At 54.6% G+C, this 57671-nt stretch carries 53 protein-coding genes and 8 tRNA genes (1 of these 61 only partly in view); 44 read left to right on the top strand and 17 right to left on the bottom strand.

The annotated features are described in order from the left end of the window. On the top strand, positions 1-847 hold the 3' end of the coding sequence (gene speF / locus ACOTZD_RS10140) for an ornithine decarboxylase SpeF (protein WP_022650609.1). 1352 nt of this gene lie to the left of the window's left edge; only the last 847 of its 2199 coding nucleotides appear in the window; its start codon lies off the left edge, out of view; it ends in the stop codon at positions 845-847. After that, on the top strand, positions 844-2157 hold the full coding sequence (gene potE, locus ACOTZD_RS10135; protein WP_003858648.1) for a putrescine-ornithine antiporter: 1314 nt from the start codon (positions 844-846) through the stop codon (positions 2155-2157). The genes speF and potE overlap by 4 nt, the downstream gene beginning before the upstream one ends. A gap of 103 nt (positions 2158-2260) precedes the next feature. Here the strand turns inward: potE and pgm are convergent, their stop codons facing one another. Both pgm and seqA read right to left on the bottom strand, forming a co-directional pair. Further along, complete coding sequence (pgm, locus tag ACOTZD_RS10130) at positions 2261-3901, bottom strand: phosphoglucomutase (alpha-D-glucose-1,6-bisphosphate-dependent) (protein WP_003858649.1); 1641 nt, start codon at positions 3899-3901, stop codon at positions 2261-2263. 24 nt (positions 3902-3925) lie between these two features. Then, on the bottom strand, positions 3926-4471 hold the full coding sequence (gene seqA, locus ACOTZD_RS10125) for a replication initiation negative regulator SeqA (protein ID WP_003858650.1): 546 nt from the start codon (positions 4469-4471) through the stop codon (positions 3926-3928). 183 nt (positions 4472-4654) lie between these two features. On the opposite strand from seqA, the gene ybfF reads away from it, so the two are divergent. The 4 genes from ybfF (at position 4655) to fur (ending at position 7268) form a co-directional block, all read left to right on the top strand. Continuing rightward, on the top strand, positions 4655-5428 hold the full coding sequence (gene ybfF / locus ACOTZD_RS10120) for an esterase (RefSeq protein WP_003858651.1): 774 nt from the start codon (positions 4655-4657) through the stop codon (positions 5426-5428). Between the two features lie 128 nt (positions 5429-5556). Beyond that, positions 5557-5844, top strand: a complete 288-nt coding sequence (ybfE, locus tag ACOTZD_RS10115) for a LexA regulated protein (protein ID WP_003858652.1) — start codon at positions 5557-5559, stop codon at positions 5842-5844. A 155-nt stretch (positions 5845-5999) separates the two neighbouring features. After that, the gene (gene fldA, locus ACOTZD_RS10110; protein WP_003858653.1) at positions 6000-6530 is read left to right on the top strand and encodes a flavodoxin FldA; all 531 of its coding nucleotides are present in this window, start codon (positions 6000-6002) and stop codon (positions 6528-6530) included. Positions 6531-6821: 291 nt separating this feature from the next. Further along, positions 6822-7268, top strand: a complete 447-nt coding sequence (gene fur, locus ACOTZD_RS10105; RefSeq protein WP_003858655.1) for a ferric iron uptake transcriptional regulator — start codon at positions 6822-6824, stop codon at positions 7266-7268. A 91-nt stretch (positions 7269-7359) separates the two neighbouring features. Here fur and chiQ read toward each other — a convergent pair whose 3' ends face one another. The 4 genes from chiQ to nagE form a co-directional block, all read right to left on the bottom strand. Next, positions 7360-7686 carry a ChiQ/YbfN family lipoprotein gene (chiQ, locus tag ACOTZD_RS10100; RefSeq protein ID WP_045350624.1) on the bottom strand — a complete coding sequence of 109 codons (327 nt, stop codon included), beginning with the start codon at positions 7684-7686 and terminating at the stop codon, positions 7360-7362. Positions 7687-7733: 47 nt separating this feature from the next. Continuing rightward, positions 7734-9131 carry a chitoporin ChiP gene (gene chiP, locus ACOTZD_RS10095; RefSeq protein ID WP_023315635.1) on the bottom strand — a complete coding sequence of 466 codons (1398 nt, stop codon included), beginning with the start codon at positions 9129-9131 and terminating at the stop codon, positions 7734-7736. A 447-nt stretch (positions 9132-9578) separates the two neighbouring features. Further along, the gene (gene glnS / locus ACOTZD_RS10090) at positions 9579-11246 is read right to left on the bottom strand and encodes a glutamine--tRNA ligase (RefSeq protein ID WP_174402001.1); all 1668 of its coding nucleotides are present in this window, start codon (positions 11244-11246) and stop codon (positions 9579-9581) included. A gap of 170 nt (positions 11247-11416) precedes the next feature. Beyond that, a complete protein-coding gene (gene nagE / locus ACOTZD_RS10085; RefSeq protein WP_003858662.1) occupies positions 11417-13366 on the bottom strand; it encodes a PTS N-acetyl glucosamine transporter subunit IIABC in 1950 nt (649 codons plus the stop codon). A 325-nt stretch (positions 13367-13691) separates the two neighbouring features. Here nagE and nagB point away from each other — a divergent pair, with 325 nt between their 5' ends. The 13 genes from nagB to ACOTZD_RS10020 all read left to right on the top strand — a co-directional run bounded on the left by nagB (position 13692) and on the right by ACOTZD_RS10020 (position 20664). Then, the gene (gene nagB, locus ACOTZD_RS10080; protein WP_003858663.1) at positions 13692-14492 is read left to right on the top strand and encodes a glucosamine-6-phosphate deaminase; all 801 of its coding nucleotides are present in this window, start codon (positions 13692-13694) and stop codon (positions 14490-14492) included. Between the two features lie 55 nt (positions 14493-14547). Continuing rightward, positions 14548-15696 carry an N-acetylglucosamine-6-phosphate deacetylase gene (nagA, locus tag ACOTZD_RS10075; protein ID WP_174402000.1) on the top strand — a complete coding sequence of 383 codons (1149 nt, stop codon included), beginning with the start codon at positions 14548-14550 and terminating at the stop codon, positions 15694-15696. Positions 15697-15704: 8 nt separating this feature from the next. Further along, the gene (gene nagC / locus ACOTZD_RS10070; RefSeq protein WP_003858665.1) at positions 15705-16925 is read left to right on the top strand and encodes a DNA-binding transcriptional regulator NagC; all 1221 of its coding nucleotides are present in this window, start codon (positions 15705-15707) and stop codon (positions 16923-16925) included. 45 nt (positions 16926-16970) lie between these two features. Further along, on the top strand, positions 16971-17723 hold the full coding sequence (nagD, locus tag ACOTZD_RS10065) for a ribonucleotide monophosphatase NagD (RefSeq protein ID WP_003858667.1): 753 nt from the start codon (positions 16971-16973) through the stop codon (positions 17721-17723). Between the two features lie 250 nt (positions 17724-17973). Further along, positions 17974-19638 (top strand): asparagine synthase B, encoded by a 1665-nt coding sequence (asnB, locus tag ACOTZD_RS10060; RefSeq protein WP_003858669.1) that lies wholly within the window; start codon positions 17974-17976, stop codon positions 19636-19638. Between the two features lie 225 nt (positions 19639-19863). Further along, positions 19864-19940 (top strand) — tRNA-Met (locus ACOTZD_RS10055). An 8-nt stretch (positions 19941-19948) separates the two neighbouring features. Beyond that, positions 19949-20033, top strand: a tRNA-Leu gene (locus ACOTZD_RS10050). A 23-nt stretch (positions 20034-20056) separates the two neighbouring features. After that, positions 20057-20131: transfer RNA gene (locus ACOTZD_RS10045), tRNA-Gln, on the top strand. A gap of 32 nt (positions 20132-20163) precedes the next feature. Beyond that, positions 20164-20238 (top strand) — tRNA-Gln (locus tag ACOTZD_RS10040). Positions 20239-20270: 32 nt separating this feature from the next. Next, positions 20271-20345, top strand: a tRNA-Gln gene (locus ACOTZD_RS10035). Between the two features lie 17 nt (positions 20346-20362). After that, a tRNA-Met gene (locus tag ACOTZD_RS10030) sits at positions 20363-20439 on the top strand. A gap of 41 nt (positions 20440-20480) precedes the next feature. Beyond that, positions 20481-20555: transfer RNA gene (locus tag ACOTZD_RS10025), tRNA-Gln, on the top strand. A 34-nt stretch (positions 20556-20589) separates the two neighbouring features. Then, positions 20590-20664: transfer RNA gene (locus tag ACOTZD_RS10020), tRNA-Gln, on the top strand. A gap of 108 nt (positions 20665-20772) precedes the next feature. On the opposite strand, the gene ubiF is transcribed toward ACOTZD_RS10020, so the two are convergent. Further along, complete coding sequence (gene ubiF / locus ACOTZD_RS10015; RefSeq protein WP_058659401.1) at positions 20773-21948, bottom strand: 3-demethoxyubiquinol 3-hydroxylase; 1176 nt, start codon at positions 21946-21948, stop codon at positions 20773-20775. A 135-nt stretch (positions 21949-22083) separates the two neighbouring features. Here ubiF and miaB point away from each other — a divergent pair, with 135 nt between their 5' ends. From miaB to rihA, 10 genes are all read left to right on the top strand, one after another. Next, positions 22084-23508: a tRNA (N6-isopentenyl adenosine(37)-C2)-methylthiotransferase MiaB gene (gene miaB / locus ACOTZD_RS10010; RefSeq protein ID WP_003858672.1), complete on the top strand. Its 1425-nt coding sequence runs from the start codon at positions 22084-22086 to the stop codon at positions 23506-23508. 163 nt (positions 23509-23671) lie between these two features. Next, positions 23672-24718: a PhoH family protein gene (locus ACOTZD_RS10005; RefSeq protein ID WP_003858674.1), complete on the top strand. Its 1047-nt coding sequence runs from the start codon at positions 23672-23674 to the stop codon at positions 24716-24718. Next, on the top strand, positions 24715-25182 hold the full coding sequence (gene ybeY, locus ACOTZD_RS10000; RefSeq protein ID WP_003858677.1) for an rRNA maturation RNase YbeY: 468 nt from the start codon (positions 24715-24717) through the stop codon (positions 25180-25182). The genes ACOTZD_RS10005 and ybeY overlap by 4 nt, the downstream gene beginning before the upstream one ends. An 84-nt stretch (positions 25183-25266) precedes the next feature. Continuing rightward, positions 25267-26145, top strand: coding sequence for a CNNM family magnesium/cobalt transport protein CorC (corC, locus tag ACOTZD_RS09995; protein WP_003858679.1), 879 nt, complete (start codon positions 25267-25269; stop codon positions 26143-26145). A gap of 5 nt (positions 26146-26150) precedes the next feature. After that, the gene (gene lnt, locus ACOTZD_RS09990) at positions 26151-27689 is read left to right on the top strand and encodes an apolipoprotein N-acyltransferase (protein ID WP_058659400.1); all 1539 of its coding nucleotides are present in this window, start codon (positions 26151-26153) and stop codon (positions 27687-27689) included. 383 nt (positions 27690-28072) lie between these two features. Next, positions 28073-28978: an amino acid ABC transporter substrate-binding protein gene (locus tag ACOTZD_RS09985; RefSeq protein WP_003858681.1), complete on the top strand. Its 906-nt coding sequence runs from the start codon at positions 28073-28075 to the stop codon at positions 28976-28978. Positions 28979-29133: 155 nt separating this feature from the next. Next, positions 29134-29874, top strand: a complete 741-nt coding sequence (gltJ, locus tag ACOTZD_RS09980; protein WP_015571133.1) for a glutamate/aspartate ABC transporter permease GltJ — start codon at positions 29134-29136, stop codon at positions 29872-29874. Further along, positions 29875-30549, top strand: coding sequence for a glutamate/aspartate ABC transporter permease GltK (gltK, locus tag ACOTZD_RS09975; RefSeq protein WP_003858686.1), 675 nt, complete (start codon positions 29875-29877; stop codon positions 30547-30549). It begins immediately after the preceding gene. Beyond that, positions 30549-31274, top strand: a complete 726-nt coding sequence (locus tag ACOTZD_RS09970) for an amino acid ABC transporter ATP-binding protein (RefSeq protein WP_006809622.1) — start codon at positions 30549-30551, stop codon at positions 31272-31274. Before gltK ends, ACOTZD_RS09970 begins: the two co-directional genes overlap by 1 nt. Before the next feature lie 119 nt (positions 31275-31393). Continuing rightward, positions 31394-32335 (top strand): pyrimidine-specific ribonucleoside hydrolase RihA, encoded by a 942-nt coding sequence (rihA, locus tag ACOTZD_RS09965; RefSeq protein WP_063401321.1) that lies wholly within the window; start codon positions 31394-31396, stop codon positions 32333-32335. Between the two features lie 54 nt (positions 32336-32389). Here rihA and ACOTZD_RS09960 read toward each other — a convergent pair whose 3' ends face one another. Continuing rightward, positions 32390-32872 carry a zinc ribbon-containing protein gene (locus tag ACOTZD_RS09960; RefSeq protein WP_003858689.1) on the bottom strand — a complete coding sequence of 161 codons (483 nt, stop codon included), beginning with the start codon at positions 32870-32872 and terminating at the stop codon, positions 32390-32392. Positions 32873-33086: 214 nt separating this feature from the next. Between ACOTZD_RS09960 and leuS the strand changes: the two genes are divergently transcribed. The 14 genes from leuS to lipA all read left to right on the top strand — a co-directional run bounded on the left by leuS (position 33087) and on the right by lipA (position 48042). Further along, positions 33087-35669 carry a leucine--tRNA ligase gene (gene leuS, locus ACOTZD_RS09955; protein ID WP_022650605.1) on the top strand — a complete coding sequence of 861 codons (2583 nt, stop codon included), beginning with the start codon at positions 33087-33089 and terminating at the stop codon, positions 35667-35669. A 14-nt stretch (positions 35670-35683) separates the two neighbouring features. Beyond that, the gene (gene lptE, locus ACOTZD_RS09950; protein WP_032657581.1) at positions 35684-36253 is read left to right on the top strand and encodes an LPS assembly lipoprotein LptE; all 570 of its coding nucleotides are present in this window, start codon (positions 35684-35686) and stop codon (positions 36251-36253) included. Further along, the gene (gene holA, locus ACOTZD_RS09945) at positions 36253-37284 is read left to right on the top strand and encodes a DNA polymerase III subunit delta (protein ID WP_022650603.1); all 1032 of its coding nucleotides are present in this window, start codon (positions 36253-36255) and stop codon (positions 37282-37284) included. Before lptE ends, holA begins: the two co-directional genes overlap by 1 nt. Continuing rightward, entirely contained in the window at positions 37277-37942 is a 666-nt protein-coding gene (gene nadD, locus ACOTZD_RS09940) for a nicotinate-nucleotide adenylyltransferase (RefSeq protein WP_032608857.1), read from the top strand. The genes holA and nadD overlap by 8 nt, the downstream gene beginning before the upstream one ends. 268 nt (positions 37943-38210) lie before the next feature. Next, positions 38211-38528: a ribosome silencing factor gene (rsfS, locus tag ACOTZD_RS09935; RefSeq protein WP_003858696.1), complete on the top strand. Its 318-nt coding sequence runs from the start codon at positions 38211-38213 to the stop codon at positions 38526-38528. Between the two features lie 3 nt (positions 38529-38531). Continuing rightward, positions 38532-38999 (top strand): 23S rRNA (pseudouridine(1915)-N(3))-methyltransferase RlmH, encoded by a 468-nt coding sequence (gene rlmH / locus ACOTZD_RS09930; protein ID WP_003858701.1) that lies wholly within the window; start codon positions 38532-38534, stop codon positions 38997-38999. Between the two features lie 28 nt (positions 39000-39027). Then, positions 39028-40929, top strand: coding sequence for a peptidoglycan DD-transpeptidase MrdA (mrdA, locus tag ACOTZD_RS09925; protein WP_015571138.1), 1902 nt, complete (start codon positions 39028-39030; stop codon positions 40927-40929). A 2-nt stretch (positions 40930-40931) separates the two neighbouring features. Further along, positions 40932-42044, top strand: coding sequence for a peptidoglycan glycosyltransferase MrdB (gene mrdB / locus ACOTZD_RS09920; RefSeq protein ID WP_015571139.1), 1113 nt, complete (start codon positions 40932-40934; stop codon positions 42042-42044). A 16-nt stretch (positions 42045-42060) separates the two neighbouring features. Then, positions 42061-43167 carry an endolytic peptidoglycan transglycosylase RlpA gene (gene rlpA, locus ACOTZD_RS09915; RefSeq protein WP_174401999.1) on the top strand — a complete coding sequence of 369 codons (1107 nt, stop codon included), beginning with the start codon at positions 42061-42063 and terminating at the stop codon, positions 43165-43167. Between the two features lie 138 nt (positions 43168-43305). After that, positions 43306-44517, top strand: a complete 1212-nt coding sequence (gene dacA / locus ACOTZD_RS09910; protein ID WP_003858714.1) for a D-alanyl-D-alanine carboxypeptidase DacA — start codon at positions 43306-43308, stop codon at positions 44515-44517. A gap of 107 nt (positions 44518-44624) precedes the next feature. Beyond that, positions 44625-44888: a DUF493 family protein YbeD gene (gene ybeD, locus ACOTZD_RS09905; protein WP_003858718.1), complete on the top strand. Its 264-nt coding sequence runs from the start codon at positions 44625-44627 to the stop codon at positions 44886-44888. A gap of 94 nt (positions 44889-44982) precedes the next feature. Further along, a complete protein-coding gene (gene lipB / locus ACOTZD_RS09900; protein ID WP_022650601.1) occupies positions 44983-45624 on the top strand; it encodes a lipoyl(octanoyl) transferase LipB in 642 nt (213 codons plus the stop codon). A gap of 291 nt (positions 45625-45915) precedes the next feature. Further along, entirely contained in the window at positions 45916-46869 is a 954-nt protein-coding gene (locus ACOTZD_RS09895; RefSeq protein WP_022650600.1) for a YbeF family transcriptional regulator, read from the top strand. 207 nt (positions 46870-47076) lie between these two features. Then, a complete protein-coding gene (lipA, locus tag ACOTZD_RS09890) occupies positions 47077-48042 on the top strand; it encodes a lipoyl synthase (RefSeq protein ID WP_006809637.1) in 966 nt (321 codons plus the stop codon). Between the two features lie 80 nt (positions 48043-48122). Here the strand turns inward: lipA and tatE are convergent, their stop codons facing one another. Both tatE and ACOTZD_RS09880 read right to left on the bottom strand, forming a co-directional pair. Then, positions 48123-48326 carry a twin-arginine translocase subunit TatE gene (gene tatE, locus ACOTZD_RS09885; RefSeq protein WP_003858723.1) on the bottom strand — a complete coding sequence of 68 codons (204 nt, stop codon included), beginning with the start codon at positions 48324-48326 and terminating at the stop codon, positions 48123-48125. A 125-nt stretch (positions 48327-48451) separates the two neighbouring features. Next, positions 48452-49240 carry a deaminated glutathione amidase gene (locus tag ACOTZD_RS09880; RefSeq protein WP_022650599.1) on the bottom strand — a complete coding sequence of 263 codons (789 nt, stop codon included), beginning with the start codon at positions 49238-49240 and terminating at the stop codon, positions 48452-48454. A 67-nt stretch (positions 49241-49307) separates the two neighbouring features. Between ACOTZD_RS09880 and crcB the strand changes: the two genes are divergently transcribed. Further along, a complete protein-coding gene (gene crcB, locus ACOTZD_RS09875; protein ID WP_017382474.1) occupies positions 49308-49691 on the top strand; it encodes a fluoride efflux transporter CrcB in 384 nt (127 codons plus the stop codon). Between the two features lie 219 nt (positions 49692-49910). On the opposite strand, the gene cspE is transcribed toward crcB, so the two are convergent. The 7 genes from cspE to ACOTZD_RS09840 all read right to left on the bottom strand — a co-directional run bounded on the left by cspE (position 49911) and on the right by ACOTZD_RS09840 (position 57373). Further along, positions 49911-50120 carry a transcription antiterminator/RNA stability regulator CspE gene (gene cspE / locus ACOTZD_RS09870; RefSeq protein WP_002439184.1) on the bottom strand — a complete coding sequence of 70 codons (210 nt, stop codon included), beginning with the start codon at positions 50118-50120 and terminating at the stop codon, positions 49911-49913. 190 nt (positions 50121-50310) lie between these two features. Then, entirely contained in the window at positions 50311-50886 is a 576-nt protein-coding gene (gene pagP, locus ACOTZD_RS09865; protein ID WP_062938653.1) for a lipid IV(A) palmitoyltransferase PagP, read from the bottom strand. A gap of 161 nt (positions 50887-51047) precedes the next feature. Continuing rightward, a complete protein-coding gene (locus tag ACOTZD_RS09860) occupies positions 51048-54164 on the bottom strand; it encodes an efflux RND transporter permease subunit (RefSeq protein ID WP_421636271.1) in 3117 nt (1038 codons plus the stop codon). Continuing rightward, complete coding sequence (locus tag ACOTZD_RS09855; protein WP_174401997.1) at positions 54161-55360, bottom strand: efflux RND transporter periplasmic adaptor subunit; 1200 nt, start codon at positions 55358-55360, stop codon at positions 54161-54163. The genes ACOTZD_RS09860 and ACOTZD_RS09855 overlap by 4 nt, the downstream gene beginning before the upstream one ends. After that, on the bottom strand, positions 55357-56613 hold the full coding sequence (locus tag ACOTZD_RS09850) for a TolC family protein (protein WP_174401996.1): 1257 nt from the start codon (positions 56611-56613) through the stop codon (positions 55357-55359). Before ACOTZD_RS09850 ends, ACOTZD_RS09855 begins: the two co-directional genes overlap by 4 nt. Before the next feature lie 11 nt (positions 56614-56624). After that, entirely contained in the window at positions 56625-56918 is a 294-nt protein-coding gene (locus tag ACOTZD_RS09845) for a copper-binding protein (protein ID WP_003858733.1), read from the bottom strand. A gap of 53 nt (positions 56919-56971) precedes the next feature. Beyond that, positions 56972-57373 carry a hypothetical protein gene (locus ACOTZD_RS09840; protein ID WP_110108256.1) on the bottom strand — a complete coding sequence of 134 codons (402 nt, stop codon included), beginning with the start codon at positions 57371-57373 and terminating at the stop codon, positions 56972-56974. Positions 57374-57671 lie beyond the last annotated feature (298 nt).

Genomic DNA, 57671 nt, shown 5'->3' with positions numbered 1-57671 from the left:
TGGCCGTCCATGGGAAAGCTGGGATACGGCAGAGATTGCTACCGATCTGCGCTTCTTCCATTTTGTTCCGGGCGAACGCTGGCACGCCTTTGAGGGATATGCCGAGCATCAGTATTTTATCGATCCCTGCAAACTGCTGCTGACCACGCCAGGCATCAACGCCCGCACCGGCGAGTACGATGATTTCGGCGTGCCCGCCACCATCCTCGCAAACTTCCTGCGTGAAAACGGCATCGTGCCTGAAAAATGCGACCTCAACTCCATTCTCTTCCTGCTCACCCCGGCGGAGGACATGGGCAAATTGCAGCAGCTCGTCGCCCAGCTGGTGCGCTTCGAAAAACTGCTCCAGAGCGATGTGCCGCTGAAAGAGGTTCTGCCCTCTCTTTATAAGCAACATCCGGAACGTTATGCGGATTATACCCTGCGTCAGATTTGTCAGGAGATGCACGACCTCTATGCCCGCCATAACGTGAAGCAGCTGCAAAAAGAGATGTTCCGCAGGTCTCACTTCCCGCGCGTCATGATGAACCCGCAGGAGGCGAACTATGCCTATCTGCGCGGTGAGGTCGAGCTGGTGTCCCTGCGCGACGCGGAAGGCCGTATCGCCGCGGAAGGCGCGCTGCCTTACCCACCGGGGGTGTTGTGCGTGGTTCCGGGGGAAGTCTGGGGCGGTTCCGTGCTGCGCTACTTCGCCGCGCTGGAAGACGGGATCAATCTGCTGCCGGGCTTTGCGCCGGAGTTACAGGGGGTTTACGTCGAGGAGTGTGACGGTCGAAAACAGGTGCGCTGCTACGTCATCAAACAACCTGCCGCTCAGCCATCGCTGCTGAAAGGAGAAAAATTATGAGTAAGGCCAACAAGATGGGCGTGGTGCAACTCACTATTCTCACCATGGTGAATATGATGGGTTCGGGGATCATCATGCTGCCCACCAAGCTCGCTGAAGTGGGGACGATTTCGATTATCTCCTGGCTTGTTACCGCCGTGGGTTCGATGGCGCTGGCATGGGCCTTTGCCAAGTGCGGAATGTTCAGCCGCAAGTCCGGCGGGATGGGTGGCTATGCCGAATATGCGTTCGGTAAGTCCGGTAACTTTATGGCGAACTATACCTACGGCGTGTCGCTGCTGATCGCCAACGTGGCGATTGCCATTTCCGCTGTCGGTTACGGCACGGAGCTGTTTGGGGCGACGCTGACCCCGGTGCAGATTGGGCTGGCAACCATCGGCGTGCTGTGGATCTGTACCGTCGCCAACTTTGGCGGCGCGCGCATCACCGGACAACTTAGCAGCATTACCGTCTGGGGCGTGATCATCCCGGTTGTCGGCCTGTGCATCATCGGCTGGTTCTGGTTCAGCCCGACCCTGTACGCCAACTCCTGGAATCCGCATCACGTACCGTTCTTCACTGCCGTGGGATCGTCCATCGCCATGACGCTGTGGGCCTTCCTCGGGCTGGAGTCAGCCTGTGCGAATGCGGAAGTGGTGGAAAACCCGGAGAAAAATGTGCCGATCGCGGTACTCGGCGGGACGCTGGGGGCGGCGGTGATCTATATCGTCTCGACCAACGTGATTGCGGGAATTGTGCCCAACATGGATCTGGCCAACTCCACGGCGCCGTTCGGGCTGGCGTTTGCGCAGATGTTTACGCCGGAGGTAGGGAAAGTGATCATGGGACTGATGGTGATGTCCTGCTGCGGCTCGCTGCTGGGCTGGCAGTTCACCATCGCTCAGGTGTTTAAATCCTCGGCTGACGAAGGCTATTTCCCGAAAATCTTCTCCCGCGTGACCAAAGCGGATGCGCCAGTGCAAGGGATGCTGGCGATTGTCATCTTCCAGAGTGGTTTGTCGCTGATGACCATCAGCCCGTCACTGAACAGCCAGTTTAACGTGCTGGTCAACCTGGCGGTGGTGACGAACATCATTCCGTACATTTTGTCGATGGCGGCGCTGGTGATTATTCAGAAGGTGGCGAAGGTTGATCCGCGCAAAGCCCGTGCGGCCAATATTGTGGCGCTGATTGGCGCAATTTACAGCTTCTATGCGCTCTATTCCTCCGGCCAGGAAGCGATGCTGTATGGTGCGATGGTGACCTTTATGGGCTGGACGCTGTACGGTCTGGTGTCGCCGAGATTTGAATTGAAGAACAAGCACAGTTAGGTAAAAGCAAAACGGCAACCCTGAGGTTGCCGTTTTTAGTGTTTTCTCCCTCTCCCCGTGCGAGAGGGCCGGGGTGAGGGCATCAGCCCGCACCAAACACCACTTACGCGTTTTTCAGCACTTCGCTGACAATCTCTACCGCTTCTTTCTCAATCTGCTGACGATGCTCAGCGCCGAGGAAGCTTTCGCAATAGATTTTGTACGCATCTTCCGTACCGGATGGACGCGCGGCGAACCAGCCGTTTTCGGTCATCACCTTCAGGCCGCCGATGGATGCGCCGTTACCCGGTGCCGCCGTCAGACGCGCGGTGATCGGGTCACCTGCCAGGGTGCTGGCGCTGACCATCTCCGGAGAGAGTTTTGACAGAGCTGCTTTTTGCGCAGACGTGGCGCCAGCCTGGATACGGTTATAGCTTGGCGCACCAAAACGTTCCGCCAGCTCGTTGTAATGTTCCTGCGGGTTCTTACCGGTGACCGCGGTGATTTCCGCCGCCAGCAGGCACATGATGATGCCGTCTTTATCGGTTGACCATGGGGTGCCGTCGAAGCGCAGGAAGGATGCCCCCGCGCTCTCTTCACCGCCAAAGCCGAAGCTGCCGTCGTGCAGACCGTCAACAAACCACTTGAAGCCCACCGGCACTTCCACCAGCTTGCGGCCCAGCGCATCGACCACACGGTCAATCATGGCGGAAGAGACCAGCGTTTTACCCACCGCGACCTCTTTGCCCCACTGCGGACGGTGCTGGAAGAGATAATTAATGGCCACAGCCAGGTAGTGGTTCGGGTTCATCAGCCCAGCCGGGGTGACGATACCGTGACGGTCGTAGTCCGGGTCGTTAGCAAACGCCAGATCGAACTTGTCGCGCAGCGCCAGCAGGCCAGCCATTGCGCATTCGGAGGAGCAGTCCATACGGATCGCGCCGTCTTTGTCCAGGTGCATAAAGCGGAAGGTCTGATCGACGTGATCGTTCACGATGGTCAGATCCAGCTTGTAGTGCTCGGCAATGCGTTTCCAGTATTCAATACCGGAGCCGCCCAGTGGATCCACGCCCAGCTTCAGACCGGCTTTCTGGATAGCGGCCATATCGACGATATCCGCCAGCCCTTCCACGAACGGCTGAACCAGATCCTGCTCTTTAACGTGGCCGGAGGCCATGGCTTCATCCAGTGAGATACGCTTCACGCCGTTCAGACCGTTAGCCAGTAACGCGTTGGCGCGATCTTCCACCACTTTCGTGACGTTGGTATCCGCCGGGCCACCGTTTGGTGGGTTGTACTTGATGCCGCCATCTTCCGGTGGGTTGTGGGACGGGGTGATCACAATGCCGTCAGCCTGCGCGCCACCTTTTTTGTTGTGTACCAGAATAGCGTTAGACACCGCAGGCGTTGGCGTGAAACCGTTGTTCTCCTGAACAATCACGTCTACGCCGTTCGCCGCCAGCACTTCCAGCACGGAGATAAAAGCAGGTTCAGACAGGGCGTGGGTATCTTTCCCTACATAGCACGGACCGGTGACGCCATTTTTGGCGCGCTCTTCCGCGATGGCCTGAGCAATGGCCAGAATGTGCGGTTCGTTAAAGCTGTGGCGCGCCGCGCTGCCGCGGTGGCCAGATGTACCAAACTTCACTGCGTGTTCTGCGTTGCCCACCACCGGTTTCAGCACGTAGTACTGCGCGGTCAGTTGAGCGACGTTAATCAAATCGCGTTGTTGCGCAGGTTGTCCTGCACGGCTGTGATTTGCCATTGCCTGGTCCTTCTGATGCAAGGGTTAAATTGTACCGCAAACCTTTTCGATCAATTCCGCCGGGAACTGCATGGACTGCATGATATGTTCGATCATGCTGCACTTGCGGCCCGTATTGGTATTGGTGATCACCCAGTATGGCGTACCGGGAACGTGTTTGGGTTTGGTTTGGTTGCCATTTTGCAGCAAGGTCTGCTCGTCGCCTGCGAAATAAACGCGCGTGCGACCGTGCAGCGACTCTGTCGCTTCTGCAAATGCGTTGTTATCCAGTGAGTAAAGTGTAGACAGCACCAGCATAAAGCGGTTAACGGCCTTTTTCTGCTCGGCATATTCATCGGACAGCAGCAGCTCGCGCATCGCGCGCACTTTGTCCTTTGCCGGCATGACGGCAGGTTTTACTTGTGCAACAACGCTCGGCTGAGACACGACATCTTTAGTGACAGGAGTGGGCTGTGAGGCGGCGGAAATTTTAAGCATGCGCCGTAAAATGTCGGACGCGCTCTCCCCAATATGCCGCGTCTGGCTGGCAATATACTGATAGAGTTCGTCATCAACTTCGATTGTTTTCATCTTAATCCAGTGCGATATCTTATCTGAATACAAGTCGTTGAGATTATAAGGTCAAATCCCAACAGCGGATAGCGTCAAACCAGGTTGGCGGCAAAAGTCAGATTAAACTGGATCCTTGCCCCCGGGCGGCAGAATGGTCAACATGATACCCTAACCTGACAAACCTAAAAAAAGAACTTTGCCATGAAATTGAATACCCGAGCGCAAACTGCACAATCGCCGAACAATAATTCTCCCATCGTACTGGTTCACGGCCTGTTTGGTAGCCTGGATAATCTGGGTGTGCTGGCGCGCGATTTAGTGACCGATCACGAGATCCTCCAGGTTGATATGCGCAATCACGGTCTTTCAGGGCGCTCGGAGGAGATGACGTACGCAGCCATGGCGCAGGATCTGCGGGACACCCTCGATGCGAATAATATTCAGAAAGCGACGCTTATCGGGCATTCAATGGGCGGTAAAGCGGTGATGGCGCTCACTGCGCTGGCACCTGAGCGAATTTCCGGGCTGGTGGTCATCGACGTTGCGCCCGTCAATTACGACGTTCGCCGTCACGATGAGATTTTTGCCGCCATCAATGCGGTCACCGAAGCGGGTGTCGCAACCCGCCAACAGGCGGCTGCCGTTATGCGCGAGCATCTTGATGAAGAAGGCGTGGTCCAGTTCCTGCTGAAATCGTTTGTTGACGGGCAATGGCGCTTTAACGTCCCGGTGCTGTGGGATCAGTATTCGCATATTGTGGGCTGGGAAGCCGTCCCCGCCTGGCCGCACCCTACCCTTTTTATTCGCGGCGGCAACTCCCCTTACGTCACTGACGCGTACCGTGACGCGCTGCTGGCGCAATTCCCGCAGGCTCGCGCTCACGTCATTGCGGGTGCCGGGCACTGGGTACACGCGGAAAAACCGGATGCCGTCCTGCGCGCCATTCGCCGCTATCTTACTGATACAGCGAATTGATTAAAAAGCCAGCGACCGGAAGACGACGGGCTTCCAGTCGTTGGCGTGTGGATTTGGGTGATGTATGATGGCGCGCTTATCGCCCGGGCATTAGCAGGGCGGCGTGTTTCCCCCGAAGTCTCAGAATCATGGCCAAAGAACAAACGGACCGTACGACACTAGATCTGTTCGCGAATGAGCGTCGACCGGGACGACCGAAAACGAATCCGCTTTCGCGCGATGAACAGCTGCGTATCAATAAACGCAACCAGCTTAAACGCGATAAAAATCGTGGGCTTAAGCGTGTCGAACTGAAGCTGAATGCCGATGCCGTCGATGCGCTTAACGAATTAGCTGACGCGCGCAACATCAGCCGCAGCGAACTGATCGAAGAGATGCTGATCGCCCAGCTTGAGACGTTACGCGGCAAGGCGTGAGTCAGAAAATCCCCAATATTACCTTTTTCATGTAGCACAGAGTGCAGTCCTGCGTGATAGCTGTTTCCGCAGGGTTGCCTGTTCTGCTATTATTGCCCTTATCCGTGGACAATTTGCGCCACCATACCATTAAGTTTCAAGAGGTTATTTTACTCATGGCAATCATCGGCATTTTCTTTGGCAGTGATACCGGCAATACTGAAAATATCGCAAAAAACATTCAAAAACAGCTCGGTAAAGACGTTGCTGATGTGCATGACATCGCCAAGAGCAGCAAAGAAGATCTCGAGGGCTATGACATCCTGCTGCTGGGCATCCCCACCTGGTACTACGGTGAAGCACAGTGTGACTGGGACGATTTCTTCCCGACGCTGGAAGAAGTAGACTTCAACGGCAAGCTGGTTGCCCTGTTTGGCTGTGGCGATCAGGAAGACTATGCTGAGTATTTCTGTGATGCGCTGGGCACTATTCGCGACATCATTGAGCCACGCGGTGCGGCGATCGTCGGTCACTGGCCAACGGCGGGTTACCATTTCGAAGCTTCCAAAGGTCTGGCAGATGACGATCACTTCGTTGGCTTGGCCATTGATGAAGACCGTCAGCCAGAGCTGACCGCTGAGCGTGTAGAAAAATGGGTTAAGCAGGTTCGTGAAGAGCTGAACCTGGACGATATCCTTAACGCCTGATATCCCTGCGGCGCAACTCCGGTTGCGCCCGTTTTCCAGGTAAAACCGATTAAATTAATTGCTACAAACTTTTAACTTTTTCGCCCAGACCTGTACAATATCCCCCTGGTAAAAAGTGGGTGCCATCGAACAAGTTTGTTGGTGATACCACGTTTTTATAAGCATACTTTGCTTGAGACTTGCAGTTTTCATTTAGCCATGGCAGTTCTATAATGAGACGCATTATCCCAAGTGCATTTTCTGTCACTTCTTCTTTTGAAGTGAATCGTTTAGCAACAGGACAGATTCCGCATGACTGACAACAATACCGCATTAAAGAAAGCTGGCCTGAAAGTAACGCTTCCTCGGTTAAAAATCCTTGAAGTGCTTCAGGGGCCAGACAATCACCATGTCAGTGCGGAAGACCTTTATAAGCGTCTTATCGATATGGGTGAAGAGATTGGGCTGGCAACCGTCTATCGTGTGCTGAACCAGTTTGATGACGCGGGCATTGTTACTCGTCATAATTTCGAAGGCGGTAAATCCGTGTTCGAGCTGACTCAGCAGCACCACCACGATCACCTGATCTGCCTCGACTGTGGCAAGGTCATTGAATTTAGCGATGATTCCATTGAATCGCGCCAGCGTGAAATCGCCGCCCGTCATGGCATCCGCCTGACCAACCACAGCCTGTACCTGTACGGTCACTGTGCTGAAGGTGATTGCCGCGAAAATGAACATGCGCACGACGCAAAATAAGTGAGTGTTCATACTCTGAGCCAGCCGTGAGGTTGGCTTTTTTTTGCCTGAAAAAAGCCCGGTGACGCTGCGCCACCGGGCGTAAAGCAACTTATTTATTGTTATTGCGTATCTCGTTCCAGATCTTATCGCAACGCTTCGCCACTTCCTGATCGTTACCGGTTTTACGCGCCTGAATACAGGCCTGGTAATCCATTACGCGAACGTTTTCCTGCGTGGCGAATTGCTCATGGGCTTTGTCTTTTTTCAGCACGTTCAGCACGCTTTGACAGGCCTCAATCTTCTCAGGTGAACCCTGTGCGGTATTGATGCACGCGCTGTAGGCCTCTTTCAGACGGGAGTCCTCTTTCGGCACCTGATCCTGCGCGCATGCCACCAGCCCGAAGGTCAGCAACGCAACGATTACCCTTTTATTCATCATGTTCAGTCTCCATAACGGCGGGACACCGCCCGCCGCAGCATTCCTCAGAAGATGGTAAATGGCGCAATGACCATGAATTTCACGTCACGTTCATCCTGGAAGATGTTGCCGTAGCCGCCCGCGTAGCTCGGGATATCGGAGTGGTTGTCATACTGGGTGAAGTGCAGTTTGAACATCGTGCCTTTCGCACGGCCCTCCTGAAGGGTATAAATCGCATCCAGACTGTATGAAGACTCTTTCAGACGGTAGTTCGGATCGTAGTACGCGTCTGGCGTTGCCATATCCCCGGGCTTCGCATCCCAGGCGTACGCGTAGGATGCTCCCACTGCCCAGCCGGGCAGGTTCCAGTTTTTCAGGTCATACATTGCCCCGAAGAAGACCGCCTTTTCGCCGTCGGCGTTAAAGTCAGAGCGGTTATCCCACCAGATATCCAGACGACCGTTAGAGGAGGCGTAGGTAGGCGTCATACGTTGCAGGAAGTAACCCTGCTGCCCTTCTGCCTTGACCCATGTTCCCTCCAGACGCAAATCAACCTGACCTACCTTGTAGCCGAAGGTCAGCGCCTGTAACCACGCGGTGCCGTCATAGATATCATTTACGCTGCCATCACTGACCTTGTCGCGCGTACCGTAGAACTGATAGCTGGTGCTCAGCGGGCTACCCGCGATATCAAATTTGTAGCTGGCTTTAGCAAAGTACTGATCGATATAGCCTTCAGCCTGACCAAATGCAGCTTCCAGCACCAGATCGTTTTTAAAGTCGTACTTCGCTCCCAGCGAGTGGAGATAATCAACTTTGGTTTTTTTATCGTTCTGATAGAACTTGTCCATCTCAATGTGCCACGGCGCTTTGTACTCGTTGGTCCACATATAGGAGAAGCTCAACGCCCCCGCATCGCCGTAGTCAAAATTAGCACCGGCTTCCGCCCCCTGATAGGTGCCTGGCATAAAGCTCCAGTGCGGCGCTAACAGCGTCTGACCGGTTGGCTGGATATAACCTCCGCGCGCCCAGACCGGACCATATTTGAATTTTGCAGCCGCTTTATACAGGCTGATTCCGCTTTTATCGCCGGACCAGTCTTCGTCGTAGGCTTTATTGCTGGAGGAGAACGCAATTTCGTTCGGATGGCCGCTGTCGCCATTTTCGGCCATTTCAATTGCGGTGAACGCTGCAATATCGATCCCGAACATATCGGCGGCATATCCCGACTGGAAATCAAGGTTGGCGTTCCAGGTCGAGTGAGAAAGGTTGGTTTTGTATTTATCTTCAGTGACGTCTTTACGGTCACGCTCACGCTGCCAGTAATAAATACCGCCCGTGAGGGTGGAATCTTCGATGAAACCTGCTGCTTTTGCCTCTGGCGCAACCACCAGGCCCGACATTGCTGTCACACCGGCGATAGCCAGCGCCAGCGCACTACGTTTGCCACTGAACGTACGCATAGATTATTCCTCTTTGACGAATTAAAACGCCTTAAACGGCGAAAAACAGAAAAGACCAAGTGGTCAGGGGTAGTCAGAAATACCCTCGAATTAACTACCGTCTTTAGGTTATTTTTCGCGACGCGAATTATCAATGCTTTTAATCAGGCAAAAGTCAGGATTATGACGAAGAGCACATATTTCGTAGTGCTTTGTAACATTTACCGGGAAGCGAGTACTGGCGGGGGAATGCGCTAATTTTCAGTAAGTAACATTGATATTGTGAATATATTTTTCAGTGTTTCTGTTTTTGGAAAACAACAAACTTTTTTTAAATAAAATAAGTAGCACCACATTGACCTGGAATGTTGGGTTTAAATGATTATCCCGATGCTTAACGACATGATCGTTAAATAAAAAAACGCCGCATTACGCGGCGTTTGTTTCTCATTGACCAGAGCAGCGTTATTATTCGCCGATCTTAGTCCAGGTATCACGCAGACCGACGGTACGGTTAAATACCGGTTTTTCTGCCGTGCTGTAACGGCTGTCCAGGCAGAAGTAACCCTCACGTTCAAACTGGAACGCTTTACCGGCTTCAGCGGCTTTCAGAGACGGCTCGGCATACCCCTGCTTGATAATCAGAGACTCAGGGTTAATGACCGCCAGGAAGTCCTCCGCAGCGCCTGGATTAGGCACGCTGAACAGACGATCGTAGAGACGGATCTCAACCGGCAGCGCATGCTGCGCGCTCACCCAGTGGATTACACCTTTTACTTTACGACCATCCGCCGGATCTTTACTCAGCGTCTCTGCGTCGTACGTACAGAAGATGGTCGTGATGTTACCTTCCGCATCTTTCTCTACTCGCTCTGCTTTGATCACATAGGCGTTACGCAGACGCACTTCTTTGCCCAGCACCAGACGCTTGTACTGCTTGTTCGCTTCTTCGCGGAAGTCGGCGCGATCGATCCAGATTTCACCGCTGAACGGCACGTCGCGGGTGCCCATTTCCGGTTTGTTCGGATGGTTAGGCATCGAGACCTGTTCGCTTCCGCCCTGCGGATAGTTTTCGATAACCAGTTTCACTGGATCGATCACTGCCATCGCGCGCGGCGCGTTTTCGTTCAGGTCTTCACGAATGCAGGATTCCAGAGACGCCATTTCGATGGTGTTGTCCTGCTTGGTGACGCCAATACGTTTGCAGAACTCACGAATGGACGCCGAGGTGTAGCCACGACGACGCAGGCCAGAGATGGTCGGCATACGCGGGTCGTCCCAGCCTTCAACGTGCTTGTCGGTGACCAGCAGGTTCAGCTTACGCTTGGACATCACGGTGTATTCCAGGTTCAGACGAGAGAACTCGTACTGACGCGGATGCACAGGAATGGTGATGTTATCCAGCACCCAGTCGTACAGACGACGGTTGTCCTGGAATTCCAGCGTGCACAGAGAGTGCGTAATGCCTTCCAGCGCATCGCTGATGCAGTGGGTGAAGTCGTACATCGGGTAGATGCACCACTTGTTACCGGTCTGGTGGTGTTCAGCGAACTTAATGCGGTACAGCACCGGATCGCGCATCACGATGAACGGAGACGCCATATCGATTTTGGCACGCAGACACGCTTTACCTTCTTCGAAGCCACCGGCACGCATTTTTTCAAACAGCACCAGGTTCTCTTCCACGCTACGATCGCGGAACGGGCTGTTTTTACCAGGCTGAGTCAGCGTACCGCGGTATTCACGGATTTCGTCAGCTGACAATTCGTCGACGTATGCCAGACCTTTGTTAATCAGTTCAACCGCGTAGGCATACAGCTGATCGAAATAGTCTGAGGAGTAGCAGATATCGCCAGACCAGTTGAAGCCCAGCCATTGCACGTCGTTTTTTATCGACTCAACGTATTCGATGTCTTCTTTTACTGGGTTGGTGTCATCGAAACGCAGGTTGCACTGCCCCTGGTAATCTTGCGCAATACCAAAGTTCAGGCAGATCGATTTGGCGTGACCAATGTGCAGGTAGCCATTTGGCTCCGGCGGGAAACGCGTGTGGACTGTGGTGTGCTTACCACTGGCCAGATCTTCATCGATGATCTGACGAATAAAGTTACTCGGGCGGGCTTCTGCCTCACTCATCGTGGATTCCTCAAAGCGTAAACAACGTATAACGGCATATGATCTTATAAGCCGGACGTAGTGACAACCCTTAAAACGTCCCGGAAGAAAATAATGGGGGCAATTGCTGCAAAAAAAAGCGGCGGAGGATATCCCCCCGCCGCTAAAGGCATAACTCTACTCAGGAGCGATTACTTGCCTTTAATCTCATACAGTGGCGTCTGGCCTGCAACTACCTGCCCCTGCGCCTGGATCACCAGACCGCTGAAGTCGTCGATGTTGCTGCACACGACCGGGCTTATCATGGAGCGCGCGTTGGCATTCAGGAAGTCCAGATCCATTTCCAGAATCGGCTGGCCTGCCGCCACTTCAGCACCCTCTTCCACCAGGCGAGTAAAGCCCTGGCCGTTCAGCGCAACGGTATCGATACCCATATGGACAACGATCTCCGCGCCTTTTTCCGTTTCCAGGCAGAACGCATGGTTGGTGTTGAAGATTTTCACGATAGTACCGGCAGCCGGAGAGACCACGGTTTTGTCCGTTGGTTTTACCGCCACGCCGTCACCGACCGCTTTGCTGGCGAACGCTTCGTCAGGCACCTGTTCAAGCGCAACAACGTCACCTGTCACCGGAGAAACCAGCGCAGCGATGGTCACCGCGTTTGGCACAGCCTGCGGTTTTGCAACCGGCGCGTCAGCTACTGGCGCGTTATCCGTTGAGGCGGCAGCTACCGGCCCACGGGCAACCACTTTTTTCATTTCATCGCCGATAGATTCGGCTTTCGCACCCACGATAACCTGGATGGTTTGTTTGTTCAGTTTCACCACACCAGACGCACCCAGGCGTTTGCACATCGCATCGCTCACGCGCGCGGAGTCACCTACGGTCAGACGCAGACGGGTAATACAGGCATCGATCGCTTTCAGGTTGTCGGTGCCACCCACAGCGGCAATGTAGCTGGTTGCCAGTTGGGTTAAACCCTCTTCGGTATTGCTGTTGGCTTCACTGGTCACAACATCATCTTTCGTATCTTCGCGGCCAGGCGTCTTCAGGTTAAACATACGAATAACCGCGCTGAACAGAACGAAGTAGATAACGAAGAAGATCAGGCCCATCACCATCAGGATCCAGACGTTGCTGCTTGCCGCCGGCAGGTTGTACATCAACACATAGTCGATGGCGCCTGCGGAGAAGGAGAAGCCAGCATGGATACCCAGAAGGGTGGCGACGAACAGGCTGATACCGGTCAGGATCGCATGCATCAGATACAGCAGCGGAGCCAGGAACATGAACAGGAATTCCAGTGGCTCGGTCACGCCGGTCAGGAAGGCGGTGATCGCAACGGACAGCAGCATCCCGCCAACCATTGGCCGACGCGCTTTCGGCGCAGCCAGGTACATTGCCAGCGCCGCGCCAGGCAGACCAAACATCATGATTGGGAAGAAGCCAGACATGAACATGCCCGCGGTGCCGTCGCCTGCGTAGAAGCGGTTGATATCACCGTGGAATACCGCGCCGGCCGCGTTGGTGAACTCACCAATCTGGAACCAGGCGATGGTGTTCAGTACCTGATGCAGACCGGTTGGGATCAGCAGACGGTTAATGAAACCGAAGATGCCCGCACCCATTGCGCCCGCAGACACGATCCACTCGCCACCCGCATGGATAGCATGCTGCACCGGTGGCCAAACGTAGCCAAAGATGGCGGCGAGGATCAGACAGAAAAAGCCCGTCGCAATCGGCACAAAACGTTTACCGCCGAAGAAGCTCAGGAAGTCAGGAAGTTTGATACCTGCCCAACGGTTGTACACGGCGCCACCCACCAGGCCAGTAATGATACCTGCCAGCACACCCATGTTGATTTCAGGATTGATGGTTACCATCGCTTTCGTGAGGATGAAGTAACCGACAGCCCCTGCCAGTGCCGCGGCACCCGCGCTGTCTTTTGACCAGCTTGACGCCACACCGATGGCGAAAATCAGCGCCAGGTTGTCAAAAATTGCGCCGCCTGCCTGGGCAATAAACGGCACGTTAAGAAGATCGGGTTGCCCGAATCGCAGCAGCAATGCTGCAACCGGTAGCACGGCGATAGGGAGCTGCAAAGCCCTACCGAGGCGCTGGAAAAAACCTAAAATATTCATCCTATTCCCCCTACGAGACCCTTTGTTAAGACTCGCGCATAAACTATGTTTTTATTGTGTCACGAACGATAGATACAGTTGATGATTCGCTGGCAGTGTGAGTGTGTGAAAAATTAATTCGTATCGCAAATTAAACACCTATTTTTTGTGATTATTGTCACCAAATATCGTATTAAACCCTCCCTGTCACTGGCTAACGACGAAAACTTATTTTATCATTCAAAAAATCAAGACGGATTGATCCGGCCTGAAAGGTTCCAGGTTACGCTTAGTTCAGGTTGCACTAATCATCCGCCCACTTTTACTTAAACTTTAGAGGTGAATAATGAGACTGATTCCCCTGGCAACAGCTGAACAAGTCGGAAAATGGGCTGCTCGTCATATCGTTAATCGCATCAACGCGTTCAAACCAACAGCCGATCGTCCTTTCGTTCTCGGTCTTCCAACCGGCGGCACGCCCCTGACCGCTTATAAAGCTCTGGTTGAAATGCACAAAGCGGGCCAGGTTAGCTTTAAACACGTTGTGACCTTCAACATGGACGAATATGTCGGCCTGCCAAAGGAACATCCGGAAAGTTACCACAGCTTTATGCACCGTAATTTCTTCGATCACGTTGATATTCCGGCTGAAAACATTAACCTGCTGAATGGAAACGCGCCTGATATTGACGCAGAATGCCGTCAGTATGAAGAAAAAATCCGTTCCTACGGTAAAATCCACCTGTTTATGGGCGGCGTAGGCAACGATGGTCATATCGCGTTCAACGAACCGGCATCTTCACTGGCTTCCCGTACCCGTATTAAAACGCTGACCCATGATACGCGCGTGGCTAACTCCCGCTTCTTTGACGGCGACGTCAATCAGGTGCCTAAATACGCGCTGACCGTGGGCGTGGGCACGCTGCTGGATGCCGAAGAAGTGATGATTCTGGTGCTGGGCGCGGTGAAAGCGCAAGCGCTTCAGGCTGCCGTTGAAGGCAACGTGAACCATATGTGGACGATCAGCTGCTTACAGCTGCATCCAAAAGCGGTTGTCGTGTGTGACGAACCGTCCACCATGGAGCTGAAAGTGAAAACGCTGAAATACTTCAACGAGCTGGAAGCTGAGAACATCAAAGGTCTGTAATTGAATAACCGCCTCTTTTATCCGGGGCGGTCGCTTTTTTTAACCGGGGGTCGATATGTACGCTTTAACTCACGGTCGGATTTATACCGGCCATGAAATTCTGGATGACCATGCGATTGTAATCGCCAATGGCCTGATTGAACGTGTTTGCCCGCTGGCGGAACTGCCGCCGGAGATCGAACAGCGTTCACTCAATGGAGCTGTAATCTCCCCCGGTTTCATCGACGTACAGCTTAACGGCTGCGGCGGTGTCCAGTTTAACGATACCGCAGAGGCGGTGACGGTTGAAACGCTGGAAATCATGCAGAAAGCCAACGAGAAATCGGGCTGCACCAGCTATCTGCCAACGCTGATCACCAGCAGCGATGACCTGATGAAACAGGGTATCCGCGTCATGCGCGAATACCTGGCAAAACATCCGAATCAGGCGCTGGGGCTGCACCTGGAAGGGCCCTGGCTGAATATGGTCAAGAAAGGCACCCATAACCCAAACTACGTGCGCAAACCGGATGCCGAGCTGGTGGATTACATGTGCGCCAATGCCGATGTGATCACCAAAGTGACGCTGGCCCCAGAAATGACCGGCACGGACGTTATCAGCAAACTGGCCGCCGCCGGGATTGTGGTATCTGCGGGCCATTCGAACGCGACGCTGAAAGAGGCGAAGGCCGGTTTCCGCGCAGGCATTACATTTGCCACACACCTTTATAACGCGATGCCCTATATTACTGGCCGCGAACCGGGACTGGTTGGCGCAATTCTGGATGAACCAGACGTCTACTGCGGCATTATCGCCGACGGCTTGCATGTCGATTACACCAACATCCGCAACGCCAAACGCCTGAAAGGCGACAAGCTCTGCCTGGTGACGGATGCTACCGCTCCGGCAGGAGCGAATATTGAGCAGTTCATTTTTGCTGGTAAAACAATATACTACCGGAATGGACTGTGTGTGGATGAGAACGGCACGCTGAGCGGTTCTTCTCTGACGATGATCGAAGGGGTACGTAACCTCGTTGAACATTGCGGCATCGCGCTTGAGGAAGTGCTGCGCATGGCCACGCTTTATCCGGCGCGCGCCATTGGCGTCGATAAACAGCTCGGTGGTATTGCGCCAGGTATGGTTGCAAACCTGACGGCGTTCACACACGATTATAAAATTATTAAGACCATCGTTAATGGTAACGAGGTCGTCACTGAGTAAGTAAAAGTATGACACCAGGCGGACAAGCTCAAATCGGTAATGTCGATCTCGTTAAACAACTTAACAGCGCGGCAGTTTATCGCCTGATTGACCAGCACGGGCCAATCTCACGCATTCAGATAGCCGAACAAAGCCAGCTTGCTCCCGCCAGCGTGACAAAAATTACACGTCAGCTTATTGAGCGCGGCCTGATCAAAGAAGTCGATCAGCAGGCCTCCACCGGGGGCCGCCGCGCGATTTCCATCGTCACGGAAACCCGCAATTTTCAGGCCATTGGCGTTCGCTTAGGACGTCATGACACCACTCTTACGCTCTACGACCTGAGCAGCAAGGCCATTGCCGAAGAGCATTACCCCCTTCCTGAGCGCACGCAGGAGACGCTTGAACATGCGTTACTGAATACCATTGCGCAGTTTATCGAAAGCTGTCAGCGCAAGATCCGTGAACTCATCGCCATCTCGGTGATTTTGCCCGGCCTGGTTGACCCGGAAAGCGGCGTTATTCGCTACATGCCGCATATTAAGGTAGAGAACTGGGGGCTGGTTGAGGCGCTGGAAAAGCGCTTCAAGCTGACCTGCTTTGTTGGTCACGATATTCGCTCGCTGGCGCTGGCGGAGCACTACTTTGGTGCGAGCCAGGACTGCGAAGACTCTATTCTGGTGCGCGTTCACCGTGGTACAGGTGCGGGCATCATCTCGAATGGCCGCATTTTTATTGGTCGTAACGGTAACGTAGGCGAGATTGGTCATATCCAGGTGGAACCGCTTGGCGAGCGCTGCCACTGCGGTAATTTTGGCTGTCTTGAAACCGTTGCCGCCAACGCCGCCATTGAACATCGCGTTCGCCATCTGCTGGAGCAGGGTTACCAGAGCCGCGTCACGCTGGACGATTGTAAGATCGGCACCATCTGCAAAGCGGCAAACAAAGGCGATGCGCTGGCCTGCGAAGTGATCGAACAGGTAGGACGCCACCTGGGTAAGACCATCGCCATTGCCATCAACCTGTTTAATCCGCAAAAGGTGGTGATTGCCGGCGAGATCGTTGAAGCCGAAAAAGTGTTACTGCCCGCCATTGAAGGCTGCATCAATACCCAGGCGCTGAAGGCATTTCGCCAGAATTTGCCGGTGGTGCGATCTACGCTCGATCACCGCTCGGCAATTGGCGCATTCGCCCTGGTAAAACGTGCCATGCTGAACGGGATCCTGCTGCAACATTTGCTGGAATCCTGATCGGATCTTATAGTAACGCCTTCTTTTTTTGATGTCGGATTGTCCATGACCATTAAGAATGTAATTTGTGATATCGACGGCGTGCTGATGCACGACAACGTTGCCGTGCCGGGTGCTGCGGAGTTTCTTCACCGCATCATCGACAAAGGAATGCCACTGGTTCTTCTCACGAACTACCCTTCACAGACTGGTCAGGATCTGGCAAACCGCTTTGCTACTGCGGGCGTCAACGTCCCGGACAGCGTGTTTTATACCTCTGCGATGGCGACCGCGGATTTCCTGAAGCGTCAGGAAGGCAAAAAAGCCTATGTGGTTGGTGAAGGTGCGCTGATCCACGAGCTGTATAAAGCGGGCTTCACCATCACCGACGTGAACCCGGACTTTGTCATCGTGGGCGAAACGCGCTCCTTTAACTGGGAGATGATGCATAAGGCAGCCTACTTTGTCGCCAACGGTGCGCGTTTTATCGCCACCAACCCGGACACGCACGGTCGCGGTTTTTATCCCGCCTGCGGTGCGCTGTGTGCCGGTATCGAAAAAATCTCGGGCCGTAAGCCGTTTGTTGTCGGTAAACCGAGCCCGTGGATTATCCGCGCCGCACTGAATACGATGCAGGCACACTCAGAAGAAACCGTCATTGTGGGCGACAACCTGCGTACCGATATTCTTGCTGGCTTCCAGGCGGGGCTTGAAACCATCCTGGTGCTTTCTGGCGTTTCACAGCTTGATGACATTGATACGATGCCGTTCCGGCCAAGCTGGATTTACCCCTCTGTCGACGAAATCGACGTTATTTGATTCAGAACCACGCCTCAGGGCGTGGTTTTTCATTTCTGCTGTCTTAAAACATCACTTCATCTAACGAAATCAGCTCTTCATTGAGAAATCATCAATAGAATCGCTTAAGGCATACTCTTTTTTTAAGATTCGGCAATTGCCATTGCACTTTTTACGTTTTCATCGGTAAAACGCTTGCGCCCCCTCCCCTTTTTGCGGCATTTTCATAAGCAAGCAACATCACAACGCAACAGGGTTAACGGAGAAGGTTATGTGTTCTATTTTTGGCGTACTGGATATTAAAACTGACGCGGGCGAACTGCGTAAAAAAGCACTCGAATTGTCCCGCCTGATGCGCCATCGCGGTCCGGACTGGTCAGGCGTTTACGCCAGCGATAAAGCGATTCTGGCTCACGAACGTCTCTCCATTGTTGATGTCAACGCTGGCGCACAGCCGCTGTATAACGAGAAAAAAACGCACGCGCTGGCTGTTAACGGTGAAATTTACAACCATCAGGCGCTGCGCGCTGAGTACGGCGATCGCTACGCGTTTCAGACCGGCTCAGACTGCGAAGTGATCCTGGCGCTGTATCAGGAGAAAGGCCCGGAGTTCCTCGACGACCTGCAAGGTATGTTCGCCTTCGCCCTGTACGACAGCGAAAAAGACGCTTACCTGATTGGCCGCGACCATATTGGTATTATCCCGCTGTACATGGGACACGATGAACACGGTAACTTCTACGTTGCCTCAGAGATGAAAGCCCTGGTACCGGTATGCCGCACCATCAAAGAGTTCCCGGCAGGTAGCTACCTGTGGAGCCAGGACGGCGAGATCCGCCCGTACTACCAGCGCGACTGGTTTGATTATGAAGCGGTGAAAGACAACGTGACGGACAAAGCGGAACTGCGTCAGGCGCTGGAAGAGTCAGTGAAAAGCCACCTGATGTCAGATGTCCCCTACGGTGTACTGCTCTCCGGCGGTCTGGACTCCTCCGTGATCTCCGCGATCACCAAGAAATTCGCCGCACGTCGCGTGGAAGATCAGGAGCGCTCTGAAGCCTGGTGGCCACAACTGCACTCCTTTGCCGTGGGTCTGGAAGGGGCACCTGACCTGAAAGCCGCCCAGGAAGTGGCGAACCATCTTGGCACGGTGCACCATGAAATTCACTTCACCGTACAGGAAGGTCTGGATGCGATCCGCGATGTGATCTATCACATTGAAACCTATGATGTGACCACCATTCGCGCCTCCACGCCGATGTATTTGATGTCGCGGAAGATCAAAGCGATGGGCATCAAGATGGTGCTCTCCGGCGAAGGTTCTGACGAAGTGTTTGGCGGTTACCTCTATTTCCACAAAGCGCCAAACGCCAAAGAGCTGCATGAAGAAACGGTGCGTAAGCTACAGGCGCTGCACATGTTTGACTGCGCGCGCGCCAACAAAGCGATGTCCGCCTGGGGTGTGGAAGCCCGCGTGCCGTTCCTCGATAAGAAATTCCTCGATGTGGCGATGCGCATCAACCCACAGGACAAAATGTGCGGCAACGGCAAAATGGAGAAACATATCCTGCGTGAATGTTTTGAATCCTACCTGCCGGCGAGCGTGGCGTGGCGTCAGAAAGAGCAGTTCTCCGATGGCGTAGGCTACAGCTGGATCGACACCCTGAAAGAGGTGGCGGCGAAACAGGTTTCTGATCAACAACTGGAAACTGCGAGCTTCCGTTTCCCGTACAACACGCCAGCCTCGAAAGAGGCGTATTTGTACCGTGAGATCTTTGAGGAGCTGTTCCCGGTTCCAAGCGCAGCCGAGTGCGTACCGGGTGGTCCTTCGGTCGCCTGCTCTTCTGCTAAAGCCATTGAATGGGATGAATCCTTCAAAGCGATGAACGATCCGTCAGGACGCGCGGTGGGCGTTCACCAGTCTGCTTATAAATAATGTCCAGACTATAATCAGGCCCTCCGGGGCCTGATTTTTTTGCCTCTCTTTTCCCGGCATAAAATCGATTAATAACCAATAATTGTCGAATATTCGGCCTCGCTGTTCGCAACCTAACCAAACAGTCACATTCCGGCTATTTTCATTGAAAAAGGTGTTGACGCTGCAAGGGTCTATACGCATAATGCGCCCCGCAACGCCGATAAGGTAACGCGAAAAAAAGATGGCTACGTAGCTCAGTTGGTTAGAGCACATCACTCATAATGATGGGGTCACAGGTTCGAATCCCGTCGTAGCCACCATCTTTTTTGCGGGAGTGGCGAAATTGGTAGACGCACCAGATTTAGGTTCTGGCGCCGCAAGGTGTGCGAGTTCAAGTCTCGCCTCCCGCACCATTCCCAGGTAAGCGTTGCACGGATGGGGTATCGCCAAGCGGTAAGGCACCGGTTTTTGATACCGGCATTCCCTGGTTCGAATCCAGGTACCCCAGCCATATTTCTTCGATCATGCGGTTCTCCGCGGTATTGGGGTATCGCCAAGCGGTAAGGCACCGGTTTTTGATACCGGCATTCCCTGGTTCGAATCCAGGTACCCCAGCCATATTTCTTCGATCATGCGGTTCTCCGCGGTATTGGGGTATCGCCAAGCGGTAAGGCACCGGTTTTTGATACCGGCATTCCCTGGTTCGAATCCAGGTACCCCAGCCATCGAAGATTGCAGTACTGGCTACGTAGCTCAGTTGGTTAGAGCACATCACTCATAATGATGGGGTCACAGGTTCGAATCCCGTCGTAGCCACCATATTTACGTTATCGAATACGATTCGGTAAACTGAACATTGTTGGGGTATCGCCAAGCGGTAAGGCACCGGATTCTGATTCCGGCATTCCGAGGTTCGAATCCTCGTACCCCAGCCACTTTAAAGTCGTTAAGCAGTTTGTTTAACGCAATTGGGGTGTCGCCAAGCGGTAAGGCTCTGGTTTCTGATACCAGCATTCCGGGGTTCGAATCCCTGCACCCCAGCCACTTTAAACAAACAAGCCCGCTCTGCGGGCTTTTTTGTTTTTGTTGTTCAGAATAGTGCGGCCTGATGCCTTCACCCTAACCCTCTCCCACGGGGAGAGGGAATAAAGATCAGAGTCCGAGGGCGTACTTCAGGGCCTGACGCTTCAGACCACCGGCACGTTCCGCTGCCATCAATCCAATATTGCGCACTATACGCACCGGACCAACATCATTGCTGAACCCGGCATAGAACAGATCCATCCCCGACTGCATAATGAAGTTATCCGCCATACGGCGCGTCTGGTAGCGCTTCAGAACCTGATGGCTGGCCCAGGCTTCCGCGTGGGCGCGAGCGTTACCCAGCACATCCAGTAACGCATCGACGTCACGGTATCCCAGATTCACCCCCTGCCCCGCCAGCGGATGAATGGTGTGCGCCGCGTCCCCCACAAGCACCAGTCCTTCACGGGCATACTGCAACGCATGGCGTCGCATCAGCGGGAATGCGCCGGCGGCAACCGGGGTCACGTTGCCCAGACGGCTCGGGAAGTGCTGGCGGATTTCGCGCTGCAACTGATCCATGGACAGCCCCTGCAACTGCCGAATGCGCGCCGGTTTGTCGTACCACACCAGCGAAGCCCAGTTATCAAACAGCGGTAAGAATGCATGCGGGCCGTTCGGCGTAAAATGCTGCCAGGTGCTTTCGCCCGGCGCGTTTTCTGACTGAACGGTGATCAGCATGCAGGACTGCTGGTACTGCCAGGCATGGATCCCAATGCCTGCCATCTGCCTGACCTGCGAGTTCGCGCCATCCGCTCCCACCACCAGCTTTACGGCCAGCTCATCGTTGTTGTCCAGCGTCAGGAGATACCCGCCCTCATGACGATGCAGGCCTTTCAGCGAGTCCGGCACGCGCAGCGTCACCTTCGGGTGCGCCTCCAGCGCCTGCCAGAGTGCCTGCTGGAGCACGTTGTTTTCCACCATATAGCCCAGGCGCGGCAGTTTCAGCTCGGCGGCATCAAACGACACATGAGCATTTTCCCACTCCCAGGTTTCGAGACGGCTGTAAGGATGCGCGCGCATCGCCAGCACCGCCTCCCAGACGCCCAGCCCGCGAAGCAGATCAACAGAGGCCGCGCTGATGGCGGAAATACGTACGTCCGGTTGGCTGGCAGGATCGAATGCCGGCGGAGCCGCCTGTTCAATAACGGTTACGTCAAATCCCTGCTGCGCCAGCCCCAGCGCCAGTGCGCCGCCGACCATACCGCCGCCAACAACGGCAACTTCGGTGTTCAGGAGTGTCATGGTCACTATTCCTTATTGAAGAATACCTTAAGTTTACCGGATTTTTGCGGCCCTGAGGTTGACAACCTTCATACTGGTCACAACCGCACCAAAGCATTACAATACGCGGCTTGCAATCCTGAGCTGAGCAAGTCGATGACTAAAAAACTCCATATAAAAACCTGGGGCTGTCAGATGAACGAATACGATTCATCGAAGATGGCCGATCTGCTGGATACCACCCACGGATACCAGCTGACTGAAAATGCGAAAGAAGCCGATGTGCTGCTGCTGAACACCTGTTCAATTCGTGAAAAAGCACAGGAAAAAGTCTTTCATGTGTTAGGCCGCTGGAAGCTTCTCAAACGGAAAAATCCGGACCTGATCATTGGCGTGGGTGGCTGCGTCGCATCGCAGGAAGGTAAGCTGATCCGCCAGAGAGCCCCCTATGTGGATATCGTTTTTGGCCCTCAGACCCTGCACCGCCTGCCAGAGATGATTAACCAGGTTCGCGGCAGCCGTAGCCCGGTGGTTGACGTGAGCTTCCCGGAGATCGAGAAATTTGACCGTCTGCCAGAGCCGCGCGCTGATGGCCCGACCGCCTTCGTCTCCATCATGGAAGGCTGCAACAAATACTGTACTTACTGCGTGGTGCCTTACACCCGCGGTGAAGAAGTGAGCCGCCCGGCAGACGATATCCTGTTTGAAATCGCGCAGCTTGCCGCGCAGGGCGTTCGCGAAGTGAACCTGCTGGGGCAGAACGTGAACGCCTGGCGCGGGGAAAACTACGACGGCACCACCGGCAGCTTTGCTGAACTGCTGCGTCTGGTGGCGGCGATTGACGGCATCGACCGCATTCGCTTTACCACCAGCCATCCGATGGAATTTACCGACGACATTATTGACGTCTATCGCGATACGCCAGAGCTGGTGAGCTTCCTGCACCTGCCTATCCAGTGCGGCTCTGACCGCGTGCTGAACCTGATGGGTCGTCCACATACGGTGCTGGAGTATAAGTCCACCATCCGCAAGCTGCGTGAAGCGCGCCCGGATATCCAGATTAGCTCCGACTTTATCGTCGGCTTCCCTGGCGAAACCGCTGATGACTTCGAGCGCACCATGAAGCTCATCGGCGAGGTGAATTTCGACGTCAGCTACAGCTTTATCTTCTCTGCGCGCCCGGGCACCCCTGCGGCCGATATGGTTGATGATGTACCGGAAGAAGAGAAAAAGCAGCGTCTGTATATTCTACAGGAGCGTATCAACCAGCAGGCCAACGCCTGGAGTCGTCGCATGCTCGGCACTGTCCAGCGTATTCTGGTGGAAGGCACCTCCCGTAAGAGCATCATGGAACTATCTGGTCGAACCGAAAATAACCGCGTGGTGAATTTTGAAGGCACCCCGGACATGATCGGTAAGTTTGTGGACGTCGAGATTGTCGAAGTGCTCACGAACTCGCTGCGCGGGAAGGTGGTACGCACTGAGGATGAAATGGGTCTGCGAATTGCACAGACTCCGGAATCCGTTATCTCTCGCACCCGCAAGGTCAACGACTCTGGCGTAGGTATTTACCAGCCGTGATCCTCCTGGCCTGCCTGTCCGGCAGGCCTTGTATTTCCTCTCATCACCCCCAATATCTACCGCAACGCTTGCGCCTTTATTCTGTGGCGTGAATAATTTCGGTAATGACCGTTTTATTACGCCGTGTGGCCACAGGTCAGTTAACCAATTAAAGAGGAACAGTTTGAACATAGATACGCGTGAAATTAGCCTTGAGCCCGCAGACAACGCTCGCCTGCTGAGCCTGTGCGGGCCGTTTGATGACAACATCAAACAACTGGAGCGACGTCTGGGTATCGAAATCAATCGTCGCGATAACCATTTCAAACTCACCGGACGCCCAATCTGCGTCAACGCCGCGGCAGATATTCTCCGCAGCCTGTATGTTGATACCGCCCCGATGCGCGGTGAGATCCAGGACATTGAACCTGAACAGATCCACCTGGCCATCAAAGAGGCGCGCGTGCTTGAGCAGAGCGCGGAGAGCGTGCCGGACTATGGCAAAGCCATCAACATCAAAACTAAACGCGGCGTGATTAAGCCTCGTACCCCGAACCAGGCGCAGTACATCGCCAATATTCTCGACCATGACATCACCTTCGGCGTGGGCCCGGCGGGTACGGGTAAAACCTATCTGGCCGTTGCTGCTGCGGTCGATGCGCTTGAGCGTCAGGAGATCCGCCGTATCCTGCTGACCCGCCCTGCTGTTGAAGCCGGTGAAAAACTGGGCTTCCTGCCGGGCGATCTGAGCCAGAAGGTCGACCCGTATCTGCGCCCGCTGTATGACGCGCTGTTCGAAATGCTCGGCTTCGAGAAAGTTGAAAAGCTCATCGAGCGTAACGTGATTGAAGTGGCCCCGCTGGCCTACATGCGTGGCCGTACGCTTAACGACGCGTTCATCATTCTGGATGAGAGCCAGAACACCACTATCGAACAGATGAAGATGTTCCTGACGCGTATTGGCTTTAACTCGAAAGCGGTTATCACCGGTGACGTCACCCAGATTGACCTGCCGCGTAACACCAAATCGGGTCTGCGTCACGCCATCGAAGTCCTGGCCGAGGTAGAGGAAATCAGCTTCAACTTCTTCCACAGTGAAGACGTGGTACGCCATCCGGTGGTCGCGCGTATCGTTAACGCTTATGAGGCCTGGGAAGAGGCAGATCAGAAGCGCAGGGCCGAACTGGCCGCAGAACGTAAGCGCGAAGCGCAGGAGCATGAACAGAAATGAGTCAGGTGATCCTCGATTTACAGCTGGCCTGTGAAGATAATTCCGGCATGCCAGAAGAGGCACAGTTTCAGAAATGGCTGGATGCCGTTATCCCCCAGTTTCAGGAAGAATCAGAGGTCACGATTCGCCTGGTGGATGAAGCAGAAAGCCATGAGCTCAACCTGACCTACCGCGGGAAAGATAAGCCGACCAACGTGCTCTCTTTCCCGTTCGAAGCCCCTCCGGGCATTGAGATGCCGCTGCTGGGCGATCTGATCATCTGCCGTCAGGTGGTTGAGCAGGAAGCCAAAGAGCAGCAAAAGCCGCTGGAAGCGCACTGGGCACACATGGTGGTGCACGGTAGCCTGCATCTTCTGGGTTACGACCATATTGAAGATGACGAAGCGGAAGAGATGGAATCCCTCGAGACAGAGATAATGCTTGCTCTGGGCTATGAGGATCCGTACATTGCCGAGAAAGAATAGTCAGTCACTGACTACCATGCCGCCGCGCAGGGACATAGCGCGGCGGTTAACGTTGAACTAACAAGAGAACCCTTAACAAACGCCATGAGCGACGACAATTCACACAGTAGCGACACGACAACCACTAAAAAGGGATTTTTCTCCCTCATTCTGAACCAGCTTTTCCACGGCGAACCGAAAAACCGTGATGAACTGCTGGAGCTGATTCGTGATTCCGGGCAGAACGACCTTATCGACGAAGATACGCGCGAAATGCTCGAAGGGGTGATGGACATCGCCGACCAGCGCGTCCGCGACATCATGATCCCCCGCTCGCAGATGATTACCCTGAAACGCAACCAGACGCTGGACGAGTGCCTCGATGTGATTATCGAATCGGCTCACTCACGTTTCCCGGTCATCAGCGAAGATAAAGATCACATTGAAGGGATTTTGATGGCGAAAGATCTGCTGCCGTTTATGCGCAGCGATGCCGAAGCCTTCAGTATGGAAAAGGTGTTACGCCCGGCCGTGGTTGTGCCGGAAAGTAAGCGTGTGGATCGGATGCTGAAGGAGTTTCGCTCCCAGCGCTATCACATGGCGATTGTTATTGATGAATTTGGTGGCGTTTCCGGTCTGGTCACAATCGAAGACATCCTTGAGCTGATCGTGGGCGAAATCGAAGACGAGTATGACGAAGAAGAGGATATCGACTTCCGTCAGCTGAGCCGCCACACCTGGACCGTGCGCGCGCTGGCCTCCATTGAAGACTTCAACGATACCTTTGGCACCAGCTTCAGCGATGAAGAAGTGGACACCATTGGTGGTCTGGTGATGCAGGCCTTCGGCCATCTTCCGGCCCGCGGTGAAACCGTTGACATCGATGGTTACCAGTTCAAGGTCGCAATGGCTGACAGCCGACGTATTATTCAGGTTCACGTCAGAATGCCGGACGACTCACCGGTGCCAAAACTGGAAGATTAATGTAAATGGCATTTGCCCCACTCGTTGAACGCCAGCGCGTCCGTTTGCTGCTGGCGCTGTTACTCGGAGCCAGCGGTACGCTGGCTTTTTCTCCTTACGATATCTGGCCAGCCGCTATTCTCTCCCTGATGGGGCTACAGGGGCTTACCCTGAACCGTCGTCCGGTACAGGCCGCGGCCATCGGCTACTTCTGGGGGCTGGGACTGTTTGGCTCTGGTATCAACTGGGTCTACGTCAGTATCGCGCAATTTGGCGGAATGCCGGGGCCGGTTAACGTCTTCCTGGTTGTGCTGCTCGCCGCCTATCTCTCGCTCTACACCGGCCTGTTCGCGGGCATCCTGTCTCGCCTGTGGCCAAAAACGACCTGGCTGCGCGTAGCGATAGCGGCACCCGTTGTCTGGCAAATCACCGAATTTCTGCGCGGCTGGGTACTGACCGGCTTCCCGTGGTTGCAGTTCGGCTATAGCCAGGTAGACGGCCCGCTGAAAGGCCTGGCCCCGGTCATGGGCGTGGAAGCCATCAACTTCCTGTTGATGATCGTCAGCGGCCTGCTGGTGCTGGCCCTGGTGACACGTAACTGGAAGCCGCTGGTTGCCGCGTTAATCCTGTTTGCCCTGCCCTTCCCGCTGCGTTATATCCAGTGGTTTACGCTGGAGCCCGCGCGCGCCACGCAGGTTTCTCTGGTCCAGGGCGATATCCCGCAGTCCCTGAAATGGGATGAGAATCAGCTGCTGAACACGCTGAAAATCTACGCCAACGCCACTGAAAAGGTGATGGGCAAATCGCAGCTCATCATCTGGCCTGAGTCTGCGATCCCAGATCTGGAGATCAATCAGCAGCCCTTCCTGAAGATGATGGACGATCTGCTGCGCGCACGCGGCAGTACGCTGATCACCGGAATTGTGGATGCGCGTCTCAATCAGCAGAACCGCTATGACACGTACAACACGATCATTACGCTCGGTAAGGGCAGCGAATACAGCTATACCTCCACCAATCGTTACAACAAAAACCACCTTGTACCGTTTGGCGAATTTGTTCCGCTGGAGTCTATTCTGCGCCCACTGGCACCGTTCTTTGATTTGCCGATGTCCTCATTCAGCCGGGGCCCTTACGTTCAGCCGCAGCTGCATGCGCACGGTTTTGCCCTGACGGCCGCCATTTGCTACGAGATTATCCTCGGCGAGCAGGTGCGCGATAATTTCCGCCCGGACACCGACTATCTGCTGACCATCTCAAACGATGCGTGGTTCGGTAAATCGATTGGCCCGTGGCAGCACTTCCAGATGGCGAGAATGCGTTCTCTGGAGCTGGCGCGTCCGTTGCTGCGCAGCACCAATAACGGCATTACCGCCGTGATTGGTCCGCAGGGTGAAATCCAGGCCATGATCCCGCAATTTACCCGTGAGGTGCTGACTACTAACGTCACGCCAACTACCGGGCTCACCCCTTACGCGCGCACCGGGAACTGGCCGCTGTGGATTTTGACCGTGCTGTTCGGCTTTGGCGCAGTGCTGATGAGCCTGCGTCAGCGTCGTAAATAACCTTACCTTCTGTTGCCGGGTGGCGGCTACGCCTTACCCGGCCTGCTCTCCGGCGCCGGCGCCGCCCGACAATTTCCTCCCAAACTTCAATTCTGGCACGCCTGTTGCTTTGTTTACTTACATCAACGCTGTCTGGCTTAACATGCAACCTTGTCGCACCAGCGTAGATCATCGGTAGCACCGAAACGGTGCAACGAGGGATTATTGCCTCTGAATGGTGCGGCGCGCTTCGCAAAAATAAACAATAACGCAGCAAAATCTTTACATTAAGCCAGACTAAATGTTAACAAGCTTGCATAACACTGCACTCGCATTGCGCGAGATATAACAACATCACAATGGGTATCTATGCGTCACTGGCGCTGATAAGAAAGGAGTTGGGTATGCAATTACGTAAACTGGCCACAGCAATGCTGGTTATGGGAATGTCTGCGGGGGTTGTCCACGCTGAAGACGCTCCGGCAGCAGGAAGCACTCTCGACAAGATTGCCAAAAACGGCGTGATCGTGGTCGGCCACCGTGAATCTTCTGTCCCGTTCTCTTACTACGACAACACGCAAAAAGTCGTGGGCTATTCACAGGATTACTCCAACGCCATCGTTGAAGCCGTGAAGAAAAAGCTGAACAAACCTGACCTGCAAGTGAAGCTGATCCCCATCACTTCACAGAACCGTATTCCTCTGCTGCAAAACGGCACATTTGATTTTGAATGTGGCTCAACCACCAACAACCTTGAGCGTCAGAAACAGGCCGCGTTCTCGGACACCATCTTCGTTGTGGGCACCCGCCTGCTGACGAAGAAAGGCGGCGACATCAAAGATTTTGCTGACCTGAAAGGCAAAGCGGTTGTCGTGACCTCCGGTACCACGTCCGAAGTGCTGCTGCACAAGCTGAACGACGAAAAGAAAATGGACATGCGCATCATCAGCGCGAAAGACCATGGCGACTCCTTCCGTACCCTGGAAAGCGGCCGTGCCGTCGCGTTTATGATGGATGACGCTCTGCTGGCAGGCGAGCGCGCCAAGGCGAAGAAACCAGACAACTGGGAAATCGTCGGTACCGCCCAGTCGAAAGAAGCCTACGGCTGTATGCTGCGTAAAGGTGACGAGGACTTCAAGAAACTGATCGATGACACCATCGCTCAGGCGCAAACCTCCGGCGAAGCGGCAAAATGGTTCGACAAATGGTTCAAGAACCCAATTCCACCAAAAAACCTGAACATGAACTTTGAACTGTCTGACGACATGAAAGCGCTGTTCAAATCACCAAACGACAAAGCTCTTAACTAATTAGAACGACAGGGGCGGGATCTCCTGCCCTCTCGATTGTCGGGAAGCATGGACAGACTATACGTTGAGTGGTCGTTCCCCACTCAGCGCAAAAATTGAGCTTCTCACCAATCTTCGAGGGTAGCGCTGCTACCCTTTTTTTTCTGGAGTTTACTATGTCAATTGACTGGAACTGGGGCATCTTTCTGCAACAAGCCCCGTTCGGCAACACCACCTATCTCGGCTGGCTGTGGAGCGGCTTTCAGGTTACCGTTGCGTTATCGATAACGGCGTGGATTATCGCGTTTCTTGTCGGTTCGCTGTTCGGTATTCTGCGTACCGTCCCTAACCGTTTTCTCTCTTCAATTGGCACGCTCTATGTGGAACTGTTCCGTAACGTTCCGCTGATCGTGCAGTTCTTTACCTGGTATCTGGTGATCCCGGAACTGCTGCCGGAAGATCTCGGCATGTGGTTTAAGGCCGAGCTGGATCCTAACGTACAATTTTTTGTCTCCTCTATGCTGTGTCTGGGGCTGTTCACCGCTGCGCGCGTCTGCGAGCAGGTACGTGCCGCCATACAGTCACTGCCGCGCGGGCAAAAGAATGCGGCACTGGCGATGGGCCTGACTCTGCCTCAGGCCTACCGTTACGTACTGCTGCCGAACGCTTACCGCGTCATCGTTCCGCCGATGACGTCCGAGATGATGAACCTGGTAAAAAACTCGGCTATCGCCTCAACCATTGGTCTGGTAGATATGGCGGCGCAGGCGGGCAAACTGCTGGATTATTCCGCTCACGCATGGGAATCCTTCACGGCGATCACGCTCGCCTATGTTCTGATTAACGCATTCATCATGCTGGTGATGAACCTGGTTGAACGCAAAGTACGCCTGCCGGGCAATCTGGGGGGCAAATAAATGTACGATTTTGACTGGAGTTCCATTGTTCCCTCCATGCCCTATCTGCTGGATGGACTGGCAATCACCTTAAAGATCACCGTTATCGCCATTATCGTCGGTATTGTCTGGGGCACCCTGCTGGCTGTGATGCGCCTGTCGAGCTTTAAGCCGCTCGCCTGGTTTGCCACGGCTTACGTTAACGTGTTCCGCTCCATTCCACTGGTCATGGTGCTGCTGTGGTTTTATCTGATTGTTCCCGGCTTTTTACAGAACGTACTGGGACTGTCGCCAAAGACCGATATCCGCCTGATCTCTGCCATGGTGGCGTTTTCCATGTTTGAAGCCGCCTACTACTCAGAGATCATCCGCGCCGGTATTCAGAGTATCTCGCGCGGGCAGTCCAGCGCTGCGCTGGCGCTCGGTATGACGCACTGGCAGTCTATGAAGCTCATTATTCTGCCGCAGGCGTTTCGCGCCATGGTTCCGCTGCTGCTGACGCAGGGCATCGTCCTGTTCCAGGATACCTCCCTGGTCTACGTGCTGAGCCTGGCAGACTTCTTCCGTACCGCCTCCACCATTGGCGAACGTGACGGAACGCAGGTTGAGATGATCCTCTTCGCGGGCGGGGTCTATTTTGTGATTAGTTTAAGCGCATCGCTGTTGGTCAGCTGGCTGAAGAAAAGGACGGTATAATGATTTCCCTGAAAAATGTTTCTAAATGGTATGGGCACTTTCAGGTGCTGACCGACTGCTCAACAGAAGTGAAAAAAGGCGATGTGGTGGTGGTCTGCGGCCCGTCCGGTTCCGGTAAGTCCACGCTTATCAAAACCGTTAATGGGCTGGAACCTGTCCAGCAGGGCGAGATTGTCGTTAACGGCACCAAAGTGAATGACCGCAAAACCAACCTTGCCCAGCTTCGCTCCCACGTAGGGATGGTGTTCCAGCATTTTGAGCTGTTCCCTCACCTCTCCATCATTGAGAACCTGACGCTGGCGCAGGTGAAAGTGCTGAAGCGCGACAAAAAAGCGGCGCGCGAAAAGGGGCTGAAGTTGCTGGAACGCGTCGGGCTGTCTGCACATGCGGATAAGTTCCCGGCGCAGCTTTCGGGCGGCCAACAGCAGCGTGTGGCAATCGCGCGTGCGCTGTGCATGGATCCGGTGGCTATGCTGTTTGATGAGCCGACGTCCGCGCTCGATCCTGAGATGATCAACGAAGTGCTGGACGTCATGGTGGAGCTGGCGCACGAAGGGATGACCATGATGGTGGTGACGCACGAAATGGGCTTCGCCCGTAAAGTGGCCAACCGCGTGATCTTCATGGATGAAGGGAAAATTGTTGAAGACTCACCAAAAGAAGAGTTCTTCGCAAATCCTAAATCTGAACGTGCAAAAGACTTCCTCGCCAAAATCCTGCATTAATCTTTTTAGTGCGCAATCTGCGGATTGCGCACTGCTTCACGCTTTAGATCTCTTTTTCTATTCGGCGTCACATCGCAGCGTTAACCTTGTCACAAATAATGCTGAGAATGGAGAACGCTATGGCACAGCCAATTATTCTCGACTGCGATCCGGGTCATGATGACGCGATCGCACTCGTCCTTGCTCTTGCTTCCCCTGAACTGGACGTAAAAGCTGTCACCTCCTCCGCCGGAAACCAGACGCCGGATAAAACCTTGCGAAACGTGTTGCGCATGTTGACGCTGCTGAAACGCACCGATATTCCTGTCGCAGGTGGCGCCGTTAAGCCGCTGATGCGCGAGCTGATCATTGCGGATAACGTTCACGGTGAAAGTGGGCTGGATGGTCCGGCGCTGCCGGAGCCGGATTTCGCACCGCAAAACTGCACTGCCGTCGAGCTCATGGCGAAGGTGCTGCGTGAGAGCGCAGAGCCCGTGACGCTGGTGGCGACCGGCCCGCAGACCAACGTTGCGCTGCTGCTGAACAGCCATCCTGAACTGCACAGCAACATCGCCCGTATCGTCATCATGGGCGGGGCAATGGGGCTGGGGAACTGGACGCCAGCAGCAGAGTTCAACATCTTCGTTGACCCGGAAGCCGCGGAAATCGTCTTCCAGTCGGGCCTGCCGATTGTGATGGCGGGGCTGGACGTTACCCACCGCGCACAAATTATGGCGCAGGACATCGAACGATTCCGTTCTGTGGGTAACCTGGTTGCAACAACCGTGGCAGAGCTGCTCGATTTCTTTATGGAGTATCACAAAGCCGAGAAGTGGGGCTTCCACGGTGCCCCGCTGCATGACCCATGCACCATCGCCTGGCTACTGAAGCCGGAAATGTTTACCACGGTCGAGCGTTGGGTTGGTGTGGAAACACAGGGGAAATATACCCAGGGAATGACGGTGGTGGACTATTACTCGCTGACGGGAAACAAGCCGAATACCACGGTGATGGTGGATATCGATCGGGAAGCGTTTGTGGATTTGTTGGCGGAGCGGCTGGCTTATTATTCTGCGGCCTGATGCCCTCACCCCGACCCTCTCCCTGTGGGAGAGGGAATAAACCTGCGCTTTTACTTATGGCTCAAACGGCCGACGCTGGAACTGGTCGTGCCCGCACTTCGGACACAGCGACAACACCTCCGGCGTATAAACGGCGATATGGTGGTGGCACTTCTCACACACCAGGTTCCCCAGCCCCACTACTTCGCCGCTGTGATAGACACCGTGGTGGTTTAAATCCTGGAACACCTCGCGCCACTCCAGCTGAGTTTTATCGGTAATATCCGCCAGCTCCTGCCACAGGCTCTCTTTAATTACCCGCATAAAAACACTGTCGGCGATCTCGTCCTGGCTCTCTTCATAGCTTCGCGCGAACTCCTCAAGGTCGCGGCGCACGGCGCGCGTTACCTCTTCCACTTCGGTTCGCGTTAACTCACCCGTTTGCGTCACGCGTGCGCGTGCCTGTTCGACCAGCGCGTCGATATCACGCTCGCCGTTACGCAGTCGTTCCGTCAGAGTCGCTACCAGTTCACGGTAAAATTGAGCAACCTTGTTCATCATTTTGCCTCCCGGGTAAGTAACTGTCTCTAATAATAGACCTTATTTCGTCGCCGCTTTGTCAGGTGAAGCACAGACCCGGTAAATTCCTGCAAAGTGCATTTGCGTGAAAGGCTGTTTTGACGCGGGCGTTTGGGCTATGCTATGCGGATCTGAATTACCACATCCATTGGCTACATTTGTAGCTGTATTGAACACAGGACCACTGGCTGCCATGCAAGAGCAATACCGCCCGGAAGAGATAGAATCAAAAGTCCAGCAACACTGGGACGAGAAGCGCACCTTTGAAGTAACCGAAGACGAGAGCAAAGAGAAGTATTACTGCCTGTCGATGCTTCCCTATCCTTCTGGTCGACTACACATGGGCCACGTGCGTAACTACACCATCGGTGACGTGATTGCACGCTACCAGCGCATGCTGGGCAAAAACGTTCTTCAGCCTATCGGCTGGGATGCGTTCGGCCTGCCTGCTGAAGGCGCGGCGGTGAAAAACAACACGGCACCGGCTCCGTGGACGTACGACAACATCGCGTACATGAAAAACCAGCTGAAAATGCTGGGCTTCGGCTATGACTGGAGCCGCGAGCTGGCAACCTGTACCCCGGAATACTACCGCTGGGAGCAGAAATTCTTCACCGAGCTGTATAAAAAAGGCCTGGTGTACAAGAAGACCTCTGCCGTTAACTGGTGCCCAAATGACCAGACCGTTCTCGCGAACGAACAGGTTATCGATGGCTGCTGCTGGCGCTGCGACACCAAAGTAGAGCGTAAAGAGATCCCGCAGTGGTTTATCAAAATCACCGCCTACGCTGACGAACTGCTGAACGATCTGGACAATCTGGACCACTGGCCAGATACCGTTAAGACCATGCAGCGCAACTGGATCGGCCGTTCCGAAGGTGTGGAAATTACCTTCAACGTTGAGAACTACGATCAAACCCTGACCGTCTACACCACCCGCCCGGACACCTTCATGGGCGCGACCTACCTGGCCGTGGCCGCAGGTCACCCGCTGGCGCAGAAAGCGGCAGAAAACAATCCAGAACTGGCGACCTTCATCGACGAATGCCGCAATACTAAAGTGGCCGAAGCCGACATGGCGACGATGGAGAAAAAAGGCGTTGATACCGGCTTTAAAGCTATTCACCCGCTGACAGGCGAAGCGATCCCTGTCTGGGCCGCCAACTTCGTACTGATGGAATACGGCACAGGCGCCGTGATGGCCGTGCCGGGTCACGACCAGCGCGACTACGAATTTGCCACCAAATACGGCCTGACCATCAAGCCTGTTATTCTTGCTGCTGACGGCTCTGAACCCGATCTCTCTGAGCAAGCGCTGACTGAAAAAGGCACCCTGTTTAACTCCGGTGAGTTCAGCGGCCTGAGCTTCGAAGAGGGCTTCAACGCCATCGCCGACAAGCTGGCCTCCCTGGGCGTGGGCGAGCGTAAAGTGAACTACCGTCTGCGCGACTGGGGCGTTTCCCGTCAGCGTTACTGGGGTGCGCCAATCCCAATGGTGACGCTGGAAGATGGTACCGTGATGCCAACGCCAGAAGATCAGCTGCCGGTGATCCTGCCGGAAGACGTGGTCATGGACGGCATCACCAGCCCGATCAAAGCCGATCCTGAGTGGGCGAAAACCACCGTCAACGGTCAGCCAGCGCTGCGTGAAACCGACACCTTTGACACCTTTATGGAATCCTCCTGGTACTATGCGCGCTACACCTGCCCGCAGTACAAAGAAGGCATGCTGGATTCTGATGCAGCAAACTACTGGCTGCCGGTAGACATTTACATCGGTGGCATTGAACACGCCATCATGCACCTGCTCTACTTCCGCTTCTTCCACAAACTGATGCGTGACGCAGGCCTGGTCAACTCCGACGAGCCGGCAAAACAGCTGCTGTGTCAGGGTATGGTGCTGGCAGATGCGTTCTACTACGTTGGCGCGAACGGCGAGCGTAACTGGGTTTCTCCGGTTGATGCGATTGTCGAGCGCGACGAGAAAGGCCGTATCGTGAAGGCGAAAGACGCTGAAGGTCATGAACTGGTTTATACCGGCATGAGCAAGATGTCCAAGTCTAAAAATAACGGCATCGACCCGCAGGTGATGGTTGAGCGTTATGGTGCGGATACCGTGCGTCTGTTCATGATGTTCGCCTCCCCGGCAGATATGACCCTTGAGTGGCAGGAATCCGGCGTTGAAGGGGCCAACCGCTTCCTGAAGCGCGTCTGGAAACTGGTTTACGAGCACACCTCTCAGGGCGATGCGCCAGCGCTGAACGTAGCTGCACTGACTGAAGATCAACAGGCGCTGCGTCGTGATGTTCATAAAACTATTGCGAAAGTCACCGATGATATTGGTCGTCGTCAGACCTTCAATACTGCAATTGCGGCTATTATGGAACTGATGAACAAGCTGGCGAAAGCCCCGCAGGATGGCGAGCAGGATCGCGCGTTAATGCGTGAAGCGCTGCTGGCGGTCGTTCGCATGCTTAACCCGTTCACGCCGCACGTTAGCTTTACCCTGTGGCAGGAGCTGAAAGGCGAAGGCGATATCGACAATGCGCCGTGGCCAGTGGCGGATGAATCCGCTATGGTGGAAAACACCACGCTGGTGGTGGTGCAGGTTAACGGTAAAGTGCGCGGTAAAATTACCGTCGCGGTCGACGCAACCGAAGAACAGGTTCGCGAGCGCGCAGGCCAGGAGCATCTGGTCGCTAAATACCTTGAGGGCGTTACCGTACGTAAAGTGATCTACGTACCTGGTAAACTGCTGAATCTGGTCGTTGGCTAAGCGCGGGAGGAAACGTGCGACAACTGGCAACAATACTCTTATCTCTGGCGGTGCTTGTCACCGCTGGCTGCGGCTGGCACCTGCGCAACACCACGGCAGTGCCTGCGCAGATGAAAACGATGATCTTCGACTCATCCGATCCGAACGGACCGCTGAGCCGGGCCATTCGTAACCAGCTGCGTTTGAACGATGTTGAACTGATCGAGAAGGGAACCCTGCGTCAGGATGTTCCTTCGCTTCGCGTCCTGAAATCAACGCTGGCAAAAGACACTGCGTCAATCTTCCAGGATGGGCGGACGGCGGAATATCAGATGGTGCTGACCGTTAGCGCGGCTGTTCTGATGCCAGGTAAAGATATTTACCCTATCAGTACCAAAGTCTACCGTTCGTTCTTCGATAACCCGCAGACGGCGCTGGCGAAAGACGCCGAAGAGCAGATTATCATCAAAGAGATGTACGATAAGGCTGCGGAACAGCTGATCCGTAAGCTGCCTACCATTGCCGCGTCGACGAAAAAAGGCGCTGACGTCATCGAAACACCGGATGCCCGCACGCCGGATATGCCAACGTCGCTGGGTAACTGATGATCAGGTTGTATCCTGAACAACTCCGCGCGCAGCTCAACGAAGGGCTGCGCGCGGCCTATCTGCTACTCGGCAACGACCCCCTGTTACTCCAGGAAAGCCTTGATGCGGTTCGCCATGCGGCAGCCGCGCAGGGTTTCGATGAGCATCATACGTTCCAGATCGATAACAGTACCGACTGGAACGCTATCTTCTCGCTTTGTCAGGCCATGAGCCTGTTTGCCTCTCGTCAGACAATCCAGATCCTGCTGCCTGAGAATGGTCCTAACGCTGCCATCAATGAACAGCTGGCTATGCTGGTGAGTTTGTTACACGGCGATCTGCTGCTTATCGTACGCGGCAACAAACTCACAAAAGCGCAGGAAAACGCTGCCTGGTTTACCCGGCTAACCCCCAGTGCGGTGCTTGTCTCCTGCCAGACTCCAGAGCAGGCGCATCTGCCAAAATGGGTTGCCGCGCGAGCAAAGCAGCACAATTTGCAGCTGGATGAGGCCGCCAGTCAGCTCCTGTGCTACTGCTACGAAGGCAACCTTCTGGCACTGGCGCAGGCGCTGGACAGGCTCGCCCTGCTGTGGCCCGATGGCAAGCTGACGCTGCCGCGCGTGGAACAGGCGGTGAATGATGCCGCGCACTTTACCCCCTTCCACTGGGTTGATGCGCTGCTGTCGGCGAAAAGTAAACGTGCTCTGCACATCCTGCAACAGCTGCGCCTGGAAGGGAGTGAGCCGGTCATCCTTCTCCGTACGCTCCAGCGCGAATTACTGCTGCTGAACAACCTTAAACGCCAGTCAGCACACACGCCCCTGCGCGCCTTATTCGACAAACATCGCGTCTGGCAAAACCGTCGGGCGATGACCACGGAGGCGATAAACCGCCTGAGCCAGGAGCAGTTGCGTCAGGCAGTGCAACTTCTGATGCGCGCCGAACTGACGTTAAAACAGGATTACGGTCAGTCTGTCTGGGCGGAGCTGGAGAGTCTCTCTTTGCTGCTCTGCCATAAGGCGCTGGCAGACGTATTTATCGATGGGTGATATGCATTCTTTACAGGCAATGTATGGCGGGACCTTCGACCCGGTACACTATGGGCATCTTAAGCCGGTAGAAATCCTCGCGAATTTGATTGGGTTGCAGCGGGTAATCATCATGCCCAACAATGTTCCGCCGCACCGTCCTCAGCCAGAAGCAACCAGCGAGCAGCGTAAAGCGATGCTCGCGCTGGCTATCGCCGATAAGCCTCTCTTCACGCTGGATGAGCGTGAACTGCGCAGGGATACCCCTTCCTGGACATCGCAAACGCTGCGGGAGTGGCGCGCTGAGCAGGGGCCCATGAAACCGCTGGCGTTTATCATCGGCCAGGATTCCTTGCTCAACTTTCCCAGCTGGTACCAGTACGAAACCATTCTGGAAAACAGTCATCTGCTGGTCTGCCGCCGTCCGGGCTACCCGCTGACCATGCGCGACGCGCAGCATCAGCAGTGGCTTGACGCACATCTGACGGACAATATAGAAGACCTGCACAGTCTCCCCGCCGGGAAAATTTACCTCGCTGAAACGCCGTGGTTTGATATTTCCGCGACCCTCATCCGCGAGCGTCTCCAGCAGGGTTTAGACTGTGACGATCTCCTCCCCTCGCCCGTGCTGGCCTATATCCTTGCGCACGGTCTGTATCAGAAAAGTACAGATGTCTGAGCATCGCCGGCGAAATTGTCCGTTAATGATTATCCTGCCTTGACAGGCTAAGCCATACTGATATCCTCCGCTGCCAGACTTTCCCGCCGATCGCTGCTTTACAGAAATTGTTTTACAAAAATGGCGATGCAATCTCAGGCGGAGGGTGGGATGATACCCGCCTTCAAAAGCCGGGCGGTGACATTTGTCCCGCGACTGGCGTCAGTTCAGGTATACTGACTGGCCACGAATTCATAGTTGTACAATCTCATTCACCCAGGGGGAAAACTTGCAGGGTAAAGCACTCCAGGATTTTGTTATCGACAAAATTGATGACCTGAAAGGTCAGGACATCATCGCTATCGACGTTAAGGGTAAATCCAGCATCACCGACTGCATGATCATCTGCACCGGCACCTCAACTCGTCACGTTGTTTCGATTGCTGACCATGTTGTTCAGGAATCGCGCGCGGCAGGGCTGCTTCCGCTGGGCGTTGAAGGTGAAGCGACCGCTGACTGGGTGGTTGTCGATCTCGGCGATGTGATTGTCCACGTCATGCAGGAAGAGAGTCGTCGCCTGTATGAGCTGGAAAAACTCTGGGGTTAATGCGTGAAGTTGCAACTGGTCGCCGTCGGCACCAAAATGCCGGACTGGGTACAAACCGGTTTTACTGAGTATCTGCGTCGTTTCCCAAAAGATATGCCGTTCGAACTGGTGGAGATCCCAGCAGGAAAGCGCGGCAAGAACGCAGATATCAAACGTATTCTCGATAAAGAGGGAGAGCTGATGCTGGCTGCCGCAGGCAAAAACCGCATCGTGACCCTCGATATCCCGGGCAAACCCTGGGATACGCCGCAGCTGGCGCACGAACTGGAGCGCTGGAAGCAGGATGGTCGGGACGTCAGTCTGTTGATTGGCGGACCAGAGGGGTTATCTCCCGCCTGCAAAGCGGCAGCAGAACAAAGTTGGTCACTCTCGGCGCTGACGCTGCCCCACCCGCTTGTACGGGTTCTCGTGGCAGAAAGTTTGTATCGCGCATGGAGCATCACTACCAACCACCCTTATCACCGCGAGTAATGACTGACCAGGGTAATTTAAGCAGCGGATGAAACTACAGAATTCTTTTCGCGACTATACGGCTGAGTCCGCGCTGTTTGTGCGCCGGGCGCTGGTCGCCTTTACGGGGATTTTGCTGCTTACCGGCGTGCTGATCGCCAACCTCTATAATCTGCAAATTGTCCGCTATACCGATTACCAGACCCGCTCAAACGAAAACCGTATCAAGCTGGTGCCCATCGCGCCCAGCCGCGGCATTATCTACGATCGTAACGGCACGCCGCTGGCGCTTAATCGCACCATCTACCAGATAGAGATGATGCCCGAGAAAGTGGATAACGTGCAGGATACCCTGAACGCGCTGAGAAGCGTTGTCGACCTGACTGATGACGATATCGCTGCGTTCAAAAAAGAGCGCGCACGTTCTCACCGCTTCACCTCCATTCCGGTAAAAACCAACCTGACAGAAGTGCAGGTCGCCCGTTTTGCCGTTAACCAGTACCGTTTCCCCGGAGTGGAAGTCAAAGGCTATAAACGCCGCTACTATCCTTACGGCTCCGCGCTGACGCACGTCATTGGTTACGTCTCCAAAATCAACGATAAAGACGTCGAACGCCTTGATAAAGACGGCAAGCTGGCTAACTACGCCGCAACCCATGATATTGGCAAGCTGGGGATCGAACGTTATTACGAAGATGTGCTGCACGGTCAGACCGGGTATGAAGAGGTTGAAGTTAACAACCGTGGCCGCGTGATCCGTCAGCTGAAAGAGGTGCCCCCGCAGGCGGGGCATGACGTCTATCTGACGCTCGACCTGAAGCTACAGCAGTATATCGAGACGCTGCTGGCGGGTAGCCGTGCTGCGGTTATTGTGACCGACCCGCGTACCGGCGGCATTCTGGCGATGGTTTCGATGCCAAGCTACGATCCGAACCTCTTCGTGGATGGCATCTCCAGCAAGGATTACTCCGGCCTGCTCAACGATCCAAACACGCCGCTGGTAAACCGCGCGACGCAGGGGGTTTATCCTCCAGCTTCAACGGTTAAACCGTATGTGGCCGTGTCTGCGCTGAGCGCGGGCGTCATCACCCGTAATACCAGTCTGTTTGACCCCGGCTGGTGGCAGTTGCCTGGCTCTGAGAAACGCTACCGCGACTGGAAAAAATGGGGCCACGGCCATCTGAACGTGACCAAATCACTGGAGGAGTCGGCGGATACCTTCTTCTATCAGGTCGCCTACGACATGGGTATTGACCGTCTGTCTGAATGGATGAGCAAGTTCGGCTACGGGCATTACACCGGTATAGATTTGGCGGAAGAGCGTTCCGGCAACATGCCAACCCGCGAATGGAAGCTGAAGCGCTTTAAAAAACCCTGGTATCAGGGTGACACCATTCCGGTGGGGATCGGCCAGGGCTACTGGACGGCAACGCCGCTGCAAATGAACAAGGCGATGATGATCCTCATCAACGATGGCGTCGTGAAAGTGCCGCACCTGCTGCAAAGCACCGTTGAAGACGGCAAAAAAGTGCCATGGATACAGCCGCACGAGCCGCCGGTGGGTGACATTCATTCCGGATACTGGGAAATCGCGAAAGACGGCATGTACGGTGTAGCCAACCGCCCTAACGGGACGGCGCACAAATATTTCGCTGGCGCACCGTATAAGGTAGCCGCGAAATCAGGTACGGCTCAGGTCTTCGGTCTTAAAGCGAATGAAACTTACAACGCACATAAAATTGCCGAACGTCTGCGTGACCACAAGCTCATGACGGCGTTTGCCCCTTATGATAACCCGCAGGTTGCGGTGGCGATGATTCTGGAGAACGGCGGCGCAGGCCCGGCGGTGGGTACCATCATGCGTCAAATCCTCGACCACATCATGCTGGGTGACAACAACACCGAACTGCCAGCTGAAAACCCGGCAGCCGCTGCGGCGGAGGACCAATAATCATGACGGATAATCCGAATAAAAAATCGCTGTGGGACAAGATCCACATCGACCCAGCCATGCTGCTGATTCTGCTGGCTCTGCTGGTCTATAGCGCCCTCGTTATCTGGAGCGCCAGCGGCCAGGATATCGGCATGATGGAGCGTAAAATCGGCCAGATCGCCATGGGTCTGGTTATTATGGTGGTGATGGCGCAAATACCGCCGCGCGTGTACGAGGGCTGGGCGCCCTATCTCTATATTTTCTGTATCATTTTGTTGGTGGCAGTAGATGCTTTCGGCGCCATCTCGAAGGGGGCACAGCGCTGGCTGGATCTGGGGATTGTCCGCTTCCAGCCGTCGGAAATCGCCAAAATCGCCGTCCCGCTGATGGTGGCGCGCTTTATTAACCGCGACGTCTGCCCGCCGTCTTTGAAAAATACCGCCATTGCGCTGGTGCTGATTTTCCTGCCGACGCTGCTCGTGGCCGCACAGCCGGACCTCGGTACCTCGATTCTTATCGCCCTCTCCGGCCTGTTCGTCCTGTTCCTGTCCGGCCTGAGCTGGCGTCTGATTGGTATCGCCGTGGTGCTGGTTGCCGCGTTTATTCCTATCCTCTGGTTCTTCCTGATGCATGATTACCAGCGTCAGCGCGTTATGATGCTGCTCGATCCCGAGACCGATCCGCTGGGCGCAGGCTATCATATTATTCAGTCGAAGATTGCGATTGGCTCCGGCGGCCTGCGCGGCAAAGGCTGGCTGCACGGTACGCAGTCGCAGCTCGAATTTTTACCGGAACGCCACACCGACTTTATCTTTGCCGTTCTGGCTGAGGAGTTAGGGCTGGTTGGCATCCTGGTTCTGCTTGCACTCTACGTGCTGCTGATCATGCGAGGTTTGTGGATTGCCGCACGCGCCCAAACCACCTTTGGTCGCGTGATGGCAGGCGGATTAATGTTGATTTTGTTCGTTTATGTCTTCGTAAATATTGGTATGGTGAGTGGGATTCTGCCGGTTGTCGGCGTACCGCTGCCGCTAGTGAGTTACGGGGGCTCGGCACTGATCGTGTTGATGGCCGGGTTTGGTATCGTCATGTCGATCCATACCCACAGGAAAATGTTGTCCAAAAGCGTATAAAAATAAGGGGATCGCAATGCGTAAGCAGTGGCTGGGGATCTGCATCGCAGCAAGTTTACTTGCCGCCTGTACAAGTGATGATGGTCAGCAACAGGCAACCGTCGCGCCGCCGCAGCCTGCGGTCTGTAATGGCCCGATTGTTGAGATTAGCGGTGCCGATCCCGTTTATGAACCGCTGAACGCCAGCGTGAATCAGGATTATCAGCGCGACGGTAAAAGTTATAAAATCGTTCAGGATCCTTCCCGTTTCAGCCAGGCTGGCTTTGCTGCCATCTATGACGCTGAGCCCGGCAGCAACCTGACCGCGTCGGGTGAAACCTTCGATCCGATGCAGATCACGGCGGCACACCCGACGTTGCCTGTCCCGAGCTATGCACGCATCACTAACCTGGCGAATGGCCGAATGATCGTGGTGCGTATCAACGATCGCGGGCCTTACGGCACCGATCGCGTGATCTCCCTGTCCCGCGCGGCGGCCGACCGTCTGAACACCTCAAACAATACTAAAGTGCGTATCGACCCGATTATCGTGGCGCAGGATGGTTCACTGTCTGGCCCGGGCACGGCCTGTACCACGGTCGCGAAACAGACCTATGCCCTGCCCGCTCGCCCGGATCTGAGCGGTGGTATGGGGGGCGCTTCAACGCCGGCAGATCCCACACAGCCGCAGGGTGAAGTGCGTGCTATCAGCAACGATACGCTGCAAAGTGAAGACGCGACAGGCGCCCCGGTGAAAAGCAGTGGTTTCCTTGGCGCACCCACCACGTTAGCGCCGGGCGTGATTGAATCAAATGAACCTGCCCCAGCGCCTGCGCCCGTCGTTGCTGCACCCGCTGCACAACCCGCCCCGGTGACCGCGCCTGCTGCTACGCAGACTGCGGCGCCTGCGACGGCGAGCGGCAGCTACGTGGTTCAGGTTGGCGCTGTCAGCGATCGGACCCGTGCAGAGCAATATCAGCAGCGTTTAAGCAAACAGTTTGGCGTGCCAGGCCGCGTTGAGCAAAACGGTGCGGTATGGCGTATCCAGATGGGTCCGTTTGCCAGCAAATCGCAGGCAGCATCCCTGCAACAGCGTTTGCAGAGCGAGGCGCAGCTCCAGTCGTTTATCGCTGTTGCAAAATAATTATTCGGTGGTATCCGAAATGTCAGTTTGTGTAAACCACGTTAACACTCTCATGATGAAAGTCGGATGCCTGCCCGTATAGCATTTGCTATAGTAAGGCACTTTTTTAATTCCATCACGGATGTCGTAGTTCTGACCATGAAGACCACTTTTTCTGCTCGTTTTGTGCAGCGCATGGCGCTGACCACGGCCCTTTGCGCTGCTGCGTTCTCCGCAGCTCACGCGGATGACCTGAACATCAAGACCATGATCCCTGGCGTTCCGCAGATCGACGCGGAATCCTACATCCTGATTGATTACAACTCCGGCAAAGTTCTGGCAGAACAGAACGCCGATGCCCGCCGCGATCCGGCCAGCCTGACCAAAATGATGACCAGCTATGTTATCGGCCAGGCTATGAAAGCAGGCAAATTCAAAGAAACCGACCTGGTGACTATCGGTAACGATGCGTGGGCAACCGGCAACCCCGTGTTCAAAGGTTCATCGCTGATGTTCCTGAAACCTGGCATGCAGGTTCCGGTCTCTCAGCTTATCCGTGGCATCAACTTGCAGTCCGGTAACGACGCCTGCGTGGCCATGGCTGATTTTGCCGCGGGCAGCCAGGACGCGTTTGTGGGCCTGATGAACAGCTACGTCTCCGCGCTGGGTCTGAAAAACAGCCACTTCCAGACCGTTCACGGCCTGGACGCCGAGGGTCAGTACAGCTCCGCGCGTGACATGGCGCTGATCGGTCAGGCGCTGATCCGCGACGTGCCAAACGAGTACTCTATCTACAAAGAGAAAGAGTTCACCTTCAACGGCATTCGTCAGACCAACCGTAACGGCCTGCTGTGGGACAACAGCCTGAACGTCGACGGTATCAAAACCGGCCACACCGACAAAGCTGGCTATAACCTGGTGGCCTCCGCCACTGAAGGCCAGATGCGTCTGATCTCTGCCGTGATGGGGGGGCGTACGTTTAAAGGACGCGAAACGGAAAGCAAAAAACTGCTGACCTGGGGCTTCCGCTTCTTCGAAACCGTGAACCCGCTGAAAGCCGGTAAAGAATTTGCCTCTGAACCTGTCTGGTTTGGCGATAACGACCGCGCTTCCCTGGGCGTGGACAAAGATCTCTATCTGACTATCCCACGCGGTCGTATGAAAGATCTGAAAGCCAGCTACGTGCTGAATACCACCGAGCTGCACGCCCCGCTGCAAAAGAATCAGGTCGTGGGTACTATCAACTTCCAGCTGGATGGCAAAACCATCGATCAACGCCCGCTGGTGGTGCTGGAGGAGATTCCTGAAGGCAATTTCTTCGGCAAAATCATTGATTACATTAAGCTGATGTTCCATCACTGGTTTGGTTAAAAATTGAACACTTGAAAGTGTGATTTTGATCCCCATATACTACGTATCAGTAAAACTCCCGCCCCGTGGCGGGAGTTATTATTTTTTACACACACGCCGGAGCTGACATGAAAACCAAACTTAACGAACTGCTTGAATTCCCTACCCCTTTTACTTACAAAGTAATGGGTCTGGCGAAACCTGAGCTGGTTGATCAGGTGGTTGAAGTGGTACAGCGCCATGCGCCGGGCGACTACTCTCCATCAGTCAAACCGAGCAGCAAAGGTAATTACCACTCGGTCTCAATCACCATCACTGCGACACACATTGAACAGGTTGAGACGCTGTACGAAGAGCTCGGCAATATCGAAATTGTTCGTATGGTGCTGTAGTCCCTCTGCGGTTACCCGGTTTGCCGGGTAACCCACTTCCCCGCTGTGATATACTCCGCGTTACCTATTCTCCCTTGTCTTCGGAGACGTCCTTTTGTACCAGGATAAAATTCTTGTTCGCCATCTTGGGATACAGCCTTACGAGCCAGTCTCTCAGGCTATGCATGACTTTACCGATATGCGCGATGACACCACCCCTGATGAAATCTGGCTGGTTGAACACATGCCGGTGTTTACTCAGGGCCAGGCAGGAAAAGCCGAACATTTATTGATGACGGGTGATATCCCGGTGATCCAGAGCGATCGCGGTGGACAGGTAACCTACCACGGCCCGGGCCAGCAGGTAATGTATGTCCTGCTTAACCTGAAACGCAGAAAGCTGGGCGTACGTGAGCTCGTGACCTTACTGGAACAGACCGTGGTGAACACGCTCGCTGAGTACGGTATCGACGCTCATCCTCGCGCCGATGCCCCGGGCGTCTACGTGGGAGAGAAGAAAATCTGTTCGCTGGGGCTGCGTATCCGTAAAGGCTGCTCGTTCCACGGGCTGGCGCTGAATATCAATATGGATCTGACCCCTTTCCAGCGCATCAACCCATGCGGGTATGCGGGTATGGAAATGACGCAAATGCGCCAGTGGGTCGCTACCGCCACGCCTGAGAATATCCGCCCCGTGCTTTTGAAGAAGTTTTTAGCGCTGCTTAACAATCCTGACTACGAATATATTGCTGCTTAACACACTTCCGGCAGTGGTTCGGTTATTTGACCAGCCACTGCTTAATTGCCGCATTTACGCTTTACAATAAACCGCATATTCTATATTTTCGAGTCGCCCATATATTAGCGTCCCATATTAATTAGAACCTTAATAGTACCATCACCGGGTATCGTGTAACGTGCGTGATAATCACCCAACTGCTTGTTTTCGATAAACAAGGGAAACTTACGAAACACTTTACGAATCTCTGCAAGCATAATAAATAAATTCAACTATCATTCATATTGTGAATGGATACGGAGTAAGAGCGTGGAGCCTACTAATTTACCAGCCAAACGCCTGAATGAAACCAGCGGCGAAGATAAGCCGCAAATTTTCCGGACTTTACGTAATATTGATCTCAATTTATTGACTATTTTTGAGGCGGTATATGTCCACAAAGGTATCGTTAATGCTGCGAAAATTCTTAATCTCACACCCTCTGCTATTAGCCAGTCAATTCAAAAATTGCGCGCGATATTTCCCGATCCCTTATTTATTCGTAAAGGCCAGGGCGTAACCCCCACCGCGTACGCCACCCATCTGCATGAGTACATCAGCCAGGGTCTGGAATCGATTCTGGGCGCGCTGGATCTCACCGGCAGTTACGATAAGCAACGAACCATCACCATAGGCACCTCTCCCTCTGTGGGCGTTCTGGTCATGCCCGCTATTTACCAGGCTGTTAAACAGCATGCGCCACAGCTGCTGATCCGCAATGTGCCCGTTAACGATCCGGAAACTCAGCTGGCGCAATTCCAGACGGACCTGATCATCGACAGCAACAGCTTCGCGGCCAGAGCATTAGGGCATAACGTTCTCTATACCGACTCTCTGGCGCTCGTTTGTCGTCAGAATCATCCTGTATTGAGCGCACCTTTGACGCCTGAAAATTTGCGTCATTACGAACATGCAACCTTTATGTCCGAGGGGCAGGGCCCGGATCCGCTGCGCCAGCGTATTGACGAACTGTTCCCGGACCGTCTGATCAGCTTCAGCAGTTACAATATGTTTACCCTCGCGGCCCTGATTGGCAGCAGCGATTTGCTCTGTATTATGCCTGTGCGTCTCTTCGCTTTGCTTCAAAAATGCTGGCCGCTGGAGAGGATTCCATTGAGTCAACTTACGACGGAATCTGTTGAAATCTCACTGCATTACAACAAGCTAAGCCTGCGCGATCCGGTGCTGGAAAACGTCATTAACGTGATCCGCCAGGCTTTCTGATCCCGCCTTTCAGCGCAAGCCCCTGCCGCAAGCGGGGCAAAAGGCACAAAACAACAACTATTTTACAAATTGGCGACCTGGCAGGCTGCTTTATCGCCCCTTTAAATGATATACTGCCTGTCGTTCGTTCAAAAATAGTTGATAATTACAACATTCCCTTGAATTGAAACGCTTTCCTTCGATATTCGCAACTGGAACACGCACGCTATGAGTAAACCCATTGTGATGGAACGCGGTGTTAAATACCGCGATGCCGATAAAATGGCCCTTATCCCGGTTAAAAACGTGGCTACAGAGCGCGAGGCGCTGTTAAGAAAACCGGAATGGATGAAAATCAAACTTCCGGCCGACTCTTCGCGTATCCAGGGGATCAAAGCGGCGATGCGCAAAAATGGTCTTCACTCTGTCTGTGAAGAGGCCTCGTGCCCTAACCTTGCTGAATGTTTCAATCACGGTACCGCGACATTTATGATTCTGGGTGCCATCTGCACCCGCCGTTGTCCGTTCTGTGACGTTGCCCATGGCCGTCCCGTTGCGCCAGACGCTAACGAACCGCAAAAACTGGCGCAGACGATTGCCGATATGGCGCTGCGTTATGTTGTTATTACCTCCGTTGACCGTGACGATCTGCGCGATGGCGGTGCTCAGCATTTTGCTGACTGTATTACCGCCATCCGCGAAAAAAGCCCGAACATTAAGATTGAGACGCTGGTGCCGGATTTCCGTGGCCGTATGGATCGCGCGCTCGATATCCTGACCGCGACGCCACCAGACGTGTTCAACCACAACCTGGAGAACGTACCGCGTATCTACCGTCAGGTACGTCCCGGTGCAGACTACAACTGGTCGCTGAAGCTGCTGGAACGCTTTAAAGAAGCCCATCCGCATATTCCAACCAAGTCTGGTCTGATGGTCGGCCTGGGTGAAACCAACGCTGAGATCATTGAAGTGATGCGCGATCTGCGCCGCCACGGCGTCACCATGCTGACGCTGGGCCAGTACCTCCAGCCAAGCCGTCACCACCTGCCTGTACAGCGTTACGTAAGCCCGGATGAGTTCGATGAAATGAAAGCCGAAGCGATGGCGATGGGCTTTACCCATGCCGCGTGCGGTCCGTTTGTTCGCTCCTCTTATCACGCCGATATGCAGGCGAAGGGCGAAGAAGTGAAATAAAGCTGTAAAATTTATTTACAGTAAAACAAAAAACCGGCCTCGTGAGCCGGTTTTTTTATGCAAGCCTTGCAGCATTGCCATTACTCTTTGTGTGAAAGCTTCTGTGCAGTGATGTCATCTTCGGCACTTTTCTTCGCTGCCGCGTCGTCATCGTTCATTGCTTTCTTAAAGCCCTTAATGGCAGCACCCAGGTCTCCACCCAGCGTGCGTAACTTCTTGGTACCGAACAGCAGGACGACCAGTGCGGCAACCACCAGCAGTTTGGTAATACTAATCTCACCCATAAATACCTTCTTTACATGAAACAGGCTGCATTCCGCCAAAAAACCTGAACGTATTAACGGTCATTTGGCGCGTGCACACAATAGCAATCTGTAACAAGGTGAATCAAGCATTGTTGAAAAAAACATCACATTAATTGCGGTGGCGCAAACCTGCGGTTGCGCAGAACAGGTAATTGCTGCCGCGCAAGCGCTATTCGGGCTGAAATTATCTCCGTCAGCAATAACGCAGGCGTCTCCGCTGCCGCAACAACCGTCACCCCCAGCGGATCGACAACCCTGCTCTGCCCAATATTTTTGTTACCACATTCACCCGCGGCTACCACGTAACAGGTGGTATCCAGCGCGCGTGCTGCCAGCAGCGTCGCCCAGTGATGCTCCTTAAGCGGTCCTTTGACCCACGCGGCGGGCAGAACCAGCACCTCCGCCCCCTGCAATGCCAGGTTCAGCGCCAGCTCGGGAAAACGGATATCGTAGCAGGTCATCAGGCCAACCTTAAAACCCTCCACCTCAATCAGCGGCGGAATTACACTCCCCGGATCGACCAGGCGCGACTCCTGAACGCTGAACGCATCATACAGATGAAGTTTGGCGTAGCTCGCGACAATGGCACCCTCACGTATCGCCACCAGCGTGTTCACCGCGCGCCCCGGCGAGGACGGAATATGGACCGTCAATATGGTGGTGAGCGTGTTGCCAACGCTTTCGGCCAGCAGTCGTTTCAGAAACCCCCCTTCCAGCGTTTGCGCAGACTTTACCGACAGATCCGGATCGCCATCATCACGGGCCAGTAACGCCTCGGGAAGTACCAGCAACGACGCCCCCTTTTGCTTCGCCGCATGCATCAGGGAGACGCATTTATCCGCGTTTTCATTCCAGTCCGGCGTCACCGCGAACTGCCCTACTGCAACATACATAATTGTCTCCCGGTCAAAAACAGCGTTACACTCGACGCACTTACACAGCAAATAGCAGGTATTGACAGTGTTACAACTACTTATAGCCGTTTTTATTGGTGGAGGCACGGGTAGCGTTGCGCGGTGGCTCTTAAGCATGCGGTTTAACCCTCTGCATCAGGCCATTCCGATGGGGACACTGGCGGCAAATCTGATCGGGGCGTTTATTATTGGGATGGGGCTGGCCTGGTTTAATCGCATGACCAACATCGACCCTATGTGGAAGGTTCTGATTACAACCGGCTTCTGCGGCGGCTTAACAACGTTTTCTACCTTCTCTGCGGAGGTGGTGTTTCTGTTTCAGGAAGGCCGGATGGGCTGGGCGCTGACGAACATTGCCGTTAACATGCTTGGCTCGTTTGCGATGACTGCGATCGCATTCTGGTTATTTTCCTCCGCCAGCGGACATTAAGCACGGCAACCTTAATGTTGGCTTAATTTTTCTCTGTCACTCTTGGCTCAATATTGAACGAGGGTGATAGCATGAAAGAAAATCTCTTAGGCGTGGGTATGGTATTGCTAAGCGTCGCGATCGTCGCCAGCTTCCTGAAGATCTATCTTATCGGTTGATTCAGAACGAAAAAAACCCGCTCATTGAGCGGGTTTTGAAATTCTTGCTGACGCGTCTGAATTACAGAGCGATTACGTTAGCAGCAGAAGGGCCTTTGGCACCGTTAGTGATTTCGAACTCTACGCGCTGACCTTCAGCCAGAGTTTTGAAACCATTAGACTGGATTGCAGAGAAGTGTACGAACACGTCTTTGCTGCCATCTTCAGGAGTAATGAAACCGAATCCTTTGGACTCATTAAACCACTTAACGTTACCTTTAATCTTAGACATCAAAATTACCTTTACATTAAAAAACGACACAAATGCTGTGTCGGGTATCAGTACAACAATTGTGAGGCGTTTTGTCCAGCGGATCTTTGATAAAAAGTGACAAAAGTCGCGTTAATTTTCGCTGTCCGATTTTTATTCTTTACATTTCCATGTCTGTGCATTTTTTGGCCGATTTAGCAGAAAAACTCAGTTAAAACTGAAACCGCATCCAGGCAAAGTAAACGTTACCGTTGTTATAGGTACCCGGTATGTAGGTCATCTGAAACGTCGCCGGACCGTAACCAATGGAGGCAAGCGGCAGCAGTACCGGAACAGGAATGTATTTCCAGTTATCACGCGCCGTAAACCCTGCCGTATAGCCCAGCCCGAGACGGAAGTTGTCGTCTGATAACGGACGCCAGTTTTTTTCCCAGCCGTAACCGCCAATAGGCTCCCATTTATTGTAGGAGTCCTTAAACGCCATCAGGTACAGGCCATGCCAGTTACCTTTTTCATCCCAGCGAGACTGACCGAAGCCGGCCCCCCACGGACGTTCGTTATAACGGTCTGTTTTTTCTTTATCGTAGGCGAAACGTGCATGCCACGTAATGGCCGGAATATAGAGATCGTAATGCTCAGGCTCATTCCATGTTTGCGCGACGTTATCCGTGAAGGTGGTGAACCAGCCTTTATCCGCTGTATTGCTGTCTGCATTAACAGCAGACGCAAACGATAACTGCCCAATAATAAACAACAAAATCAGGGGGAATTTAATTCGTACAATCACAATGCCATTACCATATTTAGTATTCGGTGCAGACCTTAACACAGAATACTTGAATGAACGCTTAACAGCATGGGTGTTATTCCTAATTACCATCCCGTTCCTGGGAATAATCTGAGGATACATAAACTGCATGCCTGAATAAGCACATGCAGTTGACATATTTAACGTTGATGTAACAATTTGTAGAGTGCGGGAATAACTAACATCGACAATAACGGTGCCGTTACCATGCCACCAATCATCGGCGCGGCAATACGTTGCATCACCTCCGAGCCACTCCCACTCCCCCACATGATGGGCAGCAGTCCTGCCATAATAGTGGCGACCGTCATCACCTTCGGACGCACGCGCAGCACGGCACCTTCGTGGATCGCCCGCATCAGCACCGTATTTCCCCCTTCTGGCTCCAGCCTGTGATATTTATCGATCGCATGATTCAAATAAAGAACCATAATTACGCCGAATTCTGCCGCCACCCCGGAAAGGGCGATAAAGCCAACGGCCCCCGCCACTGACAAATTATATTCAAGCAGCCACAATAACCACACGCCCCCAATAAGCGCGAACGGCAATGTCCCCATTATTATCAGGACATTTGATATCCGCCTGAAGGTTAACCATAAAAGGACGAATATAATCATCAGCGTGACAGGTAAAACTATTTTGAGCCTCGCGGTCGCCCGTTCCAGATATTCAAACTGCCCGGACCAGGAGAGAGACACGCCCTGCGGCAATACCACCTTCTCCTCCACCCGTTTTTGCATTTCATCCACGGCGGACTTCAGATCGCGCCCGCGCAAGTCAACATAGATCCAGCTGGAAAGGCGCGCGTTTTCACTTTTTAGCATCGGTGGGCCTTCCGTCACGACGATATCGGCCAATTCCCCCAGCGCCACCTGGCTACCGCTGGCGGTCACTACCGGCAACACCCGCAACGCGTCGACGTTATCACGCAAATCGCGGGGATAACGCAGGTTGATGGGATACCGCTCGCGTCCCTGGATCACCTCGCCAATGTTATCGCCCCCGACCAGCGTGGAGACCAGGCTTTGCAGTTCATCGACGGAAACGCCGTAGCGCGCGGCTTTTTGCCGATCGATACGAATATCCACGTAGCGTCCGCCTTCCAGACGCTCCGCCAGCGCAGAGGAGACGCCAGGAACGTCCTTCACCACCTGCTCAATCTGCCGGGCCACACGCTCAATGTCGGCAATATTATTGCCGTTCACCTTAATGCCGACCGGGCTTTTGATCCCGGTTGCCAGCATGTCCAGACGGTTACGGACAGGCGGCACCCACACATTGGCAATGCCCGGCAGCGACACGGTTTTATCGAGCTCCTCCACCAGCTTTTGCGGCGTCATTCCTGGCCGCCACTGCTCGCGGGGCTTAAAGTGGATGGTTGTTTCCAGCATGGTTAATGGCGCGGGATCGGTTGCCGACTCTGCCCGACCGGCTTTGCCAAACACGCTCGCCACCTCCGGGACGCTTTTGATCAAGCGGTCCGTCTGCTGAAGCAGCCGTGATGCCTCGCGAGCAGAGATCCCCGGCAGCGTGGAGGGCATATAGAGTAAATCTCCTTCATCCAGCGGCGGCATAAATTCGCTTCCCAGGCGGCTCAGCGGCCAGAGCGTGGCGATCAGCAGCAGACATGCCAGTGCCAGCGTCATTTTCGGGAAGGTCAGTACCTTGTCCAGCAGCGGCTCATACAGGCGGATCAGGAGGCGGTTGATCGGGTTTGCCTTCTCATCCGGGATTTTCCCGCGAATGAAAAAGCCCATTAGCACCGGCACCAGGGTGATCCCAAGCCCGGCGGCCACGGCCATCGACCAGGTTTTGGTGAACGCCAGCGGCGAGAACATTCTGCCCTCCTGCGCTTCCAGCGAAAAAACCGGTATAAATGACAGCGTGATGATTAACAGGCTGCAAAACAGCGCCGGTCCCACTTCAACCGCCGCCTTTTCCGCCAGACGCCAGTATTCCCCCGGCGCGGGCTCCTTGCCCGGATTATCATGCCGCCACAGCTCCAGCACCTTGTGCATGTTTTCAATCATCACAATTGCGGCATCCACCATCGCCCCGATGGCAATGGCGATCCCGCCGAGCGACATCATATTCGCGTTAATGCCCTGATAGTGCATCACCACAAAAGCCCCGAGGATCCCCAGCGGCAGAGAGACCATCGCCACCAGCGCGGAGCGCAGGTGGAACAGGAACAGCGCACACACCAGTACCACCACGGCAAACTCTTCGAGCAGCTTGTGCGTCAGCGTTTTGACCGAGTCCTCAATCAGCGTGGAACGATCGTAGACCGGAACAATCTCGACGCCCTGCGGCAGCGTTTCTTGCAGCTCGCTCAGTTTCGCTTTTACCGCATGAAGCGTTTCCAGCGCATTCTGCCCGTAGCGCATCACGATCACGCCGCCAGCGACCTCCCCTTCACCGTTAAGCTCCGCCACACCCCGGCGGATCTCCGGGCCAATGCCAATGGTGGCGACATCTTTCAGCAGGACAGGTACGCCATCGCGGGTAGCGATCACCACATTGCGAAAATCCTCCAGCGAGCGCAAATAGCCCGTTGTCCGCACCATATACTCCGCTTCGCCCATCTCCAGCAGGGCGCCGCCGCTCTCCTTATTGGCGGCCTGCACCGCGCCGGATAGCTGGCTGTGGGTAATATTCAGCGCGCGCATTTTCGCCGGGTCCGCCACGATCTGATACTGACGCACCATTCCGCCAATACTTGCCACCTCAGATACATTCGGTACCGTCTTAAGCTCGAACTTAAGCGTCCAGTCCTGTAGGGCCCGCAGATCTGCCAGGCTGTGTTTTCCACTACGGTCGATCAGTGCATATTCGTAGATCCAGCCGACGCCCGTCGCATCTGGCCCCAGCGACACCTTTACGCCCGGCGGAAACTGCGCCTGTACCTGGCTTAAATATTCCAGCACCCGGGATCGCGCCCAGTAGAGATCGGTGCCATCCTCAAACAGCACATACACATAAGCGTCACCAAACATTGAAAAACCGCGCACGGTTTTGGCGCCCGGCACAGACAACATGGAGGTTGTCAGCGGCCAGGTCACCTGATCTTCAATCACCTGCTGCGCTTTTCCGGGGTAACTCGCTTTGATAATGACCTGCACATCAGACAGATCGGGCAACGCGTCCAGCGGCGCGCGCTGCACCGCCCACCAGCCCCAGCCTGCCATCATCAGTGCGGCCAGGATCACCAGCAGGCGGTTATGCAACGAGGCGCGAATCACAGCGGCAATCATGGCGTCACCTCCGGCATCACGCTACGCAGGCTGGCTTCGGAATCAATGAAGAATTGCCCGGACGTCACCACCTTATCGCCCTCTTTGACCCCGGACAGGATCGCCGTCCAGCCCTGCGCCGTCAGGCCGGTTGTCACCGTCACAGGCCGGAAATAACCGTCCCCGGTAGCCAGCAGCAGACGCGCAGACTCTCCGCTGTTAATCACCGCCTCTTCCGGCACCGCCAGCACCGGCGGGCCTTTCATCTCTTCCGCACGCCTGACGGAGAGGTACATACCCGGCTTCAGCTTATGTGCGGAATTTTCCAGCACGATACGGGCTTTCAGGGTTCGCGTGGTCGTCTCCATCTGCGGCAGCAATTCGCTGACCGTGCCGTGGAATTGCTCCCCCGGCCAGCTTTCTGACGTTGCGACCACGTTGCTGCCCACTGCCAGAGACTGCGCCTGCGTTTGCGGGTAATCGACCACCAGCCAGACCGGATCGAGCCTGGCGATCTCAAACAGCGGCGCCGTTGCGGTGATTTGCGCCCCTTCCCGCACGTCCAGCTTCACCACATAGCCGGCCCGGTCAGCGCGCAGGGTGAGCGTGGTCTGCGGCTTACCGCTACGCTCCAGCAAACGAATGACCTCTTCCGGCATAAACTGCAACGCCAGCCGCTCGCGTGCGGCGCGGGTCAATGCGGCATCGCCAAGCTGACGAACCGCGAGATACTCCTGCTGGGCGGTGGTCCACTGCGGGATCCACAGTTGCGCCAGCGCCTCTCCGGCTTTCACCTGCTGCTGCGGCGCATTAACAAACAATTTTGACACCACGCCATTGGCCGGGGCTGACACCACCGAGACGTTACGTTCATCCGTTGCAACCGTGGCAAAGGCCGAGAACGGCGAAACCAGCTGGCGCATCTCAACGTTGGCGGTTTTCATCCCCAGGTTTTGCTGCTGTTGAGTGCTGATGGCCACGCCTGACGCCGCCTGTGCTTCATCGGCGTAGCGCGGGACCAGATCCATATCCATAAAGGGGGATTTACCCGGCTTATCGAAGCGCTGACCGGGCACCATAGGGTCGTACCAGTAAAGCACCTTACGTTCAGAGGGTTGTGCAGCCGCAGCCGGCTGATGCGTCTGCTTCTTTCCGACAAAATAGCCGCCAGCGGCAGCTATCGCGATGGCAATCGCCATTAACGTTGTTTTTTTCATTGCGCCAGCTCCTGCGGGATCAGCCAGTTCACGGCAGCCCAGGTTCGCGCCATTTCGCGCTCCGCCTGGTTCACCGCCAGTTCCGTATCCAGTACGCCACGACGCGCCTCCAGCAGGGCCGGAAGCGCCGACTGTCCAGAGCGATATTGCGCCGTCAGTACCGCCAGCCGTTGACGCTGCAACGGTAGTACCTCGTCCCGCTGTCGCTGCCACACCGTTTGCGCAGCCTGATACTGCGCCACCAGCGTTTGCACCTGGGCAATGTGTTCGCGCTTGAGCAGCGTCAGTTGATCCACCGCCTGCATAGAGCGGGAAACATCGGCGGCGTAATCCTTGTCCTGACGTTTTGACTGGAACAGAGGCAGATCCACGCTGAACATCACGCCAGCCATATCGTCATAGCCTTCAGCGCGGTGGGCGTAATAGACCTCCACATCCACATCGGGTATCGCCGCCACAGCAGATTGCGCTGAACGCGCTTTCGCGGTCTCGGCTTCACGTCGTGCGGCCTCCACTTCCGGGTGCCTGACGATCCCCTCCTGCAACGTTTTTTCATCGGCAGGAAGACGCTGATAGCGCGGCAGCGGACCGCGAACCGCCGTAATCGCGTGCCCCGTAAGCTCCAGCAGACGGCTTTGCGCCAGCTGCACATCCCGCTGCGCCAGCGTCTCTTTGTCGCGCATGGAGCTGAGGATCATTTGCAGGGCCAGTACGCTGTCCGGCATTGCGCTTCCCGCCCCGACGCTCGCCTTCTGCACGCCCCGCTGACGTTCCGTTTCACGGACCAGCGTTCTGGCCGTGTTCAGTGCCTGCTGGGCCAGCGCCAGATCCAGCCAGGCCTGGGCGGTATCACGCTGAAGCGCGGCGCGGACGGCTTCGGATTTTGCCAGCACGCTTCGCGCCTGCGCCTGCAAGGTCTGCGCTTTACGTTCCCGCTTCTCTGAGCTGACGTAGCTTTGCATGATGCCAACCTTCTGCATGGTCATCCCTTCGCGCGTCAGCCGCCGATCGTTGCTGCCCTGTACCGGCACGTTTTCGATACCGAATTTCAGTTTTGGGTCAGGTAATTGCGTGGCGGAATCCGCCATCGCATCCAGCGCCTGCGCTTCGTTACGGCTGGCAGAGAGTTCTGCCGAGTAGCGCTGGGCTTCGGTCAGGGTGTGTTCGAGCGTCCACGGCTCCGCCTGCGCGGCGGAGGTTAACAGGCCGAACAATACCCCACCGAGCCACAGGCTCAGTGTGTGTTGTTTCATGGTGACCTCGCTTAGCGCGCTGGCGTCAGCGAGATAATCTGGAAACCGTCACCCGCACGCTGAAGCGTGAAGGTCACCTCATCCCCCGGTTTGGCGCCATTCAGCGTAGCGCCGGCAGATAAAGTAAACGGCATGGTCATTGCTGGCCATTTTAGTTCCGGTATGGCCTCGTGCCGGAGCATGACGGCGCTGTCAGAGATCGACTGAACCACGCCGCGGCCCTGCCAGGTCTGGTTTGCCTGAACGGTATAAGAAGCGAAAGAGACGGACGCGCCAACCAGCGCGGAAAGGAATACGGTACGCATGATAAAACTCCTGTTAAACGTTAAGTAAATAAAATCAACGAATTAACAGGTTTTTACTCCCGAAACCGGCAATAGCGGATCGTTGCCGGCGGCCCCACAGCAGGAGGGGTAACGGACCACGCAGAATGGCTTGAAGACGAGCACTCTGGCGGAGTTAAGGTCAGGGTCATGGCGGCAGGCAGCGCCACCAGATGCGGCTGGGCAGGATCTTTTTGTACCTGATCCGGCACACAATGTTTTTCACACAGCGGTGAAGCACCGGCAGCATAATGCGGCCCCGGTTGCGCCATCATCTCCATATGCTGGATGGTGGCCACCTCGCCGCGCAAATCCATTGAACATTGATGGGACGCGACGGCCACCTGAGTCTGGATCAACAGCCAGCCAAACGCCAGCAAAAACATCAGCAGATGTTTTTTGATAAAGCGCAGGCGATATGTCCAGCTGGCGTGCATATTCAGATCGTCGGACAGGAGAAAGTGAACCGAGTATAAGCAGGCAAAAGAATGAAAGAGAAGTGGTTTTAAAGAGATTTACGTTTTAAATCGATTGTCGGCAAGTAATACTCAAAACCTTAACACTTCACCATCAATTTAATGACATATAATATCTATTCATCAGGTCAATAACGTCTTAATATAAATGACGCAGGGTTAGCAAAAATATCGTCATCAGTGCCTTTAGTAGTCTCTTTCTTGATTTTAATCAGCAAGGACTGGACATTTATTCGGCACATTTCAGCTTCTTTTTTAT

It is taken from the genome of Enterobacter cloacae complex sp. SHL022, from assembly GCF_049237785.1.
Taxonomy (GTDB): Bacteria; Pseudomonadota; Gammaproteobacteria; order Enterobacterales; family Enterobacteriaceae; genus Enterobacter; species Enterobacter hormaechei_C.
The sequence above is the reverse complement of the archived record's forward strand: the minus strand, read 5'-3'. Positions and strand labels throughout refer to the sequence as shown.

What these genes read in the sequence shown, in the direction of transcription:
- potE (WP_003858648.1), top strand. Translation starts at nt 844, where the DNA reads ATGAGTAAGGCCAACAAGATGGGCGTGGTGCAACTCACTATTCTCACC.
- pgm (WP_003858649.1), bottom strand. Translation starts at nt 3,901, where the DNA reads ATGGCAAATCACAGCCGTGCAGGACAACCTGCGCAACAACGCGATTTG.
- seqA (WP_003858650.1), bottom strand. Translation starts at nt 4,471, where the DNA reads ATGAAAACAATCGAAGTTGATGACGAACTCTATCAGTATATTGCCAGC.
- ybfF (WP_003858651.1), top strand. Translation starts at nt 4,655, where the DNA reads ATGAAATTGAATACCCGAGCGCAAACTGCACAATCGCCGAACAATAAT.
- ybfE (WP_003858652.1), top strand. Translation starts at nt 5,557, where the DNA reads ATGGCCAAAGAACAAACGGACCGTACGACACTAGATCTGTTCGCGAAT.
- fldA (WP_003858653.1), top strand. Translation starts at nt 6,000, where the DNA reads ATGGCAATCATCGGCATTTTCTTTGGCAGTGATACCGGCAATACTGAA.
- fur (WP_003858655.1), top strand. Translation starts at nt 6,822, where the DNA reads ATGACTGACAACAATACCGCATTAAAGAAAGCTGGCCTGAAAGTAACG.
- chiQ (WP_045350624.1), bottom strand. Translation starts at nt 7,686, where the DNA reads ATGAATAAAAGGGTAATCGTTGCGTTGCTGACCTTCGGGCTGGTGGCA.
- chiP (WP_023315635.1), bottom strand. Translation starts at nt 9,131, where the DNA reads ATGCGTACGTTCAGTGGCAAACGTAGTGCGCTGGCGCTGGCTATCGCC.
- glnS (WP_174402001.1), bottom strand. Translation starts at nt 11,246, where the DNA reads ATGAGTGAGGCAGAAGCCCGCCCGAGTAACTTTATTCGTCAGATCATC.
- nagE (WP_003858662.1), bottom strand. Translation starts at nt 13,366, where the DNA reads ATGAATATTTTAGGTTTTTTCCAGCGCCTCGGTAGGGCTTTGCAGCTC.
- nagB (WP_003858663.1), top strand. Translation starts at nt 13,692, where the DNA reads ATGAGACTGATTCCCCTGGCAACAGCTGAACAAGTCGGAAAATGGGCT.
- nagA (WP_174402000.1), top strand. Translation starts at nt 14,548, where the DNA reads ATGTACGCTTTAACTCACGGTCGGATTTATACCGGCCATGAAATTCTG.
- nagC (WP_003858665.1), top strand. Translation starts at nt 15,705, where the DNA reads ATGACACCAGGCGGACAAGCTCAAATCGGTAATGTCGATCTCGTTAAA.
- nagD (WP_003858667.1), top strand. Translation starts at nt 16,971, where the DNA reads ATGACCATTAAGAATGTAATTTGTGATATCGACGGCGTGCTGATGCAC.
- asnB (WP_003858669.1), top strand. Translation starts at nt 17,974, where the DNA reads ATGTGTTCTATTTTTGGCGTACTGGATATTAAAACTGACGCGGGCGAA.
- ubiF (WP_058659401.1), bottom strand. Translation starts at nt 21,948, where the DNA reads ATGACACTCCTGAACACCGAAGTTGCCGTTGTTGGCGGCGGTATGGTC.
- miaB (WP_003858672.1), top strand. Translation starts at nt 22,084, where the DNA reads ATGACTAAAAAACTCCATATAAAAACCTGGGGCTGTCAGATGAACGAA.
- ybeY (WP_003858677.1), top strand. Translation starts at nt 24,715, where the DNA reads ATGAGTCAGGTGATCCTCGATTTACAGCTGGCCTGTGAAGATAATTCC.
- corC (WP_003858679.1), top strand. Translation starts at nt 25,267, where the DNA reads ATGAGCGACGACAATTCACACAGTAGCGACACGACAACCACTAAAAAG.
- lnt (WP_058659400.1), top strand. Translation starts at nt 26,151, where the DNA reads ATGGCATTTGCCCCACTCGTTGAACGCCAGCGCGTCCGTTTGCTGCTG.
- ACOTZD_RS09985 (WP_003858681.1), top strand. Translation starts at nt 28,073, where the DNA reads ATGCAATTACGTAAACTGGCCACAGCAATGCTGGTTATGGGAATGTCT.
- gltJ (WP_015571133.1), top strand. Translation starts at nt 29,134, where the DNA reads ATGTCAATTGACTGGAACTGGGGCATCTTTCTGCAACAAGCCCCGTTC.
- gltK (WP_003858686.1), top strand. Translation starts at nt 29,875, where the DNA reads ATGTACGATTTTGACTGGAGTTCCATTGTTCCCTCCATGCCCTATCTG.
- ACOTZD_RS09970 (WP_006809622.1), top strand. Translation starts at nt 30,549, where the DNA reads ATGATTTCCCTGAAAAATGTTTCTAAATGGTATGGGCACTTTCAGGTG.
- rihA (WP_063401321.1), top strand. Translation starts at nt 31,394, where the DNA reads ATGGCACAGCCAATTATTCTCGACTGCGATCCGGGTCATGATGACGCG.
- ACOTZD_RS09960 (WP_003858689.1), bottom strand. Translation starts at nt 32,872, where the DNA reads ATGAACAAGGTTGCTCAATTTTACCGTGAACTGGTAGCGACTCTGACG.
- leuS (WP_022650605.1), top strand. Translation starts at nt 33,087, where the DNA reads ATGCAAGAGCAATACCGCCCGGAAGAGATAGAATCAAAAGTCCAGCAA.
- holA (WP_022650603.1), top strand. Translation starts at nt 36,253, where the DNA reads ATGATCAGGTTGTATCCTGAACAACTCCGCGCGCAGCTCAACGAAGGG.
- nadD (WP_032608857.1), top strand. Translation starts at nt 37,277, where the DNA reads ATGGGTGATATGCATTCTTTACAGGCAATGTATGGCGGGACCTTCGAC.
- mrdA (WP_015571138.1), top strand. Translation starts at nt 39,028, where the DNA reads ATGAAACTACAGAATTCTTTTCGCGACTATACGGCTGAGTCCGCGCTG.
- mrdB (WP_015571139.1), top strand. Translation starts at nt 40,932, where the DNA reads ATGACGGATAATCCGAATAAAAAATCGCTGTGGGACAAGATCCACATC.
- rlpA (WP_174401999.1), top strand. Translation starts at nt 42,061, where the DNA reads ATGCGTAAGCAGTGGCTGGGGATCTGCATCGCAGCAAGTTTACTTGCC.
- dacA (WP_003858714.1), top strand. Translation starts at nt 43,306, where the DNA reads ATGAAGACCACTTTTTCTGCTCGTTTTGTGCAGCGCATGGCGCTGACC.
- ybeD (WP_003858718.1), top strand. Translation starts at nt 44,625, where the DNA reads ATGAAAACCAAACTTAACGAACTGCTTGAATTCCCTACCCCTTTTACT.
- lipA (WP_006809637.1), top strand. Translation starts at nt 47,077, where the DNA reads ATGAGTAAACCCATTGTGATGGAACGCGGTGTTAAATACCGCGATGCC.
- tatE (WP_003858723.1), bottom strand. Translation starts at nt 48,326, where the DNA reads ATGGGTGAGATTAGTATTACCAAACTGCTGGTGGTTGCCGCACTGGTC.
- ACOTZD_RS09880 (WP_022650599.1), bottom strand. Translation starts at nt 49,240, where the DNA reads ATGTATGTTGCAGTAGGGCAGTTCGCGGTGACGCCGGACTGGAATGAA.
- cspE (WP_002439184.1), bottom strand. Translation starts at nt 50,120, where the DNA reads ATGTCTAAGATTAAAGGTAACGTTAAGTGGTTTAATGAGTCCAAAGGA.
- ACOTZD_RS09860 (WP_421636271.1), bottom strand. Translation starts at nt 54,164, where the DNA reads ATGATTGCCGCTGTGATTCGCGCCTCGTTGCATAACCGCCTGCTGGTG.
- ACOTZD_RS09855 (WP_174401997.1), bottom strand. Translation starts at nt 55,360, where the DNA reads ATGAAAAAAACAACGTTAATGGCGATTGCCATCGCGATAGCTGCCGCT.
- ACOTZD_RS09850 (WP_174401996.1), bottom strand. Translation starts at nt 56,613, where the DNA reads ATGAAACAACACACACTGAGCCTGTGGCTCGGTGGGGTATTGTTCGGC.
- ACOTZD_RS09845 (WP_003858733.1), bottom strand. Translation starts at nt 56,918, where the DNA reads ATGCGTACCGTATTCCTTTCCGCGCTGGTTGGCGCGTCCGTCTCTTTC.
- ACOTZD_RS09840 (WP_110108256.1), bottom strand. Translation starts at nt 57,373, where the DNA reads ATGCACGCCAGCTGGACATATCGCCTGCGCTTTATCAAAAAACATCTG.